Annotated in this window: 60 protein-coding genes, 1 tRNA gene, 1 riboswitch and 1 other annotated feature (2 of these 63 only partly in view); of the genes, 30 read left to right on the plus strand and 31 right to left on the minus strand. The window is 37.4% G+C overall.

Annotated elements, in window-relative coordinates; translation table 11 throughout:
* The 3 genes from ACFOUV_RS11485 to ACFOUV_RS11495 all read left to right on the plus strand — a co-directional run.
* On the plus strand, window positions 1-325 hold the 3' end of the coding sequence (locus ACFOUV_RS11485) for an AI-2E family transporter (protein WP_379496912.1). The gene continues 842 nt to the left of window position 1, outside the view; the window shows 325 of its 1,167 coding nt (coding positions 843-1,167); its start codon lies beyond the left edge, outside the window; it ends in the stop codon at window positions 323-325.
* 243 nt (window positions 326-568) lie between these two features.
* Window positions 569-1,420, plus strand: a complete 852-nt coding sequence (locus ACFOUV_RS11490) for a VOC family protein (RefSeq protein WP_379496913.1) — start codon at window positions 569-571, stop codon at window positions 1,418-1,420.
* 58 nt (window positions 1,421-1,478) lie between these two features.
* The gene (locus ACFOUV_RS11495) at window positions 1,479-2,117 is read left to right on the plus strand and encodes an NAD(P)-dependent oxidoreductase (protein WP_379497255.1); all 639 of its coding nucleotides are present in this window, start codon (window positions 1,479-1,481) and stop codon (window positions 2,115-2,117) included.
* Between the two features lie 50 nt (window positions 2,118-2,167).
* Here ACFOUV_RS11495 and ACFOUV_RS11500 read toward each other — a convergent pair whose 3' ends face one another.
* From ACFOUV_RS11500 to ACFOUV_RS11525, 6 genes are all read right to left on the minus strand, one after another.
* Window positions 2,168-3,028 (minus strand): hypothetical protein, encoded by an 861-nt coding sequence (locus tag ACFOUV_RS11500; RefSeq protein WP_379496914.1) that lies wholly within the window; start codon window positions 3,026-3,028, stop codon window positions 2,168-2,170.
* Between the two features lie 179 nt (window positions 3,029-3,207).
* Entirely contained in the window at window positions 3,208-3,459 is a 252-nt protein-coding gene (locus ACFOUV_RS11505; RefSeq protein WP_379496915.1) for a hypothetical protein, read from the minus strand.
* A gap of 8 nt (window positions 3,460-3,467) precedes the next feature.
* Complete coding sequence (locus ACFOUV_RS11510; RefSeq protein ID WP_379496916.1) at window positions 3,468-3,854, minus strand: transposase; 387 nt, start codon at window positions 3,852-3,854, stop codon at window positions 3,468-3,470.
* A gap of 310 nt (window positions 3,855-4,164) precedes the next feature.
* On the minus strand, window positions 4,165-4,692 hold the full coding sequence (locus ACFOUV_RS11515; RefSeq protein ID WP_379496917.1) for a YehS family protein: 528 nt from the start codon (window positions 4,690-4,692) through the stop codon (window positions 4,165-4,167).
* Window positions 4,693-4,718: 26 nt separating this feature from the next.
* Window positions 4,719-5,066 (minus strand): zinc ribbon domain-containing protein YjdM, encoded by a 348-nt coding sequence (locus ACFOUV_RS11520; protein ID WP_379496918.1) that lies wholly within the window; start codon window positions 5,064-5,066, stop codon window positions 4,719-4,721.
* Between the two features lie 143 nt (window positions 5,067-5,209).
* The gene (locus ACFOUV_RS11525; protein ID WP_379496919.1) at window positions 5,210-5,755 is read right to left on the minus strand and encodes a DUF6155 family protein; all 546 of its coding nucleotides are present in this window, start codon (window positions 5,753-5,755) and stop codon (window positions 5,210-5,212) included.
* A 206-nt stretch (window positions 5,756-5,961) separates the two neighbouring features.
* Between ACFOUV_RS11525 and ACFOUV_RS11530 the strand changes: the two genes are divergently transcribed.
* The 3 genes from ACFOUV_RS11530 to ACFOUV_RS11540 are packed head-to-tail and all read left to right on the plus strand — an operon-like array spanning window position 5,962 to window position 9,509.
* Window positions 5,962-7,713 carry a class I adenylate-forming enzyme family protein gene (locus ACFOUV_RS11530; protein WP_379496920.1) on the plus strand — a complete coding sequence of 584 codons (1,752 nt, stop codon included), beginning with the start codon at window positions 5,962-5,964 and terminating at the stop codon, window positions 7,711-7,713.
* A gap of 24 nt (window positions 7,714-7,737) precedes the next feature.
* Window positions 7,738-8,220 (plus strand): acyl-CoA thioesterase, encoded by a 483-nt coding sequence (locus ACFOUV_RS11535; protein ID WP_379496921.1) that lies wholly within the window; start codon window positions 7,738-7,740, stop codon window positions 8,218-8,220.
* 23 nt (window positions 8,221-8,243) lie between these two features.
* A complete protein-coding gene (locus ACFOUV_RS11540; RefSeq protein WP_379496922.1) occupies window positions 8,244-9,509 on the plus strand; it encodes a beta-ketoacyl-[acyl-carrier-protein] synthase family protein in 1,266 nt (421 codons plus the stop codon).
* Window positions 9,510-9,637: 128 nt separating this feature from the next.
* Here the strand turns inward: ACFOUV_RS11540 and ACFOUV_RS11545 are convergent, their stop codons facing one another.
* Together ACFOUV_RS11545 and ACFOUV_RS11550 are read right to left on the minus strand one after the other, a co-directional pair.
* Window positions 9,638-10,309 carry a hypothetical protein gene (locus tag ACFOUV_RS11545; RefSeq protein WP_379496923.1) on the minus strand — a complete coding sequence of 224 codons (672 nt, stop codon included), beginning with the start codon at window positions 10,307-10,309 and terminating at the stop codon, window positions 9,638-9,640.
* Window positions 10,310-10,330: 21 nt separating this feature from the next.
* Window positions 10,331-10,972, minus strand: a complete 642-nt coding sequence (locus tag ACFOUV_RS11550; RefSeq protein WP_379496924.1) for a hypothetical protein — start codon at window positions 10,970-10,972, stop codon at window positions 10,331-10,333.
* A 189-nt stretch (window positions 10,973-11,161) separates the two neighbouring features.
* On the opposite strand from ACFOUV_RS11550, the gene ACFOUV_RS11555 reads away from it, so the two are divergent.
* From ACFOUV_RS11555 to ACFOUV_RS11575, 5 genes are all read left to right on the plus strand, one after another.
* Window positions 11,162-12,091, plus strand: a complete 930-nt coding sequence (locus ACFOUV_RS11555) for a hypothetical protein (RefSeq protein ID WP_379496925.1) — start codon at window positions 11,162-11,164, stop codon at window positions 12,089-12,091.
* 230 nt (window positions 12,092-12,321) lie between these two features.
* Window positions 12,322-13,368 carry an ATP-grasp domain-containing protein gene (locus ACFOUV_RS11560; protein WP_379496926.1) on the plus strand — a complete coding sequence of 349 codons (1,047 nt, stop codon included), beginning with the start codon at window positions 12,322-12,324 and terminating at the stop codon, window positions 13,366-13,368.
* Between the two features lie 24 nt (window positions 13,369-13,392).
* Window positions 13,393-14,475 carry a M20 family metallopeptidase gene (locus tag ACFOUV_RS11565; RefSeq protein WP_379496927.1) on the plus strand — a complete coding sequence of 361 codons (1,083 nt, stop codon included), beginning with the start codon at window positions 13,393-13,395 and terminating at the stop codon, window positions 14,473-14,475.
* Window positions 14,476-14,855: 380 nt separating this feature from the next.
* Window positions 14,856-15,272, plus strand: coding sequence for a helix-turn-helix domain-containing protein (locus tag ACFOUV_RS11570; protein WP_379496928.1), 417 nt, complete (start codon window positions 14,856-14,858; stop codon window positions 15,270-15,272).
* Window positions 15,273-15,448: 176 nt separating this feature from the next.
* Window positions 15,449-15,529: a putative holin-like toxin gene (locus ACFOUV_RS11575; protein WP_379497256.1), complete on the plus strand. Its 81-nt coding sequence runs from the start codon at window positions 15,449-15,451 to the stop codon at window positions 15,527-15,529.
* On the opposite strand, the gene ACFOUV_RS11580 is transcribed toward ACFOUV_RS11575, so the two are convergent.
* Together ACFOUV_RS11580 and queF are read right to left on the minus strand one after the other, a co-directional pair.
* Window positions 15,517-15,909, minus strand: a complete 393-nt coding sequence (locus ACFOUV_RS11580; protein ID WP_379496929.1) for a recombinase family protein — start codon at window positions 15,907-15,909, stop codon at window positions 15,517-15,519. The genes ACFOUV_RS11575 and ACFOUV_RS11580 overlap by 13 nt on opposite strands.
* Window positions 15,910-16,074: 165 nt before the next feature.
* A complete protein-coding gene (queF, locus tag ACFOUV_RS11585) occupies window positions 16,075-16,575 on the minus strand; it encodes a preQ(1) synthase (protein ID WP_379496930.1) in 501 nt (166 codons plus the stop codon).
* 125 nt (window positions 16,576-16,700) lie between these two features.
* Window positions 16,701-16,747: riboswitch (PreQ1 riboswitch) on the minus strand.
* A 210-nt stretch (window positions 16,748-16,957) separates the two neighbouring features.
* Between queF and ACFOUV_RS11590 the strand changes: the two genes are divergently transcribed.
* Entirely contained in the window at window positions 16,958-17,170 is a 213-nt protein-coding gene (locus ACFOUV_RS11590) for a hypothetical protein (protein ID WP_379496931.1), read from the plus strand.
* A 209-nt stretch (window positions 17,171-17,379) separates the two neighbouring features.
* Here the strand turns inward: ACFOUV_RS11590 and ACFOUV_RS11595 are convergent.
* Window positions 17,380-17,452: transfer RNA gene (locus ACFOUV_RS11595), tRNA-Val, on the minus strand.
* A 246-nt stretch (window positions 17,453-17,698) separates the two neighbouring features.
* Here ACFOUV_RS11595 and ACFOUV_RS11600 point away from each other — a divergent pair.
* The 7 genes from ACFOUV_RS11600 to ACFOUV_RS11630 all read left to right on the plus strand — a co-directional run bounded on the left by ACFOUV_RS11600 (window position 17,699) and on the right by ACFOUV_RS11630 (window position 25,389).
* Window positions 17,699-18,919 (plus strand): hemolysin family protein, encoded by a 1,221-nt coding sequence (locus ACFOUV_RS11600; protein WP_379496932.1) that lies wholly within the window; start codon window positions 17,699-17,701, stop codon window positions 18,917-18,919.
* 176 nt (window positions 18,920-19,095) lie between these two features.
* On the plus strand, window positions 19,096-20,826 hold the full coding sequence (locus ACFOUV_RS11605) for an ABC transporter ATP-binding protein (protein WP_379496933.1): 1,731 nt from the start codon (window positions 19,096-19,098) through the stop codon (window positions 20,824-20,826).
* The gene (locus ACFOUV_RS11610; protein ID WP_379496934.1) at window positions 20,816-22,633 is read left to right on the plus strand and encodes an ABC transporter ATP-binding protein; all 1,818 of its coding nucleotides are present in this window, start codon (window positions 20,816-20,818) and stop codon (window positions 22,631-22,633) included. The genes ACFOUV_RS11605 and ACFOUV_RS11610 overlap by 11 nt, the downstream gene beginning before the upstream one ends.
* Window positions 22,634-22,788: 155 nt before the next feature.
* A complete protein-coding gene (locus tag ACFOUV_RS11615) occupies window positions 22,789-23,514 on the plus strand; it encodes an alpha/beta hydrolase (RefSeq protein ID WP_379496935.1) in 726 nt (241 codons plus the stop codon).
* A gap of 68 nt (window positions 23,515-23,582) precedes the next feature.
* The gene (locus ACFOUV_RS11620) at window positions 23,583-24,095 is read left to right on the plus strand and encodes a YjcG family protein (protein WP_379496936.1); all 513 of its coding nucleotides are present in this window, start codon (window positions 23,583-23,585) and stop codon (window positions 24,093-24,095) included.
* Window positions 24,096-24,102: 7 nt separating this feature from the next.
* Window positions 24,103-24,525 (plus strand): GNAT family N-acetyltransferase, encoded by a 423-nt coding sequence (locus ACFOUV_RS11625; protein ID WP_379496937.1) that lies wholly within the window; start codon window positions 24,103-24,105, stop codon window positions 24,523-24,525.
* 153 nt (window positions 24,526-24,678) lie between these two features.
* On the plus strand, window positions 24,679-25,389 hold the full coding sequence (locus ACFOUV_RS11630) for a YetF domain-containing protein (RefSeq protein WP_379496938.1): 711 nt from the start codon (window positions 24,679-24,681) through the stop codon (window positions 25,387-25,389).
* 57 nt (window positions 25,390-25,446) lie between these two features.
* On the opposite strand, the gene ACFOUV_RS11635 is transcribed toward ACFOUV_RS11630, so the two are convergent.
* The gene (locus ACFOUV_RS11635; RefSeq protein ID WP_379496939.1) at window positions 25,447-25,698 is read right to left on the minus strand and encodes a hypothetical protein; all 252 of its coding nucleotides are present in this window, start codon (window positions 25,696-25,698) and stop codon (window positions 25,447-25,449) included.
* A 277-nt stretch (window positions 25,699-25,975) separates the two neighbouring features.
* On the opposite strand from ACFOUV_RS11635, the gene ACFOUV_RS11640 reads away from it, so the two are divergent.
* On the plus strand, window positions 25,976-26,446 hold the full coding sequence (locus ACFOUV_RS11640; RefSeq protein ID WP_379496940.1) for a CotY/CotZ family spore coat protein: 471 nt from the start codon (window positions 25,976-25,978) through the stop codon (window positions 26,444-26,446).
* Between the two features lie 107 nt (window positions 26,447-26,553).
* On the opposite strand, the gene ACFOUV_RS11645 is transcribed toward ACFOUV_RS11640, so the two are convergent.
* The gene (locus tag ACFOUV_RS11645; RefSeq protein WP_379496941.1) at window positions 26,554-27,027 is read right to left on the minus strand and encodes a CotO family spore coat protein; all 474 of its coding nucleotides are present in this window, start codon (window positions 27,025-27,027) and stop codon (window positions 26,554-26,556) included.
* A 132-nt stretch (window positions 27,028-27,159) separates the two neighbouring features.
* Window positions 27,160-28,539: a magnesium transporter gene (gene mgtE / locus ACFOUV_RS11650; RefSeq protein WP_379496942.1), complete on the minus strand. Its 1,380-nt coding sequence runs from the start codon at window positions 28,537-28,539 to the stop codon at window positions 27,160-27,162.
* 230 nt (window positions 28,540-28,769) lie between these two features.
* On the opposite strand from mgtE, the gene prpE reads away from it, so the two are divergent.
* The gene (gene prpE, locus ACFOUV_RS11655) at window positions 28,770-29,510 is read left to right on the plus strand and encodes a bis(5'-nucleosyl)-tetraphosphatase PrpE (protein ID WP_379496943.1); all 741 of its coding nucleotides are present in this window, start codon (window positions 28,770-28,772) and stop codon (window positions 29,508-29,510) included.
* On the opposite strand, the gene ACFOUV_RS11660 is transcribed toward prpE, so the two are convergent.
* From ACFOUV_RS11660 to ACFOUV_RS11670, 3 genes are read right to left on the minus strand one after another with little or no spacing between them, the layout of a single operon-like run.
* Complete coding sequence (locus ACFOUV_RS11660; RefSeq protein WP_379496944.1) at window positions 29,494-30,396, minus strand: RluA family pseudouridine synthase; 903 nt, start codon at window positions 30,394-30,396, stop codon at window positions 29,494-29,496. The genes prpE and ACFOUV_RS11660 overlap by 17 nt on opposite strands.
* 19 nt (window positions 30,397-30,415) lie before the next feature.
* The gene (locus tag ACFOUV_RS11665) at window positions 30,416-31,222 is read right to left on the minus strand and encodes an NAD kinase (RefSeq protein ID WP_379496945.1); all 807 of its coding nucleotides are present in this window, start codon (window positions 31,220-31,222) and stop codon (window positions 30,416-30,418) included.
* Between the two features lie 26 nt (window positions 31,223-31,248).
* Window positions 31,249-31,857: a GTP pyrophosphokinase gene (locus ACFOUV_RS11670; RefSeq protein WP_379496946.1), complete on the minus strand. Its 609-nt coding sequence runs from the start codon at window positions 31,855-31,857 to the stop codon at window positions 31,249-31,251.
* A 139-nt stretch (window positions 31,858-31,996) separates the two neighbouring features.
* On the opposite strand from ACFOUV_RS11670, the gene ACFOUV_RS11675 reads away from it, so the two are divergent.
* The 3 genes from ACFOUV_RS11675 to ACFOUV_RS11685 all read left to right on the plus strand — a co-directional run bounded on the left by ACFOUV_RS11675 (window position 31,997) and on the right by ACFOUV_RS11685 (window position 33,950).
* Window positions 31,997-32,569, plus strand: a complete 573-nt coding sequence (locus ACFOUV_RS11675) for a CYTH domain-containing protein (protein WP_379496947.1) — start codon at window positions 31,997-31,999, stop codon at window positions 32,567-32,569.
* Between the two features lie 82 nt (window positions 32,570-32,651).
* On the plus strand, window positions 32,652-33,038 hold the full coding sequence (locus tag ACFOUV_RS11680; protein ID WP_379496948.1) for a globin domain-containing protein: 387 nt from the start codon (window positions 32,652-32,654) through the stop codon (window positions 33,036-33,038).
* An 18-nt stretch (window positions 33,039-33,056) separates the two neighbouring features.
* Window positions 33,057-33,950, plus strand: a complete 894-nt coding sequence (locus tag ACFOUV_RS11685) for a ClpXP adapter SpxH family protein (RefSeq protein WP_379496949.1) — start codon at window positions 33,057-33,059, stop codon at window positions 33,948-33,950.
* An 844-nt stretch (window positions 33,951-34,794) separates the two neighbouring features.
* On the opposite strand, the gene pepF is transcribed toward ACFOUV_RS11685, so the two are convergent.
* The 4 genes from pepF to spxA all read right to left on the minus strand — a co-directional run bounded on the left by pepF (window position 34,795) and on the right by spxA (window position 39,518).
* Window positions 34,795-36,606 (minus strand): oligoendopeptidase F, encoded by a 1,812-nt coding sequence (gene pepF / locus ACFOUV_RS11690; protein ID WP_379496950.1) that lies wholly within the window; start codon window positions 36,604-36,606, stop codon window positions 34,795-34,797.
* A gap of 102 nt (window positions 36,607-36,708) precedes the next feature.
* Entirely contained in the window at window positions 36,709-37,902 is a 1,194-nt protein-coding gene (locus tag ACFOUV_RS11695) for a competence protein CoiA (protein WP_379496951.1), read from the minus strand.
* 82 nt (window positions 37,903-37,984) lie between these two features.
* A complete protein-coding gene (mecA, locus tag ACFOUV_RS11700) occupies window positions 37,985-38,677 on the minus strand; it encodes an adaptor protein MecA (protein ID WP_379496952.1) in 693 nt (230 codons plus the stop codon).
* A gap of 445 nt (window positions 38,678-39,122) precedes the next feature.
* Window positions 39,123-39,518 carry a transcriptional regulator SpxA gene (gene spxA / locus ACFOUV_RS11705; protein WP_379496953.1) on the minus strand — a complete coding sequence of 132 codons (396 nt, stop codon included), beginning with the start codon at window positions 39,516-39,518 and terminating at the stop codon, window positions 39,123-39,125.
* Window positions 39,519-39,911: 393 nt separating this feature from the next.
* Here spxA and ACFOUV_RS11710 point away from each other — a divergent pair, with 393 nt between their 5' ends.
* Together ACFOUV_RS11710 and ACFOUV_RS11715 are read left to right on the plus strand one after the other, a co-directional pair.
* Window positions 39,912-40,253 carry a P-II family nitrogen regulator gene (locus ACFOUV_RS11710; RefSeq protein WP_379496954.1) on the plus strand — a complete coding sequence of 114 codons (342 nt, stop codon included), beginning with the start codon at window positions 39,912-39,914 and terminating at the stop codon, window positions 40,251-40,253.
* Window positions 40,254-40,274: 21 nt separating this feature from the next.
* Entirely contained in the window at window positions 40,275-41,648 is a 1,374-nt protein-coding gene (locus ACFOUV_RS11715) for an ammonium transporter (protein ID WP_379496955.1), read from the plus strand.
* A gap of 777 nt (window positions 41,649-42,425) precedes the next feature.
* On the opposite strand, the gene ACFOUV_RS11720 is transcribed toward ACFOUV_RS11715, so the two are convergent.
* The 4 genes from ACFOUV_RS11720 to ACFOUV_RS11735 all read right to left on the minus strand — a co-directional run bounded on the left by ACFOUV_RS11720 (window position 42,426) and on the right by ACFOUV_RS11735 (window position 47,093).
* Window positions 42,426-43,025, minus strand: coding sequence for a GNAT family N-acetyltransferase (locus ACFOUV_RS11720; protein WP_379496956.1), 600 nt, complete (start codon window positions 43,023-43,025; stop codon window positions 42,426-42,428).
* A 112-nt stretch (window positions 43,026-43,137) separates the two neighbouring features.
* Window positions 43,138-44,346 carry a putative glycoside hydrolase gene (locus ACFOUV_RS11725; protein WP_379496957.1) on the minus strand — a complete coding sequence of 403 codons (1,209 nt, stop codon included), beginning with the start codon at window positions 44,344-44,346 and terminating at the stop codon, window positions 43,138-43,140.
* A gap of 245 nt (window positions 44,347-44,591) precedes the next feature.
* On the minus strand, window positions 44,592-45,722 hold the full coding sequence (gene ald / locus ACFOUV_RS11730; protein ID WP_379496958.1) for an alanine dehydrogenase: 1,131 nt from the start codon (window positions 45,720-45,722) through the stop codon (window positions 44,592-44,594).
* 117 nt (window positions 45,723-45,839) lie between these two features.
* A complete protein-coding gene (locus ACFOUV_RS11735; protein WP_379496959.1) occupies window positions 45,840-47,093 on the minus strand; it encodes a PucR family transcriptional regulator in 1,254 nt (417 codons plus the stop codon).
* Window positions 47,094-47,273: 180 nt separating this feature from the next.
* On the opposite strand from ACFOUV_RS11735, the gene ACFOUV_RS11740 reads away from it, so the two are divergent.
* A complete protein-coding gene (locus ACFOUV_RS11740; RefSeq protein WP_379496960.1) occupies window positions 47,274-48,359 on the plus strand; it encodes a YkvI family membrane protein in 1,086 nt (361 codons plus the stop codon).
* Window positions 48,360-48,564: 205 nt separating this feature from the next.
* The gene (locus tag ACFOUV_RS11745; RefSeq protein ID WP_379496961.1) at window positions 48,565-49,167 is read left to right on the plus strand and encodes a trimeric intracellular cation channel family protein; all 603 of its coding nucleotides are present in this window, start codon (window positions 48,565-48,567) and stop codon (window positions 49,165-49,167) included.
* A 231-nt stretch (window positions 49,168-49,398) separates the two neighbouring features.
* Here the strand turns inward: ACFOUV_RS11745 and ACFOUV_RS11750 are convergent, their stop codons facing one another.
* Both ACFOUV_RS11750 and ACFOUV_RS11755 read right to left on the minus strand, forming a co-directional pair.
* The gene (locus tag ACFOUV_RS11750) at window positions 49,399-50,589 is read right to left on the minus strand and encodes an amidohydrolase (protein ID WP_379497257.1); all 1,191 of its coding nucleotides are present in this window, start codon (window positions 50,587-50,589) and stop codon (window positions 49,399-49,401) included.
* A gap of 68 nt (window positions 50,590-50,657) precedes the next feature.
* Window positions 50,658-52,037: an MFS transporter gene (locus ACFOUV_RS11755; protein WP_379496962.1), complete on the minus strand. Its 1,380-nt coding sequence runs from the start codon at window positions 52,035-52,037 to the stop codon at window positions 50,658-50,660.
* A gap of 343 nt (window positions 52,038-52,380) precedes the next feature.
* Here ACFOUV_RS11755 and ACFOUV_RS11760 point away from each other — a divergent pair, with 343 nt between their 5' ends.
* Both ACFOUV_RS11760 and trpS read left to right on the plus strand, forming a co-directional pair.
* The gene (locus ACFOUV_RS11760; RefSeq protein ID WP_379496963.1) at window positions 52,381-53,259 is read left to right on the plus strand and encodes a DMT family transporter; all 879 of its coding nucleotides are present in this window, start codon (window positions 52,381-52,383) and stop codon (window positions 53,257-53,259) included.
* Window positions 53,260-53,353: 94 nt separating this feature from the next.
* Window positions 53,354-53,527, plus strand: a binding site (T-box leader).
* 55 nt (window positions 53,528-53,582) lie between these two features.
* On the plus strand, window positions 53,583-54,572 hold the full coding sequence (gene trpS / locus ACFOUV_RS11765) for a tryptophan--tRNA ligase (protein WP_379496964.1): 990 nt from the start codon (window positions 53,583-53,585) through the stop codon (window positions 54,570-54,572).
* 219 nt (window positions 54,573-54,791) lie between these two features.
* Here trpS and ACFOUV_RS11770 read toward each other — a convergent pair whose 3' ends face one another.
* From ACFOUV_RS11770 to ACFOUV_RS11785, 4 genes are all read right to left on the minus strand, one after another.
* The gene (locus ACFOUV_RS11770; protein WP_379496965.1) at window positions 54,792-55,553 is read right to left on the minus strand and encodes a YjbA family protein; all 762 of its coding nucleotides are present in this window, start codon (window positions 55,551-55,553) and stop codon (window positions 54,792-54,794) included.
* Between the two features lie 82 nt (window positions 55,554-55,635).
* Window positions 55,636-55,836 carry a hypothetical protein gene (locus ACFOUV_RS11775; protein WP_379496966.1) on the minus strand — a complete coding sequence of 67 codons (201 nt, stop codon included), beginning with the start codon at window positions 55,834-55,836 and terminating at the stop codon, window positions 55,636-55,638.
* 148 nt (window positions 55,837-55,984) lie between these two features.
* The gene (gene fabF, locus ACFOUV_RS11780) at window positions 55,985-57,223 is read right to left on the minus strand and encodes a beta-ketoacyl-ACP synthase II (RefSeq protein WP_379496967.1); all 1,239 of its coding nucleotides are present in this window, start codon (window positions 57,221-57,223) and stop codon (window positions 55,985-55,987) included.
* Between the two features lie 26 nt (window positions 57,224-57,249).
* Window positions 57,250-57,671, minus strand: the 3' end of a protein-coding gene (locus ACFOUV_RS11785) for a beta-ketoacyl-ACP synthase III (RefSeq protein WP_379496968.1). Its footprint extends 517 nt past the window's final position; 422 of the gene's 939 nt are visible here — the last part of the coding sequence; its start codon lies off the right edge, out of view; its stop codon occupies window positions 57,250-57,252.

The raw sequence follows: 57,671 nt of genomic DNA on the forward strand, positions 1-57,671 counted from the left end.
GATTATTATTGCCTTGGTTGATTCGCCATTTATGTTATTAAAACTAGCAATCGTATGGGCAGCAGTACAATTTTTGGAAGGAAATTTTGTTTCACCAAATATTATGGGGAGAACAATGAAAATACATCCTCTCACCATTATTATTGTTTTACTTATTGCAGGAAATTTAATTGGAATTATTGGGGTAATACTTGGTATTCCTGGGTATGCCATGTTAAAAGTAATCGTAACCTACTTATTCAGCAAGTTTAAACAGCGCTACAATAAATACTATGGTGAAGATTATGGATCCTATCAACTATCAGATGAAGAAGAAACAGATTAATGCAGATACAGAGGGACAGGTTTGAGGTGACCCTATATCCCTACTAATCTAGTTTCTAATGTGTCGATTGAAATGTAAGACAATCCTTATGATACAAGGCCTAGTCCCCTCGTCTCACTTTTAACCTTTAAACAAGCTACTTGACGAAATACTATTACACAAATATACTTACTTACATAAAGTAACAAATAATAGCTACTACAAGCGGCATAATATAACTCAAGAGGTTAAGGAGACTAAATAATGAATTTTCACAGCAAAGCACATACTTTTGTGGGCCATGTACGAATTAAAGTTGAAAACATAGAGAAGTCTCTTGAATATTATCAAGAGATTATCGGTTTTCAAATTTTAGAACAAAATCAAACATCAGCAAAATTAACGACAGATGGAAAAACAAGCATCTTGTCATTGGAACAACCGGAAAACGGTATATCAAAGCAAGGAAAGTCGACAGGCCTCTATCATTTCGCCATTCTCTTACCTCAGCGGTCAGATCTAGCGAATATTGTCAATCACTTGAATGAAAAAGGTATTCGATTCGGGTCATCCGATCATCTTGTCAGTGAAGCACTTTATTTAAAAGACCCAGATGGAAATGGCATCGAAATTTATATAGATCGTGAGCCTTCTTCCTGGAGCTGGAACAATGGAGAAGTAGCCATGACAGTGGATCAATTAGATTTTGAAGATCTTTCTACGAGCTTGATTCCAGGGCAATCCTGGAGTGGTCTACCAGCTGAGACGGTCATGGGTCATATCCATTTACATGTATCCGAATTGGAAAAGACAGAACAGTTTTATCGAGAGGGCCTTGGATTTGATGTTGTAAACCGCTATGGAGGACAAGCACTATTTATCTCTACTGGTAACTATCACCATCATATTGGATTAAATACATGGAATGGCGTAGGTGCACCAACCCCTCCTGCTAATAGTCCTGGCCTGGAATCATTTACACTTATTTTGCCGAATGTGGAAGCAAGGAATCAAGTGGTGGGCCACTTAATAAGTATTGGTGCATCTGTTGCAGAAGAAAATGATACTTTTATTACTCACGACCCTTCTGGGAATCGTATTGTTTTAGCTATTTAACATTTGTGGATATTAGGGATTTTCAAAAGTAAAAAAATAGCTATTGGAGGAAATAATGATGGATATTGCAGTTATTGGAGCAAGTGGAAAAGCAGGTAATCTTATTTTGAAAGAGGCGGTTAATCGGGGACATCAGGTAACAGCTATCGTAAGAGATGCCTCAAAACTTATCGATAAAAATGTTGCAGTCATTGAAAAAAATATCCTTGATCTTACAACAGAGGATGTAGAACAATTTGAAGTAATCGTAAATGCCTTTGGTGCTCCTCTTGGGGAAGAGCAGGCACATGTGGATGCCGGGCATGCTTTAATCGAGGCTGCAAAAGGAACAGACACAAGAGTAATCGTTGTCGGAGGTGCGGGTGGCCTTTATGTCGATGAAGCTAAAAACGTTAAGGTTATCGATACTCCCGATTTTCCAGATGTAGTTAAACCAACTGCCAAAGGACAAGGACGCAATCTGGAGGAACTACAGGCAACAACAAATCTAAGATGGACATTCATTAGCCCTTCTGCCATCTTTGATGCGGAAGGAAAGCGTACCGGGTCTTATCAGTCAGGAAAAGATAATCTACTTGTTAACTCAAAGGGCGAAAGTTATATTAGCTACGCTGACTATGCAATCGCCGTTTTGGATGAAATTGAAAATCCAAAACATCTAAATGAAAGATTTACAGTGGTTGGAGAAGCTGAGTAAGGGACTGAGTTACAGAGGAACCTCGCACCAGAAGGTTCCTCTAGCTCTCCCTAATTTTCAAAGCTTATATATTTTTGAGCGATTTGAGGATAAACCCCCTCGATATGATACCACAGCCAATAAAAGGCATAATTCTTCCTGCCAATTGTACCTTCAAGTAAGATTCCTGGACGGACATTTTCTGCAGGGAAATCTGTAACTTGATAAGTTTTTGTTGAATCAATGTCACAGAGAGTAACTAGATTCCCAGCTATACTTTCTACTTCAAAAATGCTGTTTATAGTGTCATCACAATCCTGTAATTCATTTTCAATTCTGGATATGTCTTCCATTGGGTTCCAATCTCCTGCATGTAATCGAGGAAATGAATGTAAATGCAGTTCATTTAATAACTGTTCGCAACTACGAAGTTCTGAAGCAATGTTTTCCGCGTACTCCTTTACGGCTTTATAGCATGTTGTTCCGATACGTTTATCAAGCCATTTTACAAATTTCATGAGCTGCGTGAGAAAAATTTCGGATTCGTTATGTTTGGTGGATAGTTTCATATATTGCGGGTAACAAGTGGAAATAAATTCTTCCCAAAATGTAGACTGACATTCTTTCCATGAAGAGGGACAATTATTTTCAAGATGATCAGTAAAAAATTTTGAGAGAATATGGAGAAACTCATTTACGTGTTGACTTGCCATATTATTCCGTTTATACGCAATTAAATCAGCTCCATAAAATTCAAGTAGACCACGGTAACGCATCTCAAATTGAGAAGCAATTTTAAATTCTTCCATAAATTCCTTATGTTCATCAGGATGTGAAAACGTATGTACCCAAGTTTTCACTTCGATTTGCTTCTGACGGTTGTTTCCTTCTTTCTGTTCACTGTCGAAATTATACTGTCTATGGTTTGGCATAAACCCATCTCCTTTTTTTATTTTAGCAGAACAGAGGACAGATCCTCCTTCCATCAACTTTGGATTTAGTGCACGCGGTCAATAACGCTTTTAGATATACCTGTGATTCTTGCTAATTGGCGAACTGTTACGCCATTCATCCCTTTTACCTTCAGAATTATTGCATCTCTTTTTTCCTTTTAAAGCTGTTGCAATGCGCTGCTATTAGGTATTCCTAATCTAGTCAAATGACTTCTTACTTCGCTATCAGGTATTCTCACTTTATCGTGATCATCTAAACAAAGATCATCATTGGATTCTTGCATATATTGGGTAAACAATTGGATGGCTTTACTTCTTTCAGTGGAAAACAATGTGAGCGGGAAATCAATATCAACGATGTCTGTATGGCCAAGGTACTCATTTATACTTGTCCATTTACATTCAAACACGTTAGTCGCTATTCTGGCTTTACGGGGTTTTGGTGTATGTATCGGAGAACAGTTAAGAAATAAGTGATCGTTTCTACATTTTCACTTTTGAATCTTTCCTGAAATAAATGTCCAGAACGTTCGTATTTATCATTGTACCAATACACATAACTTGCGCTAATCCTTTGAATTGCTTTCGAAACTGGTTCCTCGGTCTCCTTCAACAATAAGTGGATATGATTATCCATTAAGCAGTAACAAAAAATCCTAAATTTACTTATATCTTTAAATCTTTTTATCGTTTCTAGTAATCTAATCCTGTCATTATCATCTTCAAATATAGTTTGCCTATTTATTCCTCGTAACATAACATGATAGATTCCATTACGACTTTTCCTTCTTGGTTTTCTTGGCATATATTATCACCTTCAAGACTTCAAATAACTTTATATAACAACAAGATAAGCTATTAAGAACACAAAGTCAAGAACACTCGTTCGCACTAAAAAGCTATTTCTGTATCCTTTTGACACTAAAAATAAAATTTCTTTTGAATTATTTCAGGTTACTATTGAAAATCCGCAGTTTAAAAGGAATGAAAAAGTTTATTTAAGGGAATTTAAAAAAGTTAGGAAAAAATTCCCTAACCCATCAATGAATAGACATTGGGACAAGTTTCCTGACCCTGCGTCCCGGCCGGGGACAGGGTTCCTGTCCCCGCTGTCCCTAGTCCCTATATTTTATTGCTAGTCCTTTTAGGAAATTTCTGGCGTATCTGTCTCCACATTTTCTATAATTATTATGGCCTTCTTTTCTAAGTATGGCGCTTAGTTCCCCTTTTGCAATAACAACTCCCGCTTTTTCCAATATATCAAGCATATCCTCACTTGTTAATGTGAGTGCTATTTTCAATTTTTTCAGCAATACATTATTCACACTGGCATTATTTTTGATTGTCATTGGAGGATTTTCAGATTGCCCGGGTTTTGGATCTTGTTTTCCTCGTTTAAATATAATTAGACCGTTTAAAAATGACTCCAACATGAAATTATCGCATGGGATGTGCTCTTCATCAATAACCACCTCATTGCCATCTTCTTCATCGTAACTGTCCTTTGATTTTGTAAGAATCTTTAGTACATCTTCTTTTGTTACTTCGATGCCACCAAGTTTAAATATCTTTACCATATCCGTATTTTTTATATCTAAAGCATATCTTAATCTAATTAAAATATCATTATTATTCATATCCATGTTTAAATCCTCCTAGATAATCCAAACTACAGCTTCTTCACAAATTTTGATTTGATATAAAGCACTCCAAAACCGTCCACCTTACCTTCCAGGTCATGCCCTCCGTCTACTTCATCAATAATTCGGATATTTTTTACTTTCGTTCCCATTTTAAGAGGATTCGAACTGCCCTTTACTTTCAGATCCTTGATAATCGTAATGGTGTCGCCATCTGCAAGCATATTTCCGTTGGCATCTCTTATAGACTTGCTTTCCTCATTTTCAACTTCAGCTTCAGCCGTCCACTCATGTCCACATTCGGGACAGATATATAGTGCCCCATCTTCGTATGTATATTCAGATTGGCATTTCGGGCAATCAGGTAATTTGTGCATTTTTTTGCACTCCTTTTTATTTTGCTGTATTAGTTATCGAATATCAATTTTATTACAGTTATAATGCGATAGCAACTGACTGTCTGGAATTTCTAAAGATAAATTCCTGAAATCCCATAATGTGTCACCACCCTCTTCCCCTATCATCTTCCCACCCTAATAGAATAATAGAGTTCCTTTATCGAATCATGATATCCCCATCCAATATTTTCTGAATTAATGACAACAGCATATAATCGTTCCTGGAGGTCATTAAATAGATCTTCATCCTTTTCACACGCTGTTACTACTTTTTCGTACATGGACTCCATATCCCCATAAAATTTTCCATCGATATCCCCATATGTATTTGTGAATGTTGTTCCAATTTCAACATAATACAACATTAAGTCAAGCGTTTTTTTATGATCTTTGGCGGCCTTTTTAAAGTTATTAATTGCCTTTTTCACTTTTGCAGAGCGCAACTTTCCAAACCCATTATCCGTATGGAACTCACCTTCTATCTCTTCCTTTGTTTCCTCATACAATTCCGAAATCGTCTCATTCCTACTTAATTTATCAGACAGATGATGCTGTACATCATCGTATTGTTCATATAATTCTGCGATAAGACGAATAAGCTCTTTTTGATCGTAGTCCTTTAACTTGCTTTTTAGTTCCGGAATATCCAGTTGAGTTACCTTTGCCATTACTACTCCTCCCAGCCTAATCGTTCCAATTCTCTATCTAACTATTAACCTTTATTATATCATTCCATCGTTAACGATTTAACACTAACTAAAACATACCAAAATATGGTGTGCAAGTAGAATTTTTTGTAGGTACACCATTAAAGCTATATAATGAACTTTAAATGTTCAATTTATTCCACTTAATCAAGAGGAGGTCCTATTACATGCCAATAAGTACGAAAATAAATTCAAATAGCGCAAGACTTCAAAGTGTTAATGAAAGACGGGATGCACTTGAAGAGCAGTTTCCAGTCTGGCCAAGGGACACATTCGCTACTCATTTCTCAAGGGCTTGTGAAAAATATAACGAAAGACCTTTCATACACATGCCAGATGAAACAGCTACATATGGAGAGATTTGGAAAAATGCTTATCAATATGCGCAAGCATTTTTAAATCTTGGAGTGAAAAGACGAGATCACATCGCCATATTAATGGAGAATCAACCAGTATACCCATCCCTCATGATTGCTTCTTCCCTTATTGGTGCTGTTTTCATTCCCATTAATACAATGCTTAGTAAAGATGAACTGGCCTACATAATTAGTCAATCTGACTCTCGCTTTTTGATTACGCAACAATCCATTAAGGGAAATAAACACGGTGAGTCCATAGCAAAATTACTGGATGATCCTGACTTTCGTGAAGAGAGCCAATTACAACAGGTGATCTGCATTCCGGATGAAAAAGAACCACTGGATGAGCGCTTTCAAACGTGGGATGGATTTTGTAAAGGGGCAGAATCTGTTCCGGACGAGGAGCTCGAGAAAAGACGGAGTGAAACTTATTATCCGGATGAGGTTGCAGCGATTATCTACACATCCGGGTCTACCGGAAAATCGAAAGGCGTTATGCTCACAAGTGAAATGCTGTTGCGTTCAGCTTACAGCACCTGTATAAGTAGAGCAATTGAGGATGGACGTGTAACATATGCGCCTTTGCCCTATCATCATTGCTTCAATCTTATTGAGGGCATTTTGGCGATGTCCTTTGTCGGTGGGTCACTCGTATCGCCTCCGAATTTCTCCCCACTTGCTTCCTTGGAAATGATGGAGAAATTCAAGGCGAATGATTTTCTTTGTGTCTCGTCAATGCTCGTTCCATTACTGAACCATCCACGTGTATCCGAGTTTGACTTGTCAAACCTGTTTGCAATGTGGTGTGGTGCAGCACCCACTCCTGTTCCTATATGGAAAAAAGCAGTAGATTTGCTTGGCTTGACAGAAGTTATTACCGGTTATGGTCAAACAGAAGTGGCCTCTTCCGGAGTTACAACTGAGATCGGTGATCCAATTGAACTTGTTTCATCAAGGGTTGGACGTCCCAAACTCGGTGGTGTAAGTGCAGTGCCAGAGTTTAATGGCAGTACCGTACAATACAAAACAATTAACCGGGACACAGGTGAGGCATTACCATATGGCTCAGTTGGTGAACTTGCAGTCAGAGGAACAACGGTAACACATGGATATTATAAGAAACGAGAAGAAACTGCTGAAGTGATTGATAAAGACGGATGGTTACGTACAGGTGACGTTGGAAGAATTGATGAAAATGGTTACATCGAACTTCTTGGCAGAAGTAAAGATTTATATAAGGTTTCGGGAGAATTAGTCTCGCCTAACGAAGTCGAAGAAGTTATCTCAAAACATCCTGCAGTTAACCAAGTCTCTATTGTCGGGGTCCCAGATACCGTTACAACTGAAGCTGGTGCTGCATTTATAGAGTTAAGAACAGGGGAGTCCTGCTCACGGAAAGATATTGTTAATTGGTGTTCTACCCGCATTGCTCGTTTTAAAACTCCGCGCCATGTCTGGTTTGTGGAGCCAACTGACTGGCCGATGACGAGTACTGGCAAGGTACAGAAATTTCGTTTAAGGGAAATAGCAGAGGAAAGACTTTCAACAAGGAATAAGTAGTTAACACAGGAGGAGCGTTAAAAAATGAATAATACATGGCATCAACAAATAATGCGTGTCCAATATAAAGATACTGACCAGATGGGTGTCGTTCATCATGCCAATTATGTAAGCTTATTTGAAGTTGGGCGTACCGAATGGATGCGTAATGCTGGGTTTGCCTACAGCAAGATGGAAAGCATGGGACTTTTGTTGCCTGTCGTTGACCTGAATCTTAATTATCTCAAACCTGGTCGCTATGATGATGTAATTGCTATTTTTACAAAAGTAAGCCAATTTTCCAAAGTGCGTTTGCAGTTTGACTATGAGGCTAGAAGGATTGGCGATGCGTCGTCTTTCTCTACTCAATTGCCTCCGTCCGGCCAAATCGACACACCACATGGCGAACTTCTTGCTAGTGGAACGACGCTGCATACGTGGGTCAATCTTGAATGGAAGCCGGTGCGGATTGATAGGGTAGCTCCTGAAGTGTATGCGTTGCTTCAATCGGAAGAGTTTTTAAAATAAGTTAATTTAAAGGGGATTTTATTATGAATGAACCAATGAAAATAGCAGTCACTGGAATGGGGACTGTCACCCCATATGGTGTTGGACTTTCGACATTTTGGGATAATTTGATAGCCAACCGTTCAGCAGTGGGGACAGTTGAAGATGAGCATCTTCGACAATGGTCACCTGTGGGAGCACGTGTGCCCAATTTCACGCCTACCGATTTCTTACCAAAGAAACTTATTAAAAATACAGATCGATTTACACAGCTTGCACTTATCGCAGCGGCTGAAGCACTCACAAATGCAGGTATTCTCCAAAAAGATGGAGTAACACTCGCACCAGGCATTGACCCGGAGCGGATTGGAACATCGCTTGGCTCTGCCTTTGGAGGTATTCAGTCTCTTGAAGAAGGATCCGGAAAATTAGCTACGGGCGCATCAAAACGTGTTGGACCACGTATGATTTCGAAATGTATCCCGAATTCTGCAGCCGCAACGATTGCTATGCAATATGGACTCCAAGGTCCTTCCGTCACACATGTTACAGCTTGTGCAGCATCTGCAAATTCAATTGGAGAATCCACCTTCTGGTTTTGGCGTGACGATGTAGACTTTGTTCTTGCAGGTGGTGTAGACAGTTTATGGTCCCCTGCCTTCTTATCCGGTTTACGTGATATGGGAGCACTTGCGACAACGGGACCAGAAGACGATACGACCTGGTCCCGTCCTTTCGATGAAAATCGGAATGGTATGCTTATGGGAGAAGGTTCCGCATTGTTTGTTCTGGAGCCATTAGAAAAAGCCAAAAAACGGGGAGCACATATACATGCTGTGTTGGCTGGATATGGTGCTTCCAATGATGCGTATCATGATACAGCTCCACATCCTGAAGGAACAGGTGCTGCATTAGCAATTAAACGTGCCCTACGCTCCGCTAATTTCGAAGCATCGGATATCGATTATATCAATGCACATGCAACATCAACCAAGGCAGGTGACATTGCAGAGACTAAAGCGCTCCGTACGATATTCGGTGAGCGATTGGATACAATTCCTGTCAGTTCGATTAAGGGTGCCATCGGCCATCTTCTTGGTGCCGCTGGGGCAATTGAAAGCGTCGCTAGCATTAAAGCAATTGAAACCGGTATTTTACCTGCCACATTACATTGTAATGTGCGAGACAAGCAGGCACCAATTGATGTGGTCCCAAATGTCAGCCGTCATAACCAGAACATTCGAACCGTACTCAGTAATTCATTTGGTTTTGGTGGGCAAAATGGTACCTTAATCTGGCAAGCGCCATAATTATTATTAATCTTATAAACAATGAAGAGGAGGATACAGGTACTAAGGGTGTTGCTTACTTAGTACCTTATTCACTTTTGGCTACAAATTAGAAAAAGCCACCTTAACTTCAGGCAGCTCTTTCCCAACTATACATGTTCATCCATCGTATCTAGTGAACCCATATGACTTGCAATCATGGCAATCAATGTGCTTGCTTCTTCTTTACTAAATGTAAGAATTGTTTCATCCTCTACCATATCTTCATTACCTGTAGATATACGGTTGGTTCGCTTTATAACACCCTCGCCAGTATCCTGCGCAATCCCAAACTGATAAGATATATCCGCTTCATCTTCTTTGTAATAAGCAGTTACCTCTGGAGTTTCCCAATCTACATCTATTTCTTCTAAAAATAATTCATCTTCCATCTCATCTGATTCATGTGACTCATATGAATCATCAAAATTTGTCTCATCATCCATAATTTCTTCTTCAGAAAGGTTATCATCATCGATATATTGATGGAAACTTTCATGAACTACATCAATAATGTCCTCTATATCCTTAAGAACTACCTTACTGACATGACCATAATAGGGGTCAATAGACTGAATATAAAACTCTTCATTTGGTGCATCAAAAAATAGCGTACAAAAATAATCCCTGTCCTCTTCCCCACTATCGGTAAAAAAGTCAATTCTCGGATGTCTTGCCCCACGCTCAATTATCATCCTGCCATTTTCATCATATTTTTCACAAATTGAATTTAGACTATCCTGTAGCTCCCCACAGACTCTGTCAAACCACTCCAAATGCATACGAGCTCATCCTTTCATCATCTATTCCTGATAATCCATCGGACTCAAAGCATCCATATGACTGGCAATCATCGCTATTATGGTACTTGCTTCATCCCTGCTGAAAATAAAGTGTTGTTCATCTTTTATTAAATCCTCGTCCTCTGTCCAAATACGGTTCGTTCTTTTTAAGACACCATCACCCGTTTCTTGAACAATTCCGAACTGATAAGATACTTCCACTTCTTCATCTTCCTCGATATAAGCAGTCACCTCTGGAGTTTCCCATTCCACATCGAATTCACCTACGACTATTTCGTCTGAATTACCAATAGTAGTTTTATCATCAATCCATTCATCTTCGGTGAGATCTTCATCCATATAATTATGGAAACTTTCATGCACGGCATCAATGATATCCTCTATATCAGCCAGTACTACTTTACTAACATGCCCAAGTTCCGGTTCATAAGATTGAATATAGAATTCTTCATTATGTGGATCAAAGAAAAGTGAGCAGAAATAATCTCTATCAACCTCATCCGTTTCCACGAAAAAGTCAATCCTCGGATGTCTTGCCCCACGCTCAATTGACATCCTGCCATTTTCATCATATTTCTCACAAATTGAATTAAGACTATCCTGCAGCTCACCACAAACTCTGTCAAACCATTCTAAGTGCATACAAATTCCCACCTTTCTATTGTCTGTACCTTTATTATGACCCGCTAGTGAAAATTCTCTCGGCTTTTCGGATAAAATATGTAATTTATTTTCATCACTCGTTTTGGATTGAAAAGGATGATAGTACCCTTGTATCTTCTAATTATTGTTGATATTCTTTTAGTGAGGTAATAATAAGGAGGTACAACTTTGAATAGATGGTTAATTACGACTGCATTCATGTCACTGATAGCACTTTCGGCTTGTGGCACGAGTCAGCTAGAATATAAAAGTGGTTCAGGTTCCGAGGTAACGGAGAAACAGGTAATCGATCGAAAAGTTAAAGAAGAAATCACCCTGGAATCAGCGGAAAAAGATGAAGCTTTAGAAGAGACAAAGTCATCAGATAAAGAATCGGTTGTCCCTGAGGGAAAGTCTGAGGAACGCGAGCAAAATCCTATAAATGACCCAAAAGAAGAGCCCGAAAATACAGAAGAAGTCCCTGACCAAAAAGATCCGGTCGAAGAGATAGAAAGGGAAAATAAACCAGAAGAAAATAACAGCCCGGAGGTTGATCCAGCACCAGAAACCTCGTTAGAAGAGAAAAAAAACGAAACACCAACCGATTTTGACCAATACCCAAAAGGACAATTTGCGGTGGATGGAAGTCCAGGACAGACTGTAAACAATAGTACTGGTGAATTTACAATTGAGAGATCAGCAGCTGTTAGTCCTGTAAATATTGGTCCTATGAACATTCATGTTGAAAATATCAAGCTTGTCAGCGGTGAAGTAACCGAGAAATCAATCGCAGGAATCTCAGGTAAACACGTGAGGTTCCTCCAAATTGATGCAATACTGCAGAACACAAGCGATGATCCAATTCAATTCTTCTTTGCTACAACAACACTTGATTTAAATGGACAACAACTTACTGCCCACAGTATGTTTAGTGGGATTACGGATGGAAATTATGGCACTCAGACACCAAGGAACGCGACATTAGTCTATATGCTAAATGAGGATCATAAGACTTCAGATGAACTAAAGAACTTGACGATCAATATTACAGCTAATCCAATAGACAAAAATACAGGTTTGGAAGTTGGAAGTGGCACCACAGTAGATGTTTCTTTCTAGCCCTGCTTATAAGGAAAAAAACAAGCACAATTTCTGTTATGGAAGCATTGTGCTTGTTTTCTTTTTTATCCACACTTGCAATATTCATATGACCTTTTCTATATGGAGTTACCAAGGCTTATTCGTCCATTTCATTCTGTTTAAAGTTTAGTCATTAAGATTAAGATATTTGATGACGGGTATAAAGAATAATGTCTTGAACTGATTAAAAAATGGGGAGTGTATCAACTTTGAATATTCTACTAACATCGAGTGCTAGACGTATAGACTTTGTAGGCTTTTTTCAGGATGCGTTAAGAAACGCAGGAATTAATGGAAAGATTATTGTAGCCGATCCGGAGCATAACGCACCTTCGCTTCAAGTTGGTGATGAAAACTATGTGATTCCTCATCAAACAGATACACGGTACATCGAAGCAATAATTGAAATATGCAAGAAACATGAAGTGGAATGCCTTGTCCCGTTAAATGATTGGGAAGTGCCTAAACTATCTGCGCATAAAAAAGAGCTTGAAGAAATGGGTGTATCTGTCTTTACACCAGATAAAGCTATTGTCGAGCAAGTACGAGACAAAGGAAAATATAGGGAACTGCTGCAATCATTTGAAGTGATGGCACCTCTATCCTATCTAAATATAGAAGATGCTCTGAAGGCATTGGAAAATAACGAGGTTTCATTCCCACTTATCGTGAAGCCCCGTAACGGTTCTGCCTCGATAGGGATTGAAATTGTCCATAATCCGGAAGATTTAAAATTCGCTTACCAGCACTCCGTTCAACAAATAAAGGAAACTCCATTGGATGATGCCACTTACAAAAGACCCGAAGATAATGTCATTATCCAGGAAGTAATTGAAGGGGAAAAATTTAGTGTGGATATGTTCAACGATCTAGACGGCCGCTTTCTCGCTTCCTTTATTCGAAAGCAATTGGATATGAGGGGTGGAGATATTGATCGGTGTATTACAGTAAACTCCCCTGAGTTACAAAGCATCGCTAAAAAAACAGGGGAAAACTTGGGTCATGCAGGTTATATGAATGCTGATGTATATTACGATGGCACAAATTATTATGTCATTGATATCAATCCTCGTTTTGGTGGAGGCTATGCATTCACCCATAAGGCAGGTGCAGATGTTCCGGCCGCAATCATAGCGCTAACTGCCGGCAATCAGCTAAACGATGATTGGTTGAGTCAAGATTCTGGTATTGAGCTAGCCCGCCATGACACTGTTGTTCAAATTGATAAGGAAAAGGTAAAGAAAATTATTGATTAAAAAATGACATGTAGGAGGGATATAATGGGTGATCCTATCCCATTACTAGAAAAACTAATAGAAATAGATAGTTCTGATAAATCAGGAGCAAACGTGGCTGTGGATTATTGCGGAAAATGGTTGGAAAACCAAGGACTCTCCGTGGAAAGAATTAAAAATAATGATTTCCATATGTTAGTGTGTGAAATTGGCCAAGGGGATAACACGATTGTATTAAATGGTCATATCGATGTCATTGAAGGTGAAGATGAACAATTTCAACCTTATATAAATGACGGAAAAATGTACGGTCGTGGTTCTGTGGATATGAAAGCAGGAGTGGCGGCTTCGATGGAGACGGTTGCACAGTTAAAAGACAGCAACCTAACATCCAGAGTCATGCTTCAAATCGTACCTGATGAGGAAACAGGTGGACTCCACGGTACAAAGTATTTAACTGAAAAAGGTTATCTGGGAGATTTTATTATTTGTGGTGAACCGACAAATATGGGTATTGCCATCCAGTCGAAAGGTGTACTGCAGCTTGATTTTGTTGTTCGTGGAAAACCGGCTCATGGAAGTCGCCCATGGGAAGGTAATAATGCAATTACGAATGCCTATAATCTTTATGAAGACATTCTCAAGCTTCCATTTGCAGAAGAGACTGCCCCACCAATGTACGACAAACCATCTGTAAACCTTGCTAAAATAAAGGGTGGAACCGTATATAATAAGGTGCCTGAGGTATGCGAGATGTCACTTGATATTAGATATTTACCAGAACAATCACCTGATGAGATCTTTAAGCAAATCGAAAAAATCACAGAAGGAACCGTAAAAACGCATATTTGCAACCGCCCAGTCAAGACGAAGGAAGATAATCCTTACGTCGAGGCACTCGCTAATTCGATAAAGAACCAAACTCAGCTCGAGAATGTAAATATATTTGGCCAGCACGGTTCCAACGATGGACAATTTTTTACCGAGTATGGAGGATCTGCCGTAGAATTTGGACCAGTTGGACATGACTGGCATGGTGATCATGAAATGGTTTATGTAGACTCAGTAAGAGAATATCAAAACGTACTGGAAGACTTTGTATCCTCGTTTGATAACAAAAACAAATAATCCTATTGAATAAAAAGCACCAGAAGAAACCCACCAATCTAATCCTTGTTGGGTTTCTTCGTTCAGGAGGCCTTATTTTTACCGCAAAAAGCGGAAACAGGCTTGAGTCCCGTAAGAAAATTTACCTAAATGGAATTTTTGGACAAGGCAACGAATATGTAACTAAGAGGAGTATGTTCTCCCCCCCTGGAATCATGCATCTATATGCTGGATCAAATTTTTAGGCTTGTCCTAAAGAATTTACTATAAAAAACCATTTCTTCCTTTGTCAAAGGTATCATGGATAATTTCGATAACTTCATCTTTATCATTATGTTTATCATTTGTCATTTTTATCATCCTTTCAGTTATACAATTTCCAATTCTGAGGTGATTTATACGTGAAGGAAATAACAATCAAGCTAAAAGACGAGACATACGAACAGATAAGAGAAATAACGGAACTGGAAAATTTAATCAACCGCCACCGTGATAAAAATCGAAATGACAATTATAAAATCGAGGAATTTATTGTCGGTAGTATCATTGATAAAATGGAACAAATTAAACATTTTGATTTAATCAATCCATTTAGTGAAAATCAACGACAACCTTGCATAAAAAATCGATTTAAAGAAATAGCAAAACAAAAGAAGATTTATATTAAAGATATTGCTGATCAGTTGAACATGCAGCCGCCAAATATTAGTAAAATATTCAATAATGTGTCTCAACCCCGCCTCGAACTATTTATCAAAATTTGGTTTGTCCTTGGATGTCCACCATTACATCAATGCATTTATTTAGAAGAAGATTAAGTTTAGTATCTTAATCTTCTTTGTTTTTGTAATTAAATGGAATAGGACATGCACACCGTCACATATCATTAAACATAATTAAATCTCCATAAACATATCAAAAACATTATGGCTAGCTTTTCAATTCAAATAGGAATAATTTGTCTCCGACTTTGAAGGAAAGGGGGGGACGACAAATGACAGTATTCGAATCGCTGGTCCTCATGATTTCATTTGGAACATTATTGGTTGCAGTATTGTCAGATCACAAAAAATAACTTATTTCACTTCCCTCTCGTATTTCTTCATATATTTCCGACCTATCAGGGAAATTTTTGATATAGATTACGTCTTCTACAGATTTCTTCAATCTAGGCATAACAAAATTAATTCTTCTCTTCTCTCTTTCTAATCGATCAAAAGAATAGACTACAACAATATCAATGTTTTCTTCTGTGTTGGCAAGGTATTTCAAAAGTTCATTCAATCCTGGTCTCATTAAGTTGGAATAACCAATATCACTAAAGGTTTTTAACCGTTTGATGTTGCTTATTTTGAGGAATCTTTCAATTCTATCCTCTATATTAACTATATTTTCTACTGGTTGAATTGTTCTCTGGGTGTACAATAATCCCGTCCTGGGCTTTTTAATATTCATTATTGCTTCCCACCTACTTTCAATTCACGTATTGCAACGCTATATATTAGTTATAATCAAAAAATATAAAAGCTATACATCTGTGAACTGACAAAAAGGGCCAGTTTCCCGCTATTTTAGTATGCTAAAATAGTGGAAACTGACCCTGCATATGTCTAAATTCTCTTACCGATTATCAATTTTCTCCGGATACATATCATGGTTCATTAAACGATGATTTGCCATTTCTTCGTATTTAGTTTCGGGTTTCCCATAGTTACACCACGGGTCAATTGAAATTCCTCCACGTGGAGTAAATTTCCCCCAAACCTCTATATACCTTGGATCCAATAATTTAATTAAATCATTCATAATAATATTGACACAGTCTTCATGAAAATCCCCATGATTACGGAAGCTGAATAAATATAATTTCAATGATTTGCTCTCCACAATTTTTTCATTTGGTATATAGGAGATATACATCGTCGCAAAGTCCGGCTGCTTTGTTATCGGACAAAGACTGGTGAACTCCGGACAATTGAATTTCACAAAATAGTCGCGATTTGAATGCAGATTATCAACTGACTCCAAAACTTCGGGTGCATAATCAAATGAGTAATCTACTTCCTGATTTCCAAGCAAAGTTAAATCCTTCAATCCTTCTTTATCAATACGGCCAGACATATAAAAATCCCCCTAATCTAAATTGTTTTCTCACGTTTTACGGGGATTAATCTCCCCCTCCTCTAAACAAACAACGGATGAATTATAAAAAGCCACATCCAATATGGACATGGCATTATAGTCACGTATCCATAGTTTTTTATAGAGGGTATCAGCTATGAACCTCTTCCGCAAACGTATAATATAACACTAATCATACCACAAATCACACCCAAAAAGGAAGCACGGGGACGGTTCTCTTGCTTCCTATATATTGAATTGTATAGGGAAATCGTTACATACAAAAACGATAAAATGGTAATATTTACATTTTCGAACGTCTTTTTTATTTGCTACAATTATCACTAGAGTTATCACGTACATAGATTAAGGAGACAAATAAATGAACTACTTAGAAATCGCACAAGAACATAAACTTAATCTTATTGAAGTAAGCATACTTGTTCAACTTGAAAAAAGATACCCAACAGCAGTTTCCATGGAGGAACTGACAACCGATGAAAAAGTATATTGGCAAGTCATGAAACATGTTAGTACTTTAGTAAAAAAAGACATTGTAGAAAAGGATGAGCAAAAATATAGGGTAAAGAAATAAAATTTTGTCGAATTTTATATCTATATTAGTGCTGATTTGGTGCAAAAGATTTTGTGACCAAACCACAATTCAAAATTTATTTCCTATTTTAGATCATGTAGCTAACTAATAATGGCTAGGCAAATACGCCTAGCCATTATTTATATCGCCAAACATAAAAAAAGCCTGTTCCCCTTAATATATAAGGGATACAGGCCTCTGTTCTATAATGATTCCGATTGGGCTCGAACCAACGACCTCATGCCTGTCAAGCATGCGCTCTCCCAGCTGAGCTACGGAATCGAATATAATGGATAATTAAAACTATAACTTCCTTCACTCAAACTGTCAATATAAAATCTGCAATAATTTGGACGTGAATGGATATTTTGTGAATAATGAAGGATAAATAATATGAGCAGATTGTATATGATGCTATAGAAATTTTAACTCGCAGTTATGGTACTTCAATTGCTATCATCATTCTTCTATCTAAGATACAAGAAAATGTGTATAATTAATTGAAGTTAAATCAAGGAGGAAACATCTGTGATCATCGCGATCATCCTATTATTATTTGTTTCATTTTTCTTTTCAGGAAGTGAAACCGCACTAACTGCAACAAATAAAATGAGGTTACAAACTAAGGCTAACAATGGTGATAAAAAATCTGCAAAGTTGTTAGAATTGGTATCGAAGCCGAGTGAATTTATTACATCTATTTTAATCGGAAATAATATAGCAAACATTGTATTACCGACCCTCGTTACCACGCTAGCTTTTCAACATGGGATCGATGTAGCTCTGGCCACCGCTGTTTTGACTGTCATCATCATTATCTTTTCTGAAGTAATTCCGAAATCGATTGCTGCAGCTTTTCCTAATAAGATTGCTTATCTTGTTTATCCAATTATACGAATTGTTATCTTTATTTTGAAACCGATAACGATTGTTTTGAATTGGTTAACTGGAACGATTACCAAGACGCTTTCAAAGGGACAAACGCGCACGGAATCCATTTCGAAAGAAGATTTTCATGCAATGATTGACATCGCCGGCTCAGAAGGAACTTTCCGAAAAGATGAAACCTTTCGTATTAAAGGCGTACTTGACTTTCAGAATCTAAATGTAAAAGATGTTCTGCAAACACCAAGGAGAGAAATTGTTTCTCTGCCAAGTACAGCTGTATATGAAGAAGTCAGGGATATTGTCATGCATCATCCGTTCACAAGATATCCTGTTCACAGAGAGAATATCGATAACATCATTGCTGTATTTCATTCCAAGTATTTAATACAATGGTCCACTGAACCCGAAAAATCACTTAAAACTTTCAGTGATACCGATCCACTTCTTGTTTATGAGTTTCATTCCATGGAATGGGTATTAAAGAAAATGACGATTGACAAAAAGCATATGGCTATCGTGTTGGATGAATACGGTGGAACAGAAGGTATATTAACTCATGAAAATGTCATTGAAGCAATGATTGGACTGGAAATTGAAGATGAAATAGATATTGAGATTGATCAGATGGTTGAAAAGCTAACGGAAACAGAAATTATATGTGACGGTAAAATGACATTGCACCGTTTAAATACTATTTTCCATATAGATTTGCCCGAAGAAGAAGATGTGCTCGCAGGATATTTATTAAAGGAATTTAATGATTTCCCTGAAAAGGAAGAAACGATTGAGAGAGAGAATTTGACTTTTAAAATAATGGAACTAGAAGGTAGAACTATTCGGAAAGTGCAGATTATTAAATAAACCTGAAACTCACCTATTCAAAGGATGAGTTTCAGGTTTATTTTTTGAATGGGAAAAATCTCACTACCTACGCCCAAATACACTTCGATACACGAAATAGAATACTGGATAAAATCCCTGGATGCCCTTATAATAGTAGAAAATTGTCTTTATCTGAGAATGGGGGTCGATCGTTTTTGAGAAATGTCTTTTCCTTTTTAAAACCCTATAAACTCCAGGCTGTTTTAGCCTTTTTGCTGATGCTTGTAGAACTGTCGGTGGAATTACTTCTTCCTTTGTTTCTCGGGTTGATGATCGACCAGGGAGTAATGAACCAGGATATTAATAATATTGTTATGTGGGGAAGCATCATGATTGGCCTCGCATTTATTTCCTTAATTGCTGGTGTATTAAATTCATTTTTCTCTTCGCATGTAAGTTTCGCGTTCGGTTACGATATTCGTCAAAAGTTATTTGAAAAGATTCAAGGATTTTCCTTTGCCAACCTGAATCAGTATCCAACTTCAGGACTCGTAACTAGATTTACCAATGATATTAGACAAATTCAAAATACGGTATTTATGGCTTTACGTATTATGGCAAAATCACCACTGACAGTAGTTGGTGGTGTCATCATGGCGTTTGTGGTGAACGCCAGATTGGCAGTAGTCTTTCTAGTAACGGTTCCACTGCTCATCTTATTTCTATTATGGGTTCTTAAAATTGCGAGTAAACTTTTTACCAAGGTCCAGGGGAAAGTTGATGATGTGAACAGAGTCATGCAGGAGAATCTTGCAGGGATGCGCTTGATTAAAGCGTTTACAAGACGGGATTATGAAGAGACACGTTTTACGGAAGCAAATGCCGGCTTGGCAGACACAACTCGTAAAACTTTCCGTTTTGTCGAATCCTCTACACCTGTACTACTCTTTGTGATGAATATGAGTATCATTTTCATTATCTGGTTTGGAAACACCCAGTCCATTGCCGGTCAAGCAAATGTTGGTGAAGTTGTTACGATGGTGAATTATGCGCTTCGTGTAGCCATGGCAATTTCCATGTTTTCCTTTATTATAATGGCCCTTTCCAGAACAAAGGCATCGGCGTATCGTATTGATGAAGTGCTGTCACTCGAAGTAGACCTATTGGATAACCTGGAAGCAGATCAGGAAATGGCAGTTACAGATGGTAAAGTTTTATACAAAAATGTATCCTTCCATTATCCAGGAACTGACAAACCGACATTAAAGGATATTACATTCACTGTTAACGGTGGAGAAAAGCTTGCAGTTATCGGTGCGACAGGTTCTGGTAAAACGTCGATGTTCCAGCTTATGCCACGTTTGTATGATGTCAATAACGGGGAAATATTCGTAGACGACCAACCAATTACTTCCTATTCATTTGAACAGATTCGAGGAAGTATTGGCTATGTTCCACAAAGCCCTCTCCTATTCTCCGGTACGATAACAGATAATATTGCATGGGGTAAAAAAGATGCGATGACCGAAGAGATTATTCAGGCTGCAAAAGATGCCCAAATTCACGAAACCATTATGGAGCTTCCCAATCAGTATGAAACAAGAGTTGGTCAAAAGGGTGTTAACTTATCTGGTGGGCAGAAACAGCGTATATCCATCGCCCGTGCATTAATCAGAAAACCAAAAATTTTAATGTTGGACGATAGTACAAGTGCACTTGATTTAGCTACAGAATCACGATTACTCGATGCGCTTGAAAAATACAACTGTACCATTTTAATTATTACGCAAAAAGTTTCCACAGCAAGTAGTGCCAATCGAATTTTACTTCTTAATGAAGGTGAAATTCTCAATATTGGTACACATGATGAATTACTGAAAACGTCACAACTCTATAAAACGATTGTTGAATCCCAATTTGGAAAGGAGTATGAACATGTCAAATAGTTCCTTAAAAGCTCCTTTTCAATATGAAAGAATTCCAATTGAGAATATAACAACAGATAATAAGAAAAAAGCCAAAAATATGGGTGCGACACTAAAACGGATTTGGAATTATTTAGCAGTGGAAAAAGCAAAGCTCACGCTTGTCATCCTAATGGTAATGGCTAGCTCCGGTTTAGCTCTTCTCGGTCCTTTCTTAGTAGGTATGGCCATTGATGATTTTATCGTAATGCAGCAAACCGCTGGCCTTGGCATGCTATTAATCAGTTTAATCGTTGTCTATTTATTTCATTCTTTATCGATTTTCTTGCAGAACTTTTGGATGATTGGCATTGCCCAAAATACGGTATACACGTTACGTAAGGATCTGTTTAAGCAATTCCATCGTTTGCCAATTTCCTATTTTGATAAGCGGCAGCATGGTGAATTGATGAGCCGATTAACCAATGATATCGATAATGTAAATAATACATTGAACCAATCCGTTATTCAGATTTTTTCCAGTATTCTCACCTTGGTTGGCACAATTGCTGTCATGCTTTATTTAAGCCCTATACTGACTGTAGTAACAATGTCCGTCGTCCCGGTTATGTTCTTTGCGATGAAGTGGATTACAAAACGTACGGGTCCATTATATAAATTGCAGCAAAGGAAGTTAGGGGAAGTTAACGGTTATGTGGAAGAAATCGTTTCAGGTCAGCATGTAGTTAAAACCTATTCACAGGAAGATATGGTTATTGGACAGTTTGAACAACGAAATAACGAATTGAAAAATACCGGTTTCTGGGCACTCGCCATTTCCGGCTTAATTCCAAAGGTCATGAATATGTTAAACTTCCTTAGCTTTGGATTGATTGCATTAATTGGTGGTATTCTCGTCATTGTCTACGATCAGCAACTGGTCACTGTTGGTACGATCGTTATTTTCACCGAATATGCCCGTCAGTTCACTCGTCCGCTTAATGAATTATCCAATCAGTTTAATGTCCTCTTGTCAGCAATTGCTGGTGCGGAGCGCGTATTTAATGTCATGGATGAAACACAGGAAGAAATGGACGAAACAAAAGCAATTGAGATTTCCAGTACAAATGGGAATATTAAATTTGAACATGTTTCATTCGGTTACGAGGAAACGAAAATACTAAATAATATCAGTTTTGAAGCGCAAACCGGTGAGACGGTTGCCTTCGTTGGTCATACGGGAGCAGGGAAAACAACGATCATCAACTTGATCTCCCGCTTTTATAATTACGATGAGGGAAAAATCACCTTAGATGGAGTTGATATAAAAAATATAAAGCGAAGCAGTCTCCGTGAGCAAATGGCCTTTGTATTACAGGATTCCTTCCTTTTTCACGGTACGATTCGGGATAATATCCGGTATGGTCGATTGGAAGCGACGGATAAAGAAGTTGAAAATGCCGCAAAGGATGCCAATGCACATGACTTCATTGTGAAGCTGCCTAATGGTTATGACACAATCCTTGATCAGGATGGCAGTGGTATCAGTCAGGGGCAGAAACAATTGCTTACCATTGCCAGAGCGCTACTAGCAGAGCCATCCATTCTCATTCTGGATGAAGCAACAAGTAATATTGATACGATTACCGAATTGAAAATCCAGGATGCATTAGAACGACTGATGGCTGGTAGAACCAGTTTTGTCATTGCTCACCGGTTAAATACCATCCAAGAAGCAAATACAATCATTATGCTCGAACATGGAGAAATCATAGAAAAAGGCGACCATGAACAACTAATTAAACAAAAAGGCCACTACTACCAACTCTATAAAGGCCAACTGAATTAAGCTACCACTATGGTGCCTGTCACTTCCCGGATTTTGTCATATTTTGTCGAGCTATTACTACCCTTCCCCCTTCTTGTCGAGGGTGACAGGCATAACTTTTTAATGATAGACTAAGGGTAAGTATGTACACAGATAATTAAATTGAGGTGAATACGTTGGGCAGAAAAGGTACGATGGTAGAGAAAGAAATTGAAAGTAAATACTTACAGGAAACAATGACTTTAAAGATTTATCAGCCAGAGGCATTCTCCCCTCTGTATAAATATAATATCTGTATGATGCAAGATGGAAATGACTACTTTCAAATGGGAAGGGTTGCTACATTAAGTGACAAACTTCATGAAAGTCATGAAATAACGAATACAGTATTTGCTGGTATTCATTACAAGGATAAACATGATCGGCGAAAAAAGTATCATCCGAGTGGTGAGCAAAACGAAGCCTATACGAAATTTCTAGTTAATGAAGTCGTACCTTTATTGGATGAACTCATTCCAACCTATCATATGGGACAATCAAGAGCGTTAATGGGAGACTCCCTAGCAGGTACATTAGCACTGATGACTGCAATTAAATACCCAAACACGTTTGGTAAAGTCATTATGCAATCCCCTTACGTTGATGAGAAAGTATTAAATTTGGTCAAAAACACGGACACTCTGAACTCCATTGATATTTATCACACCATTGGCGAACAGGAAACCAAAGTTAATATGACAGATGGAAATACAGCTGATTTTCTCAAGCCCAACCGTGAGTTAAATGACCTTTTGAATGCAAAAGGTTCTACGTATCATTATTATGAAATAGAATCCGGAGAACATACGTGGAAATATTGGCAAAAAGATATGCCCCGTGTATTAACAACGATGTTTAATTAATTTTTTTCTAACACAATTTTTGCTATACTGATTAAAAATCATATCCTAATTTTACAGGAGGTTTTCTCATGAATTATGGTATTGCTATTTTTCCATCGAAACCAATTCAGGATCAGGCAAATGCATTAAGAAAACGTTATGACCCACACTACTCATGGATCCCGCCCCATATTACACTGAAGGAGAAATTTGAGGCAGACGATAATAAACTTAATGAATTAATTTCTGAACTCAAAACAATTGCAAATGCTACAGAACCATTCACGATCAATATTGATAAAGTAAGATCATTTGCGCCGATCACGAATACAATCTATTTCAAAGTGGAACCAATTCAGGTTTTGTTGGACTTACAGGAAAAAATGAACACAGGTAAATTTAAGGACACAAACAAGCATCCATTTGTTCCACATATAACAATTGCACAGGATCTTTTGGATGATGAGTATTCAGATGTTTACGGCAGATTGGAAATGGAAGAATTTCATCTTGAAGATCAAGTAGACCGCTTCCAATTGCTATATCAGCTTGACAACGGTTCTTGGACCGTTTATGAAACATTTGTATTTGGAAAGGAATAAATAACGTATGAACACGAAGAAAGTAAACACGAGAGAAGAACTTGAACACGCGTATAAAGTAAGGATGAAAGTATTCGTCGAGGAACAAAACGTCCCACCTGAAGAAGAGCTGGATGAGCATGATGCATCGGCAACACATTTCGTTACTTATGATAATAATAATCCGATTGCTGCAAGCCGTCTCCGTTTTGTAGACGAATACGGAAAGCTTGAGCGAATTTGTGTGATCAAAGATTATCGTGGAAAGTCCTACGGCAAACAAATCATTATTGAAATGGAGAAAGTCATTACAGAAAAAGGGTATAAAAACGCAAAGCTAAATGCACAAACACATGCAGAAGAATTTTACAAGAAACTAGGGTATGAAACAGTGTCAGGCGAGTTTCTCGATGCAGGTATACCACATGTTACAATGATTAAAAAACTATAACAAAAAAATGTGTGCCATACGTTGTGTGGTGCACTTTTTTCTTGCCCTTTAACTTCATTTCAATTCAATCAAATTAAAACAATCTTGATGCATGTTTCCAGAAATCTCGGTTAACCTAAAAACTGAATGCAAAGTGTAAGGGGACTGGATTGTATGTCTGGATATATATCAATGTTTTTTGAAACAATTTTTGGCTTTTTTGCTTTATTTTTAATCACAAAAATTTTGGGGAAATCCCAAATCAATCAGATTACTCCTTTTGATTTTATTTCCGCCTTATTATTGGGAGAACTCGTAGGGAATGCATTATTCGATGAGAAAGCTGGTATTCCTGAAATTGCCTTCGTAGTTACTGTGTATGGAATATTATTATACAGTACGGAAATTATAACTCAGAAATTTAAAGGTACACGACATTTAATTGAAGGTAGCCCAGCAATTGTTATTTATAACGGGAAGCTTATTCGTGATACGATGAAAAAAAACAAACTCGATGTCAATCAACTTCAACATTTACTCCGGGCAAAAGATATATTCTCTTTACAGGAGGTCGAATTTGGAATTTTAGAAGCAAATGGAACCATTTCTGTGTTAAAAAAATCTGATTATCAAACGCCGAGCAGAAAAGATATGAAGCTCTCTCCACATGATGTTAGTTTACCGACAACATTAGTCAATGATGGTGAGATTATATACGATAATCTAAAAGAGAAAAATCTTACAGAGGAATGGTTGATCGAAAAATTAAAGGAACAAGGCTACGACCATCTTGAGGAAATTTTTTATGTGGAATACGTAAAGAACACTGATCTATTGGTCCACCCAATCCTAAATAGAAATCATCAAAGATGGGACTTGGATTAATACATGTTGGCATGAAAAAAACACTCATTACTTAACATGAGTGTTTTTTAGTTTTGATTAAACAAAGTCACTAAAATGCCTCCCCTTACCGGTCAACATTCCGATTATTTCTTCTGATGCATTCTGAGATTTTAATTTTTGGTCAGAGCTTCTATTTAATGCATCATATTTGCTTGAGATATCCTGATGCTGTCTATCCAGAACCACTTTAAACGGCCCTTCAATAAAGTGCTTATTTTTCTGTTGTTGTACAACTCGTTTTTGATAATCATTATATTGGTAATGGTCTACTGGCAATATATACCCCATTTCCCTCACCCTTTATCAGATTATTCGAAATATAATACGTATAAATATATAATTTTATGGCTGTTGTTTTGTGCATTATCTATTTCTATACCCCTTTTTTTATTAAAATAACCCTTATTTCAACTATTTTTGAGCTTCTACATATTATATGTGACTGTCTTTTCGAATCTCCTTACCCTTGATTAGGATTAAAAATATACATATGCCCACACCATCCAAGACATGACACATATCCTATAAGGAAAGTAAAATCATTTTTTGAAAGGAGTTATTTTTCATGGGTTGTGGAAAAAAATTCGATACAGGTAACTGTGTAGCAGATATTTTAAAAGACATCGTAGAAGCACAAAATGATATCGTGGAAAATTGCTGTGACACGAGTTGTGACCAGTCAATCAGTGACTTATTAGGTGAGTCTGATAACGGCAATGGTTTAGATACAGTACCGGTAATTCTATATTGCAAGGACTGTAAACCGTTTAAAGGGTTCGGTGCTCCAAGACACAACGGTGGTATTGGTGATATCGTTGCAAGCTTTATATTCAGAGTTAAAAAAGTAGACGACGACAACTGTGCGGTTCTTGAATTACTGTTGAAAGACGGCGAAACTTGTGGTCATGATCATCTTAAAGATCCTACAGACCAAGACACGCATAACTTGGAAGCTACTGGAATCTGCCTAACTGTTGATCTTGATTGCTTCTGTCATGTAACATGTCTTCCAGCAATTAGTGCATTCAACAACTAATAAGCAAATTAAAAACACCATTGAAGGAGAAATACTCCTCAATGGTGCTTTTCTTTAGGCTATTTCTAGAAGATTAATACTGTTACCACAAAATCTGTAAACCTAACTTAAAATCCAAGGAGTTGCACATCACTTATTTCATCGATTGCAATTTGGATAGCTGTTTTTCGATTCGCTGGTTTTATGAATACATTATTCTCCTCAAAGCCTGTTACAATTCCCCTATAGTTTTTCCCATTCGTCTTTATTTCACATCTTACCTGTGGTGCAAAATCCGGACGGTTTAAAAAATAATTTATTTTTTCTGGAATATCCATTTCCTTAAAGTTCTTTCTTTTAGGTGCTTCTTCTTTACCTTTCACCTGATGAGGTTCTTCCGTTTTAAATTCCTGTTGAAAAGAATTTTGCCTTCTGTTCAATTTTTTTGGTACACTCACCACTTCATCTACAGTTGAACTTTCTTGCTTAGCCTTTTTCCTGCTGCTCAGATAACTATGTTGCATCGGAGCCTGTGCATTCCCAATATTCGGTTGATGAATATAGAGCAGCGGATCATTGGCGTATTTTTTTTTCTCACGCATGTATAAATCTCTCCTTCCTTCTTTCCTCAACCCATTATATGAACCCATTAATTAAAATGTTATGATTACTTCACTTATCTGGTAGCAAAAAAGCATCTTCCCCAACCAGGAAAGATGCCCCTTTCGTCAAAATTATACTAAATATCCCATAAACGTTGTTGCCAATCCAAAATAAATGAGGATGGAGATAATATCATTGATCGTTGTAATAAATGGTCCGGATGCTACTGCCGGGTCAATATGGAGTCGATGCATAATCATAGGTATTAATGCTCCTGCAAGGGTGGCTACGATCAACGAAGCCATGATCGAAAACCCGACTAGCAAGCCGAGAAAGAGATTCCCCTGCCATACATAAATAACAATGGCAATCAGTACACCACATATACTGCCAGTGATTAGTCCGGTAGCTGCTTCACGCATCATTAACTTCATTTTCCCCTGATTCGAGTATTCCCCAGTTGCAAGCCCTCTAACTGCAACCGCCAACGCCTGAGTACCCGTATTTCCTGCCATCCCTGCGATTAAAGGAATGAAGATAGCAAGTACTGCGACCTGGTTCAATGTAGCTTCAAACCTTCCAATCAAACTCGCAGTGAAAAGTCCTAGGAATAATAATATAATAAGCCATGGAAGTCTTTTCTTCGCTGATGTAAATGCCGAGTCATCTTTTCTGTCTGTGTCGGACATCGCAGCTAATCTCGTGTAATCCTCACTTGCCTCTTCTTCCATAACATCCAAAATATCATCGACAGTAATAATCCCCAATAGATGATCTTGAAAATCCACAACAGGTAATGCAAGGAAATCATAATCTCTGAACATTTGAGCGACATCTTCCTGATTTTTGGCAACAGAAACTGCGACGACTTGGGAACTCATGATTTCATCGATAATGACGTCATCATCGGCAACAATTAAGTCCCTGATCGATACTACCCCAACAAGACGTTTATCCTCATCAAGTACGAATAAGTAATAAATCGTTTCAGCGTCCGGCGCTTCTTTTTTGAGCAGCTGCATCGTTTTTCTTACTGTCTGATCTTTAAAAATCGCAACATACTCGGTAGTCATAATACTACCAGCTGTTTTCTCTTCATAATGAAGCAATTGTTTTATTTCATCAGCCGCTTCTTTATCCATAATAGTTAGGAAACTGGCAACTTGTTCTTTATCCAATTCATTTAAAATATCCACCGCATCATCGGCAGGCATTTCCGAAAAGACCATTGCTGCATATCGTGGATCCATTTCGGTAAAATAATACGCTACATCTTCCAATTCAATATTGATCATCACTTCAGACATTTCTTCGGGTGCTAAATAACTATATATATTTTCTCTTTTTGAATTTTCCTGTTCTTTGAAAAACATTGCTTGATCATATGGATGCATTTCCAGAAAATCTATCCTGAAATCTTCAATGTTTTCTTCGTCTAAAGATGTTTGGACAATTTGAAAAAGTTCTTTATATTTCTCTTCGTATTGTTCATCATAGCTGTCTTGCTTCATCCTCTTTCCCCTACTTTCTTCCTTGGCATTTACAACAATGCTCCTACATATTTTCCCTGCATGTCGCTATTTCAAACGATATCATCTTCTCTAATTGTAAAAATAAAATAATTTCCTGTAAAATGGATAACAATATTGATATATATTATGTAGAGATTGTTTGCGCTTCTACCGGAACTATAATAAATAAAATCGAATCAGAATGCAACTGAGCGAAAGGGGGTTATTGTATGAAAATGGATGTAATTGGGGATATTCATGGTTGTGTGGATGAACTTCATGAACTCTTTTTGAAATTGGGATACATGTTTGAAAATGATATTTATATTCATCCAAATGGAAGAATTCCTGCTTTCGTTGGCGATATCACAGACCGCGGCCCTGACTCATTGGCTGTTATCAGGCTTGTATATAAGATGGTCGTAAACCAGCAAAAGGCTTATTATGTACCTGGTAATCACTGTAATAAATTATATCGCTTTTTCCTTGGTAATAAGGTTCAGGAGAAACACGGGCTAGAAACAACCGCTGCTGAATACCGTGCATTGAATACGCGGGATCAGAAGTTTATTAGTAAACAATTTATCACTTTGTACGAACAGGCTCCCCTTTACCTGCACGTTCCTGAACTGAATGTTATTGTAGCACATGCTGGAATTAAAGAAAATCTGATTGGACGTACGGACAAAAAAGTAAAAACGTTTGTATTGTATGGAGATATTTCAGGAGAGTTTGATACTGAGGGGCGACCTATTCGGGGAGACTGGGCAAAGCACTATCATGGAGACACTTGGATTGTATATGGACATACCCCAGTAAAAGAGCCAAGAATGGTAAATAAAACGATTAATATTGATACAGGTTGTGTATTTGGAAACAAGCTGACGGCATTCCGTCTACCAGAGGAGAAAACAGTGACCGTTTCATCGAAACAGCCACTTCTGGATGAAAAATTTAATGATTTCCCCTAAAATTAACACGCGATATCACTTCTTGCATATCTTTTGGCAGATCTGTTTGGAGTTGGATTCTTTGCTTTGTTATCGGATGCTCGAAGCTGAGCTCACAGCAATGCAAGGCTTGTCTTGTCATTAACGTTAAGGAACCTCCATACAGATCGTCCCCTGCCAATGGATGCCCCAAATAGGAAAAATGCACCCGAATCTGATGGGTTCTGCCTGTTTCCAATTCAATAGCCACTAGGGTATGGTCGCCAATACTTTTTTGTTTAAAGTAATGGGTTTCAGCTTGTTTACCCGTTTCATTTACTTCCCGTTCAATTATCGAACCTGTTTTCCGGGCGATGGGCTCATTGATTGTTCCGGATCCAGAATTCAACATACCTTCAACAATCGCCGTATACGTACGTTTTATTTTCCCAGATTTCTGAGAAACCGCAAGTAGTGAATGACTGTATCTGTCTTTAGCAATTAAAACTAATCCGGAAGTATCCGCATCTAGTCTCGTAACTACATGGACGGTATTAGATTCGTTATGATGATGCTCATAATGAGCAAGCAACCCATTGGCCATTGTGCCGGATAAATGATTTGGAGAAGGCATCGTAGCCATTCCTGCAGGTTTATCCAGAACAATAACGGCATCATCTTCATATACAATATTCAAATTCATTTTCTCAGGATTTAGCGCCCGACTAACCTTCTCTTTCGGGAACTCAATCTCTAGTACATCACCCTCCACTAATTTATATCTGACATTCTGTTTGATCCCATTCACTTGAATACTTCCACCATCATGTTTTACTGCGATAATGATTCGTCTCGAAAAACCATGAACATGTTGCAGATATTCCCGGATAATCATTCCTGTATGCTGCTTATCGATTACCCATTTCATAATGATAACTCCTCACATTCTACCTGTCTTCTTCTGCTACGAAAGAATCACGTACCCTGTTCCAGAAAGGAAACTGGCGGAATCGGGCAAAACGAACCCTCTCTTGTGCCACACGGCATTGGATTGATTTTACATTTTGATAATTTTTCGTAAAATGATCAATTTGAATTAGAAAACTACTATCCACCATTGGCTTAAGAAAACACGTATGATGCTTTGGCAAAATCAATGGGGAACCAATCGTACGGAAAACTCGATTATTAATCGATGCATTTTCCGTTATTTGGATTGCTTCCAGTGATGGATGGAGAATCGCCCCACCTAAAGCTTTGTTATACGCTGTACTACCAGACGGTGTCGAGATACAAATACCATCTCCACGGAACGTTTCAAAATGTTCTCCCTTGATCTCTACATCAAAAACCACAGAAGACCCATCAGCAGTCTTTATCATCGCTTCATTCAAAGCAAGATAACGATCTTCTTTTCCGCCTGTTTTTGCGCGAATAATAACTTCTAGCAAAGGATATTCCACCGTTTGGAAAGGTGTTTTTGCGATTTCAATAATTAATTTCTCTACTTCATCCGGTGTCCAATCCGTATAGAATCCTAAATGCCCTGTATGTACACCAATAAAGGCAGTTGATTCCAAGCGATGGACATATCGGTGGAATGCTTCGAGAAAAGTCCCGTCACCGCCTACAGAAATAACAAGATCGGGTTCATCTCGATCATATATTAGATCGAAGTCGGATAAATACTGCTTCATCGTTGCTTTAATCTTATTTGAACGTTCATCACCTTTTGAAACTATTTTAAACTTCATCTATAATCTCTCCTAACAATACAATTCTATTTCCGATGAAAAATTCGTTGTGCTTCCTGTATTTCACTTCTAATTTTGGACATCTCCTCGTCCAGCTTAAAAGCCGCTTCCGATGCTCGCTGAAGTCTAGATTGAACTTCTACTGGCAATTTGCCTTCGTATTTATAATTTAATGAGTGCTCATTCGTTGCCCAGAAGTTCATGGCCAATGTACGTATCTGTATCTCTGCCAAAATAATCTTCTTACCGTGTATCGTTTCTACCGGGTATTCTATTATCATATGATAAGAACGGTATCCACTGTCTTTTTTATTTAAAATATAGTCTTTCTCTTCAATAATGGAAAAATCACTGCGGCTATGCAACATGTCCACGATGGTGTAGATATCATCAACGAATTGACAAACAACACGAACCCCTGCAAGATCTTGAATTTCCGTCTCAATTACATCCTTTTCAATATTTCTTAATTCTGCTTTTTCAACGATGCTTTGAATTGGCTTTACACGTCCAGTAACAAATTCAATTGGCGAATGACTGGACTCGAATTCAAATTGCAATCGCATTCCCCTAAGCTTTACTTTTAATTCCTCAACAGCTTGTTTATAAGGTGCAAGGATAGCTTCCCAATTCATTTAAATCATCCTTATATTTTTCAAATAGTAACCATCCCTATTTTACCATATAGGATGAAAATGGCTAATCTTTGCATTGACGTTATTATTTAGCCATAATAAATAATAACCTATTTTTTCAACTTGGGGGACATAAAAAATGACACAAGAAATAGAAATTGAATATAAGAACTTATTAACGAAAGCTGAATTTGACCGATTGCTTTATGGTCTTCCCTTTCCACTTTCCGGAAAAAAACAGACAAACCATTACTTTGAAACGAAAGATTTCTTACTCAAAGAAAATGGCTGTGCACTGAGAATAAGGGAAAAGGAAGGTAGATATCAATTAACTTTAAAAGAACCACACCCGGAGGGGCTGTTGGAAACACATGATTGGCTAACAAATCATGAGGCAAACAGCTGGCTCGACGGTCATATTATCCCCAAAAAAAATACAGAAAAACAGTTGCTGGAACAAGGCATTGCCATAGAAAAACTTCTTTATTGTGGACAGCTAACTACCGTACGCAGAGAAATACCGTACCAAGATGTATTACTTGTGTTGGACAACAGCACATATCACGATCAGGAAGATTTTGAATTTGAACTGGAAGCCAAGACTAGAGAAACCGGACTCCAAATGTTTCAACATATATTATCAGAACATCATATACAACATAGAGAAACACCAAACAAAATTGAGAGATTTTTCTATTCCATGAAAGATTAGGTATAATTAACTATACCTCCCTAAATCAGATTTGTTGCTCTAGCATCAATCCGTTGCTACAATATAAATAAGGAGAGTTGTTATGGAACAGATTACTCATGGAACAATTTACGAAGCCATTGGCGGATTCGATACAATAAACAAACTCGTACATGCATTTTATAAACGAGTTGGAAATCATCCAAAATTAATCCCTATTTTTCCCGATGATCTTTCGGAAACGGCTCGTAAACAAAGCCTGTTTCTAACCCAATTTTTTGGTGGTCCAAGACTCTATGAAGAAGAGCGTGGTCACCCTATGATGAGAAGGCGGCATTTGCCGTTTGAAATTACGCCATCAAGAAGAGATGCCTGGCTTGCATGTATGGCAGAAGCATTGATTGAAGCAGAAATTGAAGAACCCTATCGCACAGCTATATTTGAAAAATTGACCCTTACTGCAAACCACATGATGAACACGCCAGAATAAGAGAAAGGAGAATTCGATGTGAGTTGGAACCAAACTGGGCTGACAAGCTCAAATCACACAAACACATCGGCCACTTATAGCTATATTGATTATGTACAAAAACCGATAGAAATTTATGTATTTATTGACCCACTTTGCGCAGAGTGCTGGTCACTTGAACCTTATTTGAAAAAGCTGTCTGTTGAATATGGGCGATTTTTCACCATACGTCAAATTGTCAGCGGACACTTAACTTCATTAAATACAGATACATTTGATAAACCAAAGAAATTGAAAGAGATTTGGGAAAAGACAGCAAAACGCACAGGAATGAGCTGTGACGGAGATTTATGGGTAGATAATCCTGTCACATATCCATGGATTGCATCACTGGCAATCAAAGCTGCGGAACTGCAAGGTAAAAAAGCTGGAAAATTATTTTATCGTAAACTGCAGGAAAATTTATTCCTGAAAAAACAGGATATATCTACAGAAGAGGTACTCACTCAATGTGCACAAGAAGCAAAACTGGATATTGAAGAATTTGAAAAAGATCTTTTCTCACCATCTGCCCAAAAGGCTTTCCAATGTGATTTAAAATTGACCAGAGAAATGGATGTTGACTATATCCCAACGATTGTCTTCTTTAATCAAATTATTGAAGAAGAAGGAATTAAGATTTCTGGACTTTATCCGTACGATATATATGAACTTGTTTTAAAAGAGATGTTGCAGCGCACACCAATCCCTTCTGTAAAACCACCATTAGAACAATTCCTGGAGCATTATGAAATTGTGGGGACGAAGGAAATTTCAGTCGTATATGACTGGTCACTTACAAAAACAGAAAAAGAGATGAAAAAACTTCAATTCCAGCAAATCGTCGAAAGAATCCCAGCAAAATATGGATCATTCTGGAAATATATAAGTTAATTAAAGCCTTCAGGAGGGCTTATTTTTTTGTGTTCATTTCACTATGTGATGAGAATCGTTTTAAAAAAGCCGGTTTTCTAAAGATTCGTTGGGTGATTACAAGTAAGAATACGTATCAAAGAGTCTAAAAAAAGACAAAAAGAAAGGATATACGGGGCAGCGTATATCCTTATTCCGTCTTTGTATATATACAAAGGGGGATGGGAGAAAGTTTCATGATCAAACAAAAGGGGTTTTTGTTTGTATTTAACTTACATTATTATAATATCAAGAAAATCTTATCATTTCAACAGTTATGTGCATACATTCACAAAAAGTTCACTTCTAATACATAGTTTATTAACATATATTAGCTATTAATAGCGATAGTAATAGTCTAGAGGTTGAAGTTGGGTGGTGGATTGAGGTCTGGCGATTGATTCGTTGCTGCTCGGATAAATGGCAACTGATTAGGGATTGAGATTCCGCAGATCCAGGTTGTTTTTCCGCGGATATTTCTATATTTTCGCGAATGGCTTTCTTAACCGTAAATAGGTGCATTTTATCCCGCATCATGTATCACCGTGATTCTAGAATTTATTATCTTATACTGGAGTGATTTCAATGCGTGATTTTTACCCTGTATTCTTTCTGATACTGACTTTTGTTGCATTTTTTCTAAATATTCTTGGATTAATGAAACTCATTCCGCTTTATTTTACGTTGCCGTTGTTCTTTGTATCCATCTATCTAACCTTATATTCCATGACACACCGAAAGGTCTACAGAAGATCAAGATAGGGGAACCGGATTACTCCGGCTCCCCTATTTTTTATTAGCACTATTTATAATTAAATCATGTTAATTATCCCAATAACAATTTTTCCATTTCATTTAACTTTTCTTCAAATACATCGAGTGCATCTAGTATCGGTTGTTTGGATGTCATGTCAACGCCAGCTTTTTTCAGGACTTCTATTGGATAGTCACTGCTTCCAGCTTTCAGGAAGTCGAGATAACGGTCTATCGATCCCTCATTGTCTTCGAGAATGTTATTTGCTAGTGCAGTTGCAGCGGAATATCCGGTTGCATACTGATACACATAGTAATTGTAGTAGAAATGCGGGATTCTTGCCCACTCCAGACCAATCTCTTCATCCGAAACAACAGCATCTCCGAAATATTTTTTGTTCAGCTCGTAATAAACTTCTGTCAGCTTATCTGCTGTCAATGCTTCGCCATTTTGAGCTCTAACATGGATATCATGTTCAAATTCAGCAAACATTGTTTGACGGAAGACCGTTCCACGGAATCCTTCCAGAAAATGATTCAAGATATAAAGCTTCTGTTTCTCATCATCTAGGTTTTTCAGCAGGTAATCATTTAACAATGCTTCATTTGTAGTAGATGCAACTTCTGCTACAAAGATCGAGTAATTCCCATATCGGTAAGGCTGATGTTTTCTTGTATAATAACTGTGTACAGAGTGCCCTAATTCATGTGCCAATGTAAATGTATTATTAACATTATCTTGCCAGTTCATAAGGATATATGGGTTTGTACCATATGCACCGGATGAGTATGCACCACTGCGTTTTCCTTTGTTTTCTTCCACATCAATCCAGCGGTTATCAAAGCCTTCTTGAAGAATTTCTGCATAGTCTCTTCCCAATGGTGCTAATCCTTTTGTAACATGTTCTTTAGCTTCTTCATAGGTTACCTTCATTTCAACGTCTTTTACAAGCGGCGTGTAAAGATCATACATATGAAGTTCATCAACACCCAACACTTTTTTGCGCAACTCTGTGTATCTGTGAAGTAATGGTAATTTTTCATTTACTGCTTCTACCAGGTTATCGTAAACCTGTTCAGGAATATTATTATTATCCAATGCAGATTGACGGGCAGATTCATAATTGCGGATTTTTGCATCGAAATTATGTGCTTTTACATTACCTGTCAATGTTGAAGCGAATGTATTTTTAAATTTACCATATGTTTCATACATGGCTTTGAAAGCATCTTTCCTAACACGACGGTCTTTTGATTCTAGGAACGTGGAGTATCTTCCATGTGTCAAATCCACTTCTTCTCCATCTTCATTCTTAATGGACGGGAAAGTCAAGTCTGCATTATTCAGCATACCGAATGTTTGTGCAGAACTTCCCATTGGTTCAGAAGCTTCAGCAAGTAGGGATTCTTCTTTTTCGCTGAGCACATGGGGACGTTGACGATTGATTTCATCCAAAACTTTTTTGTACATTTGCAACGCTTCTTTTTCATTTAAAAAGCTATTGATTTTGTCTTCATCCATGCGAAGCACTTCCGGCACAATATAGCTCATTGAACTACCCGCCAATGTTAGAACCATTTCAGCCTGTGAGTTTAACCCTTGGTAATGGGAATTCGTTGTATCCTGATCATATCGCATATGTGAATAGGTATATAATCTACCGAGTCGTTCCGAAAGCTCATCCTGAAGCTTTAGCAATTCATATAAGCTATCGGCGGATTCGGATAACTTCCCTTTGTATTGTTCTATTTTTGGAATATCCTGTTTTAATTTCTTTAATTCATCTACCCATGCTTCATCTGTTGTGAAGATATCTTCCAATCTCCAAGTGGAATACAATGGTACCTCACTTCGTTTAGGTAATTCCTTTGTTGATTTTGTCATGAAAAATTCCTCCTTTGTCTCTATATACTATTATTTCTAGATTTCTGCTAAAATTCCTTTAAAATACATCGTATATATTTAGTATAACGAAATACTTTGGATTCATGCTTGTATTTTGCCCAAGTTTTGGAAAGTTAATTTTCTCAGAAGCATATCATCACCTTCTATTGCATCTTCAACATTTTTATAAAATTGGAATTGTAGTTTTTTTTGATAGATGCCAGTAGAAACTCTTTGTACGTAATTTAGTTGTTCTAATACATTCAAATACTGTTCTATGGGGTTTATACTGGGAGCAATTAGTGGGAATGCAGCATCGCTAATGATGCGATTTTTTAATAAATGTATGCATAGATCGATACTAAATATTGCATCAATAGGTAAAGGAAGAATGATTTCTAGAACGATTTTACTCTGCCAATTCCATAATGGGGATTTCATTAGATGCTGCGAGAGAACTGGAAGATGAATTGCAGATGGTATAATCTGAGGATGGAGCCCTTTATAATATAACCATTTACTCCAGGTAAGTTCATCACCATATAACTTATTTCTTGGTCTCAACCTGAATTGTCGCTTCTCATTCAACCACAACTTTAATTTTTCCTTAGCCGAGAATATATTCAAGTGAAATAAATCAGGAAATTTCATTTTATGAAGTGCTGTGACATTTATTTTGCCAACAGCCGTCGTATTTTTGACTATAAAAATATCTTGAATTGTTGAAAACTGAGAAGTGTAGGGGTGAAAGTAATATAATACCGATGGAGTTTCCGAAGTGTACTGGTGGATGAATTGCCTTGTGAATTGATCCAATTTAAAGCTATTTGCATTGTAACGTCTAAAATGATTGGCACCGATAATCCAAATTGGAAAAATTCCGGCAGCTTTATACCCTCTGTTCCGTTTTTGTATTTCATCTGTCGCTATTCGCGCACATTGATATTCGATAGCAATTTGCTTGTTATTTACAGATAACAGGATATCTGGCCGTTGCTGAATTTCCCGTAAATATGCTTCCAGTCTGACGTCCATGTTATATCTTCTGAGCCATTCATATAGCTGCAATTTCCCATGCTCATGTTCCATGCCTTCTCCTCCTTCACGCGAGAGGCAATCGAGGTTTGATTGATGAGCAAAATGCGCAATCATTTGATTTCCTGCCTTTATAATTACAGGGCTTTTACATACAGGACAATAAAATCTTTCTCCTCCCTTTCTAAGATTCTGAACAACTTCACGCTTCATTGTGGCAAGCGTGATATACCTTCCATTTTTATTTACTGCTTGCAGCATAATAACCACCTCCGTCTACATAAGTTATTCGACAGAAATATATAAAATCCTGCAAAAAAATAGACATCCTTTTCTAGAATGTCTACACTTCAACCGGAAAATAGGTTCTCACTTGTGAAAATGTATCTGTTTCGAAGATTTTCTTGCCGTATTCTTCTAACAGATGAACCGATACATCAGAATCATTAGCAAATTCGAGCACCTGGCTGATTACATCTTCCTGCTTATGATCATCAAGCACATCGTGAGAAAATTCCATATACAAATAATACGTTTCCTTATAATGGTAGAGCGTCTCTTCTCCAAAATCAGATAGTTCGTGGAAATAGTGACTCAGTTGAATCACATCTTCAAAGTCTTGGAATTCAACAATAATCCACAGGTTATCATCATCTAACATTTCATTATCATCACTCTCAGCAGCAACATTTTTACCAAATTTGTCTTCGAGTAAACTTTCAATTTTCTCATCAACTGGGAGTTCAAGACTATTACCGTCTTCTGTATCCAGTTCAAGATTTTCTCCGTTTTTCGATACCTTCGCTTTTGTAACTACTATTTCCAACCCCTTTTCCATTGCCTGAACCTGAATCCATAAAGGGCCATCCGGATTAAAATCTTCTTTATAATTAACTTCGTCCATCATTTGCCAGAAAAGTTGTTCACTGCGTTCACGATTATACCAGATCTCTTCACGTTCAAAACCAAGATCTTCTATATCCATATACGAAATATAAAATTTTATTGTATTTTCATTAATTCTTTCTATTTCCATTTTTAATTCTCTCCCTTCAAATAAAAAAATAGCTGTTTCGTCCTTCCAAGCATCTTTTGACGTTAATTTTTAAGGAAAAACAGTTTAGATGGAAGAGACAACATCACCATTATTATCTGTTAAAAACAGTATCTCTATATAGTTATTTCTTACCCTTAATAATATAACTCTAACCATCTCTACTTATCTTCTTACCACTATTGTATGATAGTGTACTGCATCTTGGAAATTAATATGCCTATAAAACGGATTAAAAAATCACCTGTTTTAACTTAAGAATATATAGGAAGAGTTAGTAAGATATTGTAAACCATTACTACGGATTTGTCACCCTAAAAATCTAATATAATAAGAGTAAATCTATTCACAAAAAAAGAAAAGACGCAGTTCCATTAGGAACATGCGTCTTATTATGTTAATTTTAGATACGTTTTCAAAGAAACGGTTAGTTAACCATCCTTTGAGCTTCGCGCAACTGAAAAGTACGTACAGTTCTAGGTAGAAATCTGCGAATCTCATCTTCGTTATAACCAACTTGCAGACGTTTTTCATCCAAAATAATTGGACGTCTAAGTAACCCTGGATTCTTTTGAATCAGACTGAACAAATTTTTCATCGGTAATTGTTCAATATTAACATCCAGTTTTTGAAAAACCTTTGATCTTGTTGAAATGATCTCATCCGTACCATCTTCAGTCATACGCAATATTTCTTTAATTTCGTCAAGTGTCAATGGTTCCGAGAAAATATTACGCTCTGTAAACGGAATGTCATGTTCTTCCAACCATGCTTTTGCCTTCCTGCAAGAAGTACAACTAGGTGAGGTATAAAGTGTTACCATGGAACTTCACTCCTCATTTTTTAAGTGTGTTATGTTGATTTTAGAGCACCTTATTTAGCTTATTAAATTAAAATAAGTTTAAATTACCCATATGTATAATTATACTACATTTGTCAATCAAAAGGTAGAGGATATTCTAGAATAATAAGGTAATTTAATAATTTTTATAACTCTTATCACCATTTACTATGTAAGATACCCCACTTTAATTTCAATTAAACCTTCTAAATGAAAAAAATCCAAAGAAAAAACCGTTCATCTTTGTAACCGTTTACTTCTAAATTTTCTAAAAATATGCAAAAAATGCTTGCAAATAACTAAATTAACTATTATGATAATTAACATAACCAAAGATGTTAGGAAAACTAACATGAGAGAAGGGGTGGAATATTGATGAAAAAGATTGAGGCAATTATCCGGCCGGAGAAATTCCAGAAATTAAGAAATAATCTTTCTGCAATTGGAATTGGCGGTCTAACAGTAACTGAAGTAGCTGGTACAGGAAAGCAAAAAGGACAAACTGGTGTTTACCGATCCACCGAATTCCATATCCAACTACTTCCCAAGCTAAAAGTAGAGATGGTCGTAGAGGATTCGAGGTTAGATGAAATTATCGATATCGTCATCGAAAGTTGCAAAACAGGTAATATCGGGGATGGAAAAATATTTGTGTATCCTATTGAAGAAACCATTCGTATTCGAACTGGAGAACGTGGAATGCAAGCAGTTTTATAACAAATTGAGGGGGAAATTCCTATGTTAAAGAAAAGTTTATTGATATTCTTCGTTATATTCCTAATTGCGACACCTGTTTATGCTGCTGCACCGACAGTAAAATCGTTGGAACTATCCATTAATATGGTATGGGTGATGCTTGGAGCAGTGCTCGTATTCTTTATGCATGCTGGATTTGCTATGGTAGAATCAGGTTTCACAAGGTCGAAAAATACACTTAATATTTTAATGAAAAATTTTATAACAATTAGTCTGGCAGCCTTGCTCTTCTTTATTGTTGGGTATGGAATTATGTTCGGAACTTCTGCTGGTTCATTTGTGGGTGTTGATGGTTTCCTTCTTAGCGGGGTGGAGGACATCGGGTTCTTCGTCTTCCAAGCAATGTTTGTAGCTACTTGTGCGACAATTATCTCTGGTGCTGTTGCAGAGAGAATTAAATTAGGCAGTTACGTACTAATTGTTGCAGCAATGACTGCTGTTATTTATCCATTCGTTGGACATTGGATTTGGCAAGGCGATGGTTGGTTAACTGCTATCGGTTTCAGTGATTTTGCAGGATCAACTGTAGTGCATTTAACTGGTGCTGTTGGAGCAGTCTTGGTCGTTCTAATTCTTGGACCTCGCCTTGGTAAGTACAACGGCAAAAAAGTTAATGTTATCCAGGGGCATAACATTCCACTAGGTGCACTTGGCGTATTTATTCTATGGTTAGGTTGGTTCGGGTTTAATGGTGGTAGTACACTTGCTGCTGATCCTTCACTTGTACCGATGGTTATCGGAACAACTTTACTTTCCACGTCAGCTGCACTAATTTCTTCAGCCTTGTATACAAAGCTGCGTTTTAAAAAAGTGGATGCTTCTTTATCCATGAACGGTGTTTTAGGTGGACTCGTCGGTATTACCGCAGGATGTGCAGAAATCTCACTTGGGGGCTCAATTATAGTCGGAATTATTTCTGGTTTAGTGTTAGTTGAAGGTATTCGTTTCTTAGACACAAAATTAAGAATTGATGATCCAGTAGGTGCTATAGCAGTTCACGGGATTTGTGGTATTTGGGGAACATTAGCGGTTGGATTATTCTCTACTTCAACAGGATTGTTTTATGGTAATGGTTTACCCCAATTAGGCATACAGGCTACTGGGGTAATTGCAATAATTGCGTGGGTTTCTCTTACGATCGGAAGTTTCACTTACCTACTTAATAAGGTTTCTCCGATACGTGTTTCTGAAGAAGAAGAAATTTCAGGTTTGGACTTTGCAGAGCATGGTTCAAATGCATACAACTTCAAAGATAGCCTATTGGATAGCGACGACATGACAACTTCAAGAAGTATTCCGTTAGCTGATCGATTAAATAGTGACATTCCATTGGTTAATGCTAAGAAAACTTCTTAAAATAAGTTGAAAATTAGAGACTCAACTTTCGCATCAATAAAATAAGTTCAAACATTAAATGGGTTAACCTAAGAATGTTTCTAATAATCCCTTTGCTAACCTGGGTAGAAATAAGGCTGTTTTCATAATGTTTATTGCTTTTTAAGTATCGCAGAGTTGAGATAAAATGCGACGTATCTACTGATCGATATCTATAAGATTGTGCTTTTCCCGCCGTCTGGGATCGCTCTGGGCGGATGCTTTCCGCGGGCACGGCCTCAGCCTCCTCGAGAAAAGCACTCTGCGGGGTCTTCGGACACGTGCTGTTCCCGCTGGAGTCACCGCCCTCCGCTCACCCGGACTAGTGAAGCTGTATGATGTTATTTTAGCTAGTGCAAGTAAAGTAATTGTCAGTAATCTTCTAACCAGCTCTGGGAAATATACGAAGACTCCAGCGGGAGGAAAGGCATAGGTGAGACTCTGAAATGCGTTAGCATGAAGAGGCTCACCAGCCGCCCGTGGAAAGCGCAGTGTATTTCCCAGAGCGGTCGCCGAAGCTGCTTATCTTACTTCACAGTTTATATAAAAGGCGATAATAAAAAGCAACAAAATTAACGAAAAGAGCCTTGGGATCTCGTTTATTCAGATTGCTCAGCGCAAACAGTTAATCCAAAGTCAACTGAAGCAGTGTATCTCTAGCCCTCCTAGTTCTATTAAGGCTCATTTGTTCATTTCACTCTGCGAAAGTTGCGTTACAGATAAAAAAATTCCTGCCAACATCATCCGGCAGGAATTTTTTTATGATTTTTCCTTCTTTGATTTTTTTAAGCCTTCAAGGATATCTTTTGAATTACGCTTTTCATCATAGCTTAATACTTCCTCAGCTAATTGGTAGGACTTTCCATATATTTCTTCATCTCTGTAAGTGTGGATATCTACATACATTTGTTTCATTTGATCAAATATTACTTCTTCTGAATCATCATTTGGCGACCAATATAAAATTTCCATAGGGGTCTCTTGATTTGTTGCCAAAGAGCGACGATTATATCCAATGGATTGTGCGTGAGTAAATCCTTCCCGATGATAAAAATGTAGTCTTTTTTCAGTATCTGTATCGTCATAATCGACTGGTTCTACTTCCAAAATTATTGGTTTCTTCCTTGCCTTCAATTTTTCAATTAACTTATGCCCGATTCCCTGCCCTCTTGTTTCTGATGAAACCCAAAGATAATCTATAAAAATAAACGTTTCAAACTCAGCGAACATTAAAACATGTGTGGAGCTCTCATCTTTAAAATAGACGTCCCCTTTTTCCTCCAACAGCATTTCCATATGCTTTTTAGATTTCATTTCTTCAACTGGGAAATACTTATTCAATTTTCCATACCAATTCATGGACCTACTCCTTTTACACCTATTTTTATTAATTATAACGAATAAGCGGTCATTTGTTAAATCGAGGAATGTCAGAGTTCAAAAAACAGGCCTGGTAACGAGGCCTGTTTTCTTATTTTCCAATCATATAATCTACATCTTCTGTATAAGTATTACCCGCATTCCAAAGTAAAAATTCATCGATTCCATTTTCATACAAAGCTTTTATTTGTGCTTCCACTTCTGCTTTGCCATATTGCTTCGTTGGCCCACTGTACAGCCATGGCGCTTCGAAATCCTGTATCCAAGGTCTGGATACTGGTGGGTTTTCGAGTGCCCCCAAAACTTCATTTTCAACTTTGGCATATTCAGTAACCAATTCATATGGCTGTTCATCAGGCTTTTCAATGCCAAAATACGATGTCCAATGACTTGGATAAATCATGGATGATATAACGTCAACGTTGTTAGATATTCTGGAAAAGTTTTGGCCAATTCCAGGGGTCTCCTCAATTGTTGCCGCGTAGCCAAAGATATCTACCGAAACATCGACATCATAAGACGACATTTCCTCTCTGGCATACTCAACAAAGTCTGTGACAGCTTCGACACGTTTTTTTATATTATTTAAATCCATATCAGCATAGTCACCTTGTTTGTATTCAAGTTCTTCATCTTTTGTTTCAAATCCTTCAGGAAAACGAACATAATCGAATTGAACTTCCTGGAATCCCATTTCAGCTGCCATCTTAGCTATTTCCACGTTGTACTCCCAAACTTCCTTTTCAAAAGGATTCACAAAAGCCTCGCCTTTATTGTTCACCCATACTTCACCATTTTGAGTGAAAGATAAATCAGGACGTTTCTGAGCGAGTACCGAATCCTTAAACACTACTATTCTAGCAATTGGATAAATTTGCTTTTCCTCAAGCGTTTCCATCATCCCTTTTGGATCAGCAATAAAATTAGTAGCGATTTCTTCATAAGGTGACCCTTCTTCTGGCTTAAATGTTAAATTACCATTGTCTTCTTTAACATCAATAACCATTGCATTTAAATCGGTTGTTTCTACAAGATCAAGAAGCGTGTCAAAACGACTTGATCCAGCTGAATTTCCAGTAACATAAATTCCTCTCACCGCATCCGGATATTCGAAGTTGTAATCTGAATCATATGTAAAACGTTTCATGTTTTTTGATGTATCAATCATTTCGATATTCGTTTGTCTTTCTTTATGTAAGCTCACTTCTTTCGTTTCTTCCCCGCTTGCGTATACAGGATTAGCTGTATGGAGTAGGAGAATTCCTATGAGTACGATCATTGTTTGTTGCCAATTCTGCATATAATCAATCTCCTGTACGTTTTATATTATTAGTATATAGGAAAAGCAGCCTTATTTAAATGGTAAAAAGTAACCAGAAGTAAAATAATTTTAGATAGTATTCCAAATAAATATTCCTCATCCGATAAGGAAAGCATATTTACTTTATTTATCTACCCTCATTCATCAAAAATGAAACACTTGAGTAACTTAATGATAATTAAAAAATACCCTTCTTTGTATGTGAGAAGGGTATTTTTTAAAAATTATAGAATTGCAGTTTCCTTGATTGCATCTTCCAAGGCAACATAATTGTATCCTAAATCATCTGCAACAGCTTCATACGTCACTTTTCCATTGATGACATTTACTCCGCTAAGAATTGCCGGGTTTTCCATTACTGCTTTTGTAATTCCTTTTGAACCAATTTGTGCAGCATATGGAACCGTTACATTCGTTAACCCAACAGTCGCCGTTCGTGGCACCGCACCCGGAATGTTCGCAACCGCATAATGAAGCACATCATGTTTTACATAGATTGGGTCATCATGCGTTGTTGGATGGTCAACAGTTTCAAAGTTACCGCCTTGGTCAATTGCAACGTCTACAATAACAGATCCAGGTTGCATGGATTGGACCATTTCTTCCGTCACAAGTTTTGGCGCTTTTCTGCCTGGGATCAATACAGAACCGATAACCAGATCAGAATCCTTTACTGCATCAGCGATATTGTAAGAATTGGACATTAATGTTTGGATACTTGATCCAAAGATATCATCCAATTCACGTAAACGCGCTGGGTTTAAGTCGATAATGGTTACTTCAGCCCCAAGACCCAATGCAATTCGTGCAGCGTTCGTCCCTACTACTCCACCACCAATGATTGTTACTTTTCCTCGTTTAACCCCAGGGATACCACTAAGAACAATTCCTTTTCCACCTTGTGATTTTTCGAGATATTGCGCACCAAGTTGTGTTGCCATACGACCTGCTACTTCACTCATTGGAGTAAGCAACGGCAATGTACTATTTACAGTTATTGTTTCATAGGCGATTGCCGTTACGTTATGATCTACTAACTCTTTTGCCAATTCAGGCTCTGCAGCCAAGTGAAGATACGTAAATAAGATTAATCCCTCACGGAAATATTTATATTCGGATGGAAGTGGCTCTTTCACCTTCATAATCATTTCCGCTTTTGACCATATGTCTGAAGCGCTCTCAAAAATTTTAGCACCAGCTTCTTTATATTCTTCATTTGTAAAGTTGCTTCCTAGCCCTGCATCTTTTTCAATAATGACCGTTTGTCCTGCATTTATTAAATTAATAACCCCAGCAGGTGTCATTGCAACACGATTTTCATTATTTTTAATTTCTTTAGGTACCCCAATAATCATGTTTACTCTCTCCTTATTTATAAAATTCTTTGTATTGGCAATTGTAACCCCTTACAAGGAAGATTACTTTATTAAAAAAAATGAAAATAAGAAAGATGATTTGTGTTTTTACACAAATCACCTTTCCTGCATGTTTTCAATCATAAAATCCAGGTAGATGTTTATTTTTTGATTCGGATCTTTTAAATCAAGATCTGAAACTTCTCTGATTCGTTTCAAACGATAATTCATCGTATTAGGATGAATTATTATCTCTTTTGCAGCTTTATAAACATTACAATCACATTGTAAGTACAAGTTTAGTGTATGTACAAGGGATGTCTGATTATTCTTGTCATAAGTCCTTAATTTTTCTACATATTTATTCTGATAATGATTCGTCTTCCGAATCTCAACCAATTCATCAATAAATTGATAAACACCAAGATCTTCATATAGAAAAGTTTCTTCTAGCTCTTTTGAAAACCTTTCTTTTAAATCCAGAACCTGTAAAGCCTGTTTATAGCTATCTTTAATATTACGCGTTGTTTCATAGATTGATCCAGCTGAACCATTAACAGTTTGAAGCTTTAGTTGTTTACTGATTCTATGAATAAATTGATTGATAAAATCAACTAACATATAGGAGGGGTCCTCCTCTTTAACATGACGGACAAGCATAATAAATTCCTTGTCATCAAATATACGAGAAACGACTTGAACTTGCATTTGGGTTTCCGCTAAATAGAAGGCATGCTTTTCCAGTTGCTCTGTTACCTCATCGGCAAATCTTATTACAACAATGGCAAGTTTCCCCTCCAGCTGAATGTTAAATTGTTTGGATTGACGATTTATTTCGTTCGTATCATGAATGTCTCCAGTTAATAACTTCCAGAAAAAATCGTTATATTGCTCCTTTGATTTTCTATTGCGATTATGACGCTTCATGAAAAGTTTCTTAACCTGCTTAGCTACTTCCTTTAGAAATTGCAGTTCCTCATCACTTAATGTTTTATCCCCGGTATGAGCCCATATAAACCCATATATTTCATTTTTTTCCCTAATCGATACGGCCACACGATTCCCAAGCCCGATTTCTGCAATTTGCGGGATAATGACAGGTTCATCACTATCAATTAGTTTCGGCATGACGCCTTTTTTCCAAAGACCGTTTATAACTTTATCCGGTACTTTCCGATTCATGATGGTAGCTATTCTGGCTTCATCAATATTTTCCTTATGTTTGCTGTATGATACAATATGATGATTGGAATCTTCTATTGTAATTGGACATTCGAAAATTTCACCAATTCGATCTGCTAATTGATCTGTAGATTTAAATACTTCATTTAGATGTTTTAATAATTCTGGATCGTTTGGTACATTATTCATGCAAGCTCTTCCTCCAATTATGGCAATATCTATTTAGATGTTTCATACAAATTTCTCCAAAAAACGGGAACATTTGAGCAAATAAACAAACATTCTACTTTCTATTTTATTATATACACAAATAAATTTCACGTATAACCTGTTAAACTTAGAAATTATAAAAACCTAGGGGGAAGTATGATGGGAAAAGTAATAAGAATTGGAAGCGCTTTTACAGGTGTGATTGTAGGTGCAGGATTCGCTTCCGGACAGGAAGTGCTACAATATTTTACAAGCTTCGGCTTAATGGGGACGGTAGGTGCTATTCTTGCAACCGCCCTATTTGCATATATTGGAATGATACTGGTATGGCTAGGAAGCCGTACACAAACGACATCCCATAAAGATGTTATTTACGATATTAGTGGTCCTTTTCTTGGGAAGATTATTGATTATATTCTTATCTTTACCTTGTTTGGAGTTGGGGTTGTAATGATAGCCGGGGCAGGTTCAAACCTCAACCAACAATTTGGTATACCATACATTGTTGGATCAAGTATGATGACGATTTTAGTTCTTGTGATTGGTATGCTAAATGTGAATCGCGTCGTATCGATTATTGGAAGCATTACACCTTTTCTTATAATATTTGTAATTATTCTATCTGTCTATAGTTTTCTGACCGTTGATGGATCAATTACAGCTTTAGATAGCTTAGCAAAAGAGCAGCCAACCACTTTACCGAATTGGTTTATTTCAAGTGTTAACTATGTTTCCTTTAATACAGCAGTTGGGGCATCCATGGCACTGGTTATGGGTGGTGCCGAAACCAATAGAAAAACAGCGGCATTAGGAGGATTGGCTGGAGGCCTATGTATTGGTATTCTTATTTTAGTCAGTCACCTTGCCATTTTTTCTAAGATCGATGCAATTGAAGGTATGGACATGCCGATGCTCGCTATCGTTAATAATATCTCCCCTATATTGGGTATACTGATGTCAATAGTTCTTTTCGGCATGATTTTCAATACAGCAATAAGCATGTTTTTCTCATTTGCAGCACGTTTTACAGTTGTAGATACACCCAAATTTAAAATGTTTTTCTTTATTACAATGATTGTGGGATTTGCAGCAAGCTTTGCTGGATTCACGGATCTTGTCAGCTATTTTTATCCACTTATCGGATATCTTGGTCTTGTTCTAATTGGCGTATTAATTATTGCACCATTTAGAATGAAGAAGATAGAACAAGCGAGGGCAAATCATCATTCACAAGAAGGGTTATAGTTTGTTCGGAAGCGAATCCGCATTATTTGTATAAACGATCGTATAGAATTACAATAAAGTGAGTTATTATCAAAAGGGTACATTCTTTTCAAACCAAGATACATTGTAATTTGATTAACAATCAGCATACTTTACATCGTGTTTAAAATAAGAAAAGGGACCTTTTTGAATGTAAACCAATAAATTCTAAAAAGGATGAAACGTGTTGATATGGGATGTACTTAACTTTATCGGTACCATTGCATTTGCGATAAGTGGTGCTATTATTGCGATGGAGGAGGATTATGACATATTAGGTTTTTATGTGCTGGGGTTTACTACGGCATTTGGTGGCGGCACGTTTCGTAATCTATTAATTGGCATTCCAGTAGAAGATATTTGGACCCAGAATTATTTATTCGTTGTTGCCTTTTTAACAATTACTCTAATCTTTTTAATACCTGGTCGCTTGTTAAGTTATTGGAATAAATGGGGAATCTTTTTTGATGCGATTGGCTTAGCTGCCTTTGCCATTCAAGGTGCTTTATATGCTGTTCAAGCTGGTGTTCCGTTAAGTGGGGTAATTGCCGCAGCTACTCTGACTGGTTCAGGTGGAGGAATCTTACGGGATGTTTTCGCGGGAAGAAAGCCCATGATTTTCCGTGCAGAGATTTATGCGCTATGGGCCGCACTGGGTGGATTAGCGATTGGTCTCGGTTTAATCAACGGAGCTTGGGCGATCGGTGTTCTTTTCATTTCAATTGTTACATTAAGGATGTTATCGGTACGCTATAAATGGAGATTGCCCAGGCATTCAACAACGACTTAATGTGGTGCCACGATTATCTAGATTATCTGGTGATTTAAATAGGGATTAAAACTCCTGAAGCGGATAAAATTATTAAAAAAGATAAGCAAACATCAAACTCAGTTTATGGAGTTTGATGTTTGCATTTCAAAAAAATTTATATAAAATAATAAAAACTCACTATTACTAGCAATGAAAAAGGCTATTGATACTACCTGGAACCATGATTTCTAAATGTGCCTTCCTATTATGTTATTTATCCATATCTAAATAACTGCAAACAACATGACCCACTGATTTAGCCGCAACAAGAATCGCATCTTCATCAATATCAAATTTAGGGTGATGATTGAAATAAGGTTCTTCTACTCCCTCTGGCGTACAACCAATATAAAAATAAGAACCAGGAACTTTCTCCAGGTAGTAGGCAAAATCATCAGATGGTGCCATTTTAGGAAATTCTGTTACTTCTTTAATATCTTTATCCTCAATTGCGTTCAAGGTATCCGCCACAAATGAAGTTAATTCAGGATCATTATACAATGGTGGATAGTCAGGTTCATACGTAAGTTCACAAGTGACACCGAATAATTCTTCGGTTCCCTTAACAATCCGATGAATTTCTTTGTCAATAACATCCTTTGTTTCCTCATTTGAATAGCGTATATCCCCTTCGAGCTCGATACTATCTTTAATAACATTAAACGTTCCTTTACCATCAAATGAACCAATAGTCACTACACCTGCATTAAACGGATCCACTCTGCGACTAACAATAGTTTGTACATTTGTCACAAAATAGGCTCCTGCAACAATCGCATCGTTTGCTTTGTGCGGAGAGGAACCATGTCCTCCACTTGCTTGTAATCGAAGTTTAAAATATGCTCGACCATTAAACGAATATCCACTATGATAACCAACAGTACCAGCAGGAGCCAATGGTAAAACATGAATACCAAAGATGGCATTTACATCATCCAGAAATCCTTCTTCTACAATACTCTTCGCTCCACCAGGTGGTACTTCTTCTGCATGTTGGTGGATAATTTTAACCGCACCATGAATGTTATCTTTTAATTGGATAAGACAATCAGCTAAAACTAGAAGATAAGCTGTATGAGCATCATGACCACAAGCATGCATAATACCTTCATTTTTTGACTTAAACGGTACCTCTGCCTCCTCTTTTATAGGAAGCGCATCAAAGTCAGCCCGAAGAGCAACCGTTTTACCTTGATTCCCCCCTTTTATAGTTACAACAATTCCGTATCCATTTCCTGCGTTCGTTACAATTTCGACATCTTTATCTTTATAAAAATCGGCGATATAGTTTGCTGTTTTTTCTTCTTTAAAAGAAAGCTCCGGATTCTCATGTAAGTAACGGCGAATCTCAATCATTTCATCTTCTCGTTCTTCAAGCATATTCATTAATTTATCTATCATCATAGTAAATCTCCTTTCAAAACTGAGTAGGCACGATACCCGGGTGAACCTGCCTACTTACTCACTTATTATTTTTCATCCACTGTATTTGGAACAAGTACAAGGATAGAAATCAGGGAAAGAGCAGCAAATATAACATTTGTAGTAATCCCAGCTACCGCAGAAATATGAACAGAACTTATTGTTGTGACTGTACTATACACGGAAACTGAAATGGCAATACCAAAAGCATTTCCTAAAGAACTTGCCATTTTATATATTCCAGAAGCTTCCCCGATTTTATCATCAGGAGCTGCAGAGACAGCTGTATCGGTCGATGGCGTAGCATACATACCAAGACCTAAACCAAATAAGATAAATCCAACAAATACAATAATCGTGTAAATGAGATCAGGCAAAAAAGTTAACGCCATCATGGCAACCCCGATTAGCGTTATTAATGATCCCCAGACCATCGGTTTTTTTGCACCGGTTCGTTGCATGAGCTTTTCACCAACACGAATCATGGAAAGAACAGCTGCTAAATAACCAAGTGAGAGTAAACCGGATTGAAATGGACTAAAACCCCGACCGACTTGTACATACGTATTAGCAACAATTAGCGTACCTGCGACAGCATTCAATAAGAAATTAGATACCGTCGCACCTGTATAGGCTTTATTTTTAAATAGCTCAAAATCGATGAGCGCATTTCTTTTTCTACCCTCATAGTAAATAAATACTATGACACCAACGATAGAAACAACAGCTAAAATAATCGTAGGTAAACTCGTCCATCCCAGTTCTGAACCTTGGGTAACAAAAATATTAATTGCAAGCATCGTAACGATAAAGATTCCCAACCCACCATAATCAAATCGGAATTTCCCAGTTGATTTGGCTTTACTTTCAGGGACATCCCTGATGAGCCACATGGCAAGCAAAGCGAAAATGATGGAAAAAATAAATATCCATCTCCATCCCATATACGTAGCAATAGTACCACCAGCAAACGAAGTAATCCCTGAACCGCCCCATGAACCGATGGACCAATAACTAATTGCCCGCTGTCTTTCTGGGCCTTCAAAATAAGCTTTCATTAACGCAATCGTAGCGGGCATAATACATGCAGCAGATAAACCTTGCAATACCCGTCCAATAATTAATAATACAGATCCTTGTGCCAGCACTAGTAACAAGGAACCAATCACACTCAACACTAAACCAACATAGGTGATTTTCTTCCTTCCTATCCTGTCTGCCATCCCACCTGCAACCACAATAAACATACCCGAAAACAGGGAAGTTAAGCTAATTGCAATATTCAAAGTTCCTAATTCAACACCCAAATCCGCTTGAACTGCTGGAACAATATTTACCATTGCTTGGGCAAATAACCAAAATGTAATAACACCAAATACAATACCAAAAATCATTTTATCCGTACCTTTATAGTTTGTTGCTTCCATACCATAATCCTCCTAAGTTCCTAATTCGACGTTACGTAATTTAAAAAAAATTCAAGTACATATTACTAAAGTGCACATGTTTTAAAAAATTATTAAAAATCCCTATAACTAAATTTAATTTTTTTAATCCGTTTGGTGAACTTTAAAAATAGTGTGAAGGAGTGAAAATAAGAATGGTTGAGCAAGAGGATTTTTAATCGTCTCATTTTATTGATGTTAAAACTTAACGAGGTAAAAGTGGCACTTATGTAGAATAAATTTAAATTTGCGAAAAGGTATACGGAACTTGAGTTAACGCTTATAATTATAAAGTTGTGATTTTTCTATAGGAGCGTATAAATAGATGCTTAAATCTTATGCTTGGTTAACTTTTTGTGTAATCGTATGGGGTAGTAATTTTGTATTTGGAAAGATTTTAGTTCAATATTTCTCCCCAAGTCTATTAACATCACTGAGACTTTTCTTTATTGTGTTATTTTTACTTGGATTATCAACTTATAAAAAACATTTTAAACGGTTAAATAAAACCGATTTACTTGCTATTTCCATTCTGGGGGTTATTGGTGTATTTATAAATCAATGGTCTTTTTTTGTAGGACTACAAACAGCAGATCCAACAACATCTGCATTAATTCTAGCAACAACTCCCATTTTAACCGGATTCTTAGCGGCCCTTTTCTTAAAAGAGAGATTATCGATTCGCATGGTTTTAGGGTCTTTTATAGCGATACTAGGTATTTATTTTGTAGTAGCTAAAGGGAGTTTATCTTCTTTAGACATGGACAAGGGTCTTCTCTGGATTGTTGTAACGATGGTAACTTTCGCTATCATGATTATTATGACAAAAGTGCTCTCCCAAAGAGTTGATCCACTTACTATTACCTTATATTCGAATATTGTAGGGTTTATTGTTTCAGTCCCCTTTGTTTTTATATTAGATAATCCTTTACGGATAAGTATGGATATTCCTGATTGGGTTTTTCTAATTACAACGGCAATTGTTGTACACGGTATAGCTACACTTATTTGGAATAAGAATATTCGGTATGTCAACGCTTCGAATGCATCGATATTATCTAATTTAGAACCTTTTGTTGCAATGATTATGGGATTGATCTTATTGTACAAGCCGATTACAGGTGTAGAGATAGTCGGGTCCTTTTTTATTGTGGGAGGCGTTATTCTATCCACTTACCAACGTAAGAACCATTCACTCGAATAAAAGCTGGTGAAAAGAAACCGTGTTTAATCCAAACTTGCAACTGAAATTCCTTGCTTTATGATTTAAAGTTTGTATATAATAAATTAAATTCATATTTATAGCGATGATAAAGATAGAGTACAATTACCCACTGATTTTAAGAGAGCTTGTGGTTGGTGAAAACAAGCATCAAGGTAAATTGGAATTGGACTTTCGAGCTTATTTATAAAGTGATCTTACATTTTATGTAAGATAATTAGGGTGGCACCGCGGTTCATTCGTCCCTTGCGATGGGAGAAGAGTGGGCTTTTTTTAATGTAGAAATAAAAATGGAGTGATAAAAAATGGAAACAATTTTCTCAGGAATTCAGCCGAGCGGAACTTTAACACTTGGTAATTACCTTGGAGCAATCCAGCAGTTTGTGGAATTACAAAACGATAATGACTGTTATTTCTGTATTGTGGATGAACATGCAATTACCGTACCACAGGAACGATTGAAATTGAGAAGTAATATTCGTTCCCTTGCAGCATTATATATTGCTTCAGGAATCGATCCTGAAACCTCAACGCTTTTTGTACAATCTGAAGTACCTGCACATACCCAACTGGGGTGGATGTTGCAATCAATCAGCTATATCGGTGAATTGGAACGTATGACACAGTATAAGGATAAATCTGCAGGGAAAGAAGCTATTTCCTCTGCATTATTAACCTATCCGTCTCTCATGGCTGCAGATATCCTACTTTATAATACAAATATCGTACCTGTTGGTGATGATCAAAAACAACATCTTGAGCTGACAAGAGATTTGGCCGGGCGCTTTAATAACCGTTTTAATGATATTTTTACCATTCCCGATATTCGTATTCCAAAAGTTGGAGCGCGTATCATGTCTTTACAGGAACCTATGAAGAAGATGAGTAAATCCGATGAAAATGAAAAAGGCTTTATTTCCATGCTTGACGAACCAAAGAAAATTGAGAAAAAAATCAAAAGCGCAGTTACTGATTCAGAAGGAATTGTTAAATATGATAAAGAAAATAAGCCTGGTGTTTCCAACCTGCTTACCATTTATTCTAGCTGCACCGGGGAGTCGATAAAATCCTTGGAAGCTAAATATGAAGGGAAAGGTTACGGCGATTTTAAACAAGGCGTAGCAAATGCTGTAATTGAAACGTTGAAACCAATTCAAGACAGGTACGCTGAATTAATTAACTCCGTAAAATTGGATGATATTTTAGATCAAGGTGCAGAGAAAGCATCCTTTACAGCGAATAAAACTGTTGCGAAGGCAAAAAAAGCAATGGGACTTGGAAGAGTAAAAAAATAATCGTAAAAAAGTTGCCCAGGCATAGAGCCCGGGCAACTTTTTTGTTGTGGAATTTGCTTGGACATGTGAACTTCAGCATTTTGTTTGTGAACTTCAGCTTTTTTGGTGTGAACTTCGGCACTTTTCCTGTGAATTTCAGCATCTTTCTTGTGAACTTCAGCACTCTCCACCAAAACCACAGTATCTCAAGCACAATTATTGAAATAAAATGTTGCCTGGCTATTTCTGATTCGAAGTATTGGGCTCCGGTCCTAATTCCGCTTCCCACATTTTTTCCAGGAATTGCTGGCCACGTATGAGTTTTGCACATAGCTCCTCATGTGACGGACTCCAGCCTTCTTTCACGCCATTATACAATGTTTCCCATACCCGATTTTCATCCATGTAACGGATTGCTGGATACTGTTTCGGGTCCCATTCAGTCAGCCAGTAACGCAATTCTTCTCTGTTATTCGTAGTCTTCAATTGATCAAGCCCAATCATGAGCAATTGCTTCAACTGCCTTTCCTTTCTTGTAAGTCCATAGACAAATTCTGGAGGCATTGATAGCATATGGTATTCCTTTTCATAGTCACTGTCATCAAATTTAAAAGATTGCGGTTTCGTGTTATCAATCATGTCGAAAACAAGCTGTTCTTGGCGTGGGATTAATCTGCTTTTGCGAATTGGGATGGAATATCCAATTGTGTCTATCGCTAGAATATCATTACCATCCGTAACAATACATGCATATTCTACAACAGACCTTTTCTGTCCCTTACGTGTGTAGGCCCGTTTATAGATCGAATCAAGTAAAGCTTTCGGTAGATCATGCATATCGTTCTCAATGTAGTTGTACAGTGTCTCTGTTATGTATAGTAAAGGTACTTGATCCATTAGCTCAATGCTGTCCTCTTTCCTCCATTCATGGAAATGACAGACACTATAGCCGTTCTCCTCTCCTTCAAACCAGTTCACCCAAACATCGTGCAAATATAACATAAACAACCCTCACTTTTCATTTTCCGATTTAGAATACATTATAGCCATCACGGAGAAAAATATTCGAGAAGTTGCATTAAAATTAATTCGGATAACGATACAATAGAACACCCATAATCAAAACCCCTAGAGGAAGAAAATAGCATTCTATTCTTCCACTTATAAAAAGAAAATAATCCGCCCACGATAATCCAGCAGGTAGGAAATTCATATATGCGATAATCGTCACTCCACCTGTAACAGCTAGTCCAAATCCCAGTAAAAAGAAAAATACATATCCCATTAGAATCCCCTCACCGCTTGTCCATTTTATTTATATAGTATGCTGTGCTTTTGGAAAGAAGACCTGATTTTGGGTGGGTGCATGGTTATTACTTTGACAGCAACATGAAAAAAAGCTGTCCAGCATTATGCTGAAACAGCTTCTTCTATTAGTTGTATTTTTTAAACACAAGTGCGACATTATGACCACCAAAGCCGAGTGAATTACTTACGACAACGTTCACTTCTTGTTTTCTTGCTTCGTTTGGTACATAATCCAAATCACAATTCGGATCAGGAGTTTCATAATTTGTAGTAGCTGGAATAATTCCATCTGTAATGGCTTTAACGGAAATTACTGCTTCGATACCGCCTGCTGCTCCAAGTAGATGTCCTGTCATTGATTTTGTAGATGAGACGGCGAGCTTTTTGGCATGATTACCGAAAACGGTTTTAATTGCCGCTGTTTCATATTTATCATTCAGCTCTGTACTTGTTCCATGTGCATTAATATAGTCTACTTCCTCTGGTTCGATTCCTGCATCTCTAAGGGCATGCTGCATCGCGCGTGCCGCTCCTTCACCATTTTCAGCTGGAGCAGTAATATGATAAGCATCACCAGTTGCTCCGTAACCAGCTATTTCGCCATAAATATGTGCACCGCGTTCCAGTGCTGAATCCAATGATTCAAGAATAAGAATTCCTGCACCTTCACCCATGACAAATCCATCACGGTTTTCATCAAATGGCCGGCTTGCTTTACTTGGATCCTGATTCGTTGACAATGCTTTTGCCGACGAGAACCCTGCAAAGGCCATATCGGATATTGGTGCTTCGGTTCCTCCAGCAATTATATAATCAACATCACCGCGCTCGACTGCTTTGTATGCATCTCCAATTGAATTGGCACCAGATGCGCAGGCTGTTACGGAACATGAATTAATCCCTTTTGCACCTGTTTGAATGGAAACTTGCCCAGCTGCCATATCCGGTATCATCATTGGTACAAAAAACGGACTAACTCTCTTAGGGCCTTTTTCCAGCAATTTAGTATGCTGTTCTTCCCATGTCTTCATTCCACCAATTCCTGAGCCAATCCAAACACCTACTCGATGTGCATTGCTGTCATCAATCGTAAGCTTTGCATCTTCTATAGCCATTTTAGATGCTGCTACCGCATATTGGGTAAAGGGATCCATTTTGCGTGCATCTTTTTTATCCATAAAGGTTGTAGGATCAAAATCTTTCACCTCAGCAGCTACCTTCGCAGGATAATTATCTTTATTAACTTTCGTCACAAAATCAATGCCTGATTTTCCAGCCAGGAGATTCTCCCACAAGGTATTTACATCATTACCTAATGGTGTTATTGCACCTAGCCCTGTAATTACTACCCTTCTTTGTTCCATTTGATCTTCCTCCTTCCGTGGTTATCTTATCTACCCCATCTTATTGCAACTGCGCCCCATGTTAAGCCGCCGCCAAACCCTACCAATACGATTAAATCATTATCTTTTATTTTACCTTCTTTTACCGACTCTGACAAAGCCATCGGAATGGATGCAGAAGAGTTGTTACCGTACTTTTTGATCGTAGTAGCCATTTTTTCTTCTGAGATTCCCAGACGCTGACGTGCTGCATCCATAATTCTTATATTTGCCTGATGTGGAACAAGATAGTCTACATCTTCTTTACTTAATCCCAATTCCTCCACAACATTCACCGTGGACTCAGGCATTTGTCTAACCGCAAATTTATACACTTCACGGCCATTCATAACAAGCTTATCGTCTTCATTCTGGTATAACTCCTTGCCTCCAGCACCGTTTGCACCAAGTTCAAAAGATAGGATGCCCT

The sequence above is a fragment of the Oceanobacillus longus genome (genome assembly GCF_042650085.1).
Taxonomy (GTDB): Bacteria; Bacillota; Bacilli; order Bacillales; family Amphibacillaceae; genus Oceanobacillus; species Oceanobacillus longus.

Bases quoted from the DNA above. Each gene is read 5' to 3' on its own strand.
- ACFOUV_RS11490 (WP_379496913.1), top strand. From the start codon at position 569: ATGAATTTTCACAGCAAAGCACATACTTTTGTGGGCCATGTACGAATT.
- ACFOUV_RS11495 (WP_379497255.1), top strand. From the start codon at position 1,479: ATGGATATTGCAGTTATTGGAGCAAGTGGAAAAGCAGGTAATCTTATT.
- ACFOUV_RS11500 (WP_379496914.1), bottom strand. From the start codon at position 3,028: ATGCCAAACCATAGACAGTATAATTTCGACAGTGAACAGAAAGAAGGA.
- ACFOUV_RS11510 (WP_379496916.1), bottom strand. From the start codon at position 3,854: ATGCCAAGAAAACCAAGAAGGAAAAGTCGTAATGGAATCTATCATGTT.
- ACFOUV_RS11515 (WP_379496917.1), bottom strand. From the start codon at position 4,692: ATGGATATGAATAATAATGATATTTTAATTAGATTAAGATATGCTTTA.
- ACFOUV_RS11520 (WP_379496918.1), bottom strand. From the start codon at position 5,066: ATGCACAAATTACCTGATTGCCCGAAATGCCAATCTGAATATACATAC.
- ACFOUV_RS11525 (WP_379496919.1), bottom strand. From the start codon at position 5,755: ATGGCAAAGGTAACTCAACTGGATATTCCGGAACTAAAAAGCAAGTTA.
- ACFOUV_RS11530 (WP_379496920.1), top strand. From the start codon at position 5,962: ATGCCAATAAGTACGAAAATAAATTCAAATAGCGCAAGACTTCAAAGT.
- ACFOUV_RS11535 (WP_379496921.1), top strand. From the start codon at position 7,738: ATGAATAATACATGGCATCAACAAATAATGCGTGTCCAATATAAAGAT.
- ACFOUV_RS11540 (WP_379496922.1), top strand. From the start codon at position 8,244: ATGAATGAACCAATGAAAATAGCAGTCACTGGAATGGGGACTGTCACC.
- ACFOUV_RS11545 (WP_379496923.1), bottom strand. From the start codon at position 10,309: ATGCATTTGGAGTGGTTTGACAGAGTCTGTGGGGAGCTACAGGATAGT.
- ACFOUV_RS11550 (WP_379496924.1), bottom strand. From the start codon at position 10,972: ATGCACTTAGAATGGTTTGACAGAGTTTGTGGTGAGCTGCAGGATAGT.
- ACFOUV_RS11565 (WP_379496927.1), top strand. From the start codon at position 13,393: ATGGGTGATCCTATCCCATTACTAGAAAAACTAATAGAAATAGATAGT.
- ACFOUV_RS11575 (WP_379497256.1), top strand. From the start codon at position 15,449: ATGACAGTATTCGAATCGCTGGTCCTCATGATTTCATTTGGAACATTA.
- ACFOUV_RS11580 (WP_379496929.1), bottom strand. From the start codon at position 15,909: ATGAATATTAAAAAGCCCAGGACGGGATTATTGTACACCCAGAGAACA.
- queF (WP_379496930.1), bottom strand. From the start codon at position 16,575: ATGTCTGGCCGTATTGATAAAGAAGGATTGAAGGATTTAACTTTGCTT.
- ACFOUV_RS11590 (WP_379496931.1), top strand. From the start codon at position 16,958: ATGAACTACTTAGAAATCGCACAAGAACATAAACTTAATCTTATTGAA.
- ACFOUV_RS11610 (WP_379496934.1), top strand. From the start codon at position 20,816: ATGTCAAATAGTTCCTTAAAAGCTCCTTTTCAATATGAAAGAATTCCA.
- ACFOUV_RS11620 (WP_379496936.1), top strand. From the start codon at position 23,583: ATGAATTATGGTATTGCTATTTTTCCATCGAAACCAATTCAGGATCAG.
- ACFOUV_RS11625 (WP_379496937.1), top strand. From the start codon at position 24,103: ATGAACACGAAGAAAGTAAACACGAGAGAAGAACTTGAACACGCGTAT.
- ACFOUV_RS11630 (WP_379496938.1), top strand. From the start codon at position 24,679: ATGTCTGGATATATATCAATGTTTTTTGAAACAATTTTTGGCTTTTTT.
- ACFOUV_RS11635 (WP_379496939.1), bottom strand. From the start codon at position 25,698: ATGGGGTATATATTGCCAGTAGACCATTACCAATATAATGATTATCAA.
- ACFOUV_RS11640 (WP_379496940.1), top strand. From the start codon at position 25,976: ATGGGTTGTGGAAAAAAATTCGATACAGGTAACTGTGTAGCAGATATT.
- ACFOUV_RS11645 (WP_379496941.1), bottom strand. From the start codon at position 27,027: ATGCGTGAGAAAAAAAAATACGCCAATGATCCGCTGCTCTATATTCAT.
- mgtE (WP_379496942.1), bottom strand. From the start codon at position 28,539: ATGAAGCAAGACAGCTATGATGAACAATACGAAGAGAAATATAAAGAA.
- prpE (WP_379496943.1), top strand. From the start codon at position 28,770: ATGAAAATGGATGTAATTGGGGATATTCATGGTTGTGTGGATGAACTT.
- ACFOUV_RS11660 (WP_379496944.1), bottom strand. From the start codon at position 30,396: ATGAAATGGGTAATCGATAAGCAGCATACAGGAATGATTATCCGGGAA.
- ACFOUV_RS11665 (WP_379496945.1), bottom strand. From the start codon at position 31,222: ATGAAGTTTAAAATAGTTTCAAAAGGTGATGAACGTTCAAATAAGATT.
- ACFOUV_RS11670 (WP_379496946.1), bottom strand. From the start codon at position 31,857: ATGAATTGGGAAGCTATCCTTGCACCTTATAAACAAGCTGTTGAGGAA.
- ACFOUV_RS11675 (WP_379496947.1), top strand. From the start codon at position 31,997: ATGACACAAGAAATAGAAATTGAATATAAGAACTTATTAACGAAAGCT.
- ACFOUV_RS11680 (WP_379496948.1), top strand. From the start codon at position 32,652: ATGGAACAGATTACTCATGGAACAATTTACGAAGCCATTGGCGGATTC.
- pepF (WP_379496950.1), bottom strand. From the start codon at position 36,606: ATGACAAAATCAACAAAGGAATTACCTAAACGAAGTGAGGTACCATTG.
- ACFOUV_RS11695 (WP_379496951.1), bottom strand. From the start codon at position 37,902: ATGCTGCAAGCAGTAAATAAAAATGGAAGGTATATCACGCTTGCCACA.
- mecA (WP_379496952.1), bottom strand. From the start codon at position 38,677: ATGGAAATAGAAAGAATTAATGAAAATACAATAAAATTTTATATTTCG.
- spxA (WP_379496953.1), bottom strand. From the start codon at position 39,518: ATGGTAACACTTTATACCTCACCTAGTTGTACTTCTTGCAGGAAGGCA.
- ACFOUV_RS11710 (WP_379496954.1), top strand. From the start codon at position 39,912: ATGAAAAAGATTGAGGCAATTATCCGGCCGGAGAAATTCCAGAAATTA.
- ACFOUV_RS11715 (WP_379496955.1), top strand. From the start codon at position 40,275: ATGTTAAAGAAAAGTTTATTGATATTCTTCGTTATATTCCTAATTGCG.
- ACFOUV_RS11720 (WP_379496956.1), bottom strand. From the start codon at position 43,025: ATGAATTGGTATGGAAAATTGAATAAGTATTTCCCAGTTGAAGAAATG.
- ACFOUV_RS11725 (WP_379496957.1), bottom strand. From the start codon at position 44,346: ATGCAGAATTGGCAACAAACAATGATCGTACTCATAGGAATTCTCCTA.
- ald (WP_379496958.1), bottom strand. From the start codon at position 45,722: ATGATTATTGGGGTACCTAAAGAAATTAAAAATAATGAAAATCGTGTT.
- ACFOUV_RS11735 (WP_379496959.1), bottom strand. From the start codon at position 47,093: ATGAATAATGTACCAAACGATCCAGAATTATTAAAACATCTAAATGAA.
- ACFOUV_RS11740 (WP_379496960.1), top strand. From the start codon at position 47,274: ATGGGAAAAGTAATAAGAATTGGAAGCGCTTTTACAGGTGTGATTGTA.
- ACFOUV_RS11750 (WP_379497257.1), bottom strand. From the start codon at position 50,589: ATGATAGATAAATTAATGAATATGCTTGAAGAACGAGAAGATGAAATG.
- ACFOUV_RS11755 (WP_379496962.1), bottom strand. From the start codon at position 52,037: ATGGAAGCAACAAACTATAAAGGTACGGATAAAATGATTTTTGGTATT.
- ACFOUV_RS11760 (WP_379496963.1), top strand. From the start codon at position 52,381: ATGCTTAAATCTTATGCTTGGTTAACTTTTTGTGTAATCGTATGGGGT.
- trpS (WP_379496964.1), top strand. From the start codon at position 53,583: ATGGAAACAATTTTCTCAGGAATTCAGCCGAGCGGAACTTTAACACTT.
- ACFOUV_RS11770 (WP_379496965.1), bottom strand. From the start codon at position 55,553: ATGTTATATTTGCACGATGTTTGGGTGAACTGGTTTGAAGGAGAGGAG.
- ACFOUV_RS11775 (WP_379496966.1), bottom strand. From the start codon at position 55,836: ATGGGATATGTATTTTTCTTTTTACTGGGATTTGGACTAGCTGTTACA.
- fabF (WP_379496967.1), bottom strand. From the start codon at position 57,223: ATGGAACAAAGAAGGGTAGTAATTACAGGGCTAGGTGCAATAACACCA.